Origin of the sequence: Pseudarthrobacter raffinosi (assembly GCF_023913735.1) — a bacterium.
In the GTDB taxonomy this organism is placed as follows: Bacteria; Actinomycetota; Actinomycetes; order Actinomycetales; family Micrococcaceae; genus Arthrobacter; species Arthrobacter raffinosi.
In genome coordinates, this window is record NZ_JAMXBH010000012.1 from 1 (window position 1) to 56246 (window position 56246).

The window sequence follows — 56246 nt, forward strand, 5'->3', positions numbered from 1 at the left end:
ATCAGTTCCGGCCCGGTATTTTGGCGGGCAACACCTTGGTGGTGTTCCTGGCGGGCCTGATCCTGGTGGCGGTTGGTGATCAGCTCGTGATCAGCGATCCGGCTGCCCGCCCTGATCTGGCCACCGTTCTGTTTCTTTATGGCGGGCCGGCTCTTTTCCTCGCCGGCCGGGGCGTTTTTATTCGACGGTTACTGGGCCACCGCCGAGCCTCCGATCTCGCCGGCATCGGAGCCTTGGCGGTCCTGGCAAGCTTGAGTTCCCTCCTCCCGGCATTCGTCGCCGCTATAGGGGCCGTTATTCCCCTCATAGGCGTAGCATTTTCCGACGCCGTGAACCGACGCCGCCAAACGAAACAGAGAGCCGGCTGACGGTTTATTGGATGCCAGGGAACGTATCTCTCATCAGCGGCAGCGGCATCAGCGGCATCAGCGGAGTTGCAGGGCACGGGAAGCCACTAGCGAAGGCAACCAATTCAGATGGTTCGGGTGATTGCGCACCATCGAACCGGATTGTTCCGCTATTGGGCCCCCATTAGGGGCAATGCCGTTCGGTTAAGGTCTGCACGGTGATGTCAACCCGTATCCCGGCGTTGCGTTCAGGTGAATAGGCGCAGCCCTTGTTAGAAGTGAGTCAAGTCTTGCCGGACTTTTGATTCCGCTTCAACAACAAGGGCTGCGATGTCTCATTCTGCCAGCAACTCGTCCGCACCGGCGTCGGATGTGTTCGCGCCTGGGCATCTTGGGGAACTCACCCAGATCGTCCCTCCGGAGATGATCGATGCCGCTCTGGCAACAGCTGGCGGGGAGGAACAACGTCTCAGGCGTCTGCCGTCACGGGTGGTGGTGTATGTCCTCCTTGCCGGGGCCTTGTTCGCCGGTCAGGGGTGGCGGCATGTCTTCTCGCGCCTGACCGCGGGCCTTCCCGGCCCGGTGGTTCGGCCTTCGGGTGCGGCGATCACCGAGGCGATGCGCCGTGTCGGGCCGAAATCATTGCGCGAGTTGTTCACGTTCTTCGTGGGCTCTGCGGTGACGTGTGCTCATCAGAGGGTCAGGTTCGCAGGGCGCCTCGTGGTCGCGATCGATGGCACCCAGATCCCGGTCGCTGATACCGAAGCGAACCGGGTGATGTTTCCCAAACCGCGTGGTGGCCCGAACGGGGAAGCGGGATACCCCATGATCCGGCTGGTCGCGATCGTTACCGCCGGTACCCGCGACGTCATTGAGGCTGTCTTCGGAACGGACAAGATCGGGGAGCTCACCTATGCAGAGCGTGTCGCTACCGCGCTGCGGCCGGGGATGCTGCTGCTGGGGGACCGGAACTTCGCTACCTATAAGTTCTTCACCACTGTCGCAGGCACCGGGGCGGAATTCTTGATTCGGGCCAAGAAAGGAAATGGTGCGATGAACCTTCCAATCCTGACCCGTCTGCGCGATGGCTCGTTCCTCTCAGTCGCTGCCGGTGTGCGGGTTCGAGTCATCGACGCGGCAGTGACGATCACGACCGAGGCATCGACCCGCACCGGCGAGTATCGACTCATCACGACGTTACTGAACCCCGCCGAAGCTCCTGCGAAACAGCTGATGGGGCTGTATCACGAGAGGTGGGAGATCGAGACGGCGTACTGCGAACTCAAATCCACGATCCTGGGCGGGCGCGTGCTCCGCAGCCGGTATCCGACTGGGGTTGAGCAGGAAGTCTGGGCTCTGCTGACGGTCTACCAGGTGCTGCGCACCGCGATGGCCGACGCGCTCCTTGACACCCCTGATATCGATCCCGACCGGGCATCATTCACCACAGCGCTGAGAACCGCCCGCGACCAAGTCATCCAAGCCGCCGGGATCATCGCCGCTACCACGGTCGATCTGGTCGGCTGTATCGGAGCCGCGCTACGGGCCGATCTCATGCCCGACCGCCGCACACGCACCCGGCCCCGCGTGATCAAACGCGCGATCTCGAAATACCGGGCCAAAGGCCGTGCCATCGACCGCCGAACCTACCCCGCGACACTCACCACGAGAATCTTGACACCCGACCCAGACGACTAACCGAACGGCATTGCCATTAGGGGCAGTGCACCAGTTCCAAAGGTGCCTGAAAGTTGCCGGGCGTGAGTACCTTGATGCCGCTGCAACGATGTTGGATGAGCGGGGCCTCGGACACAGTGGCGTCAAAGACGTCGGCTCCGGATATGTTCTGGAGTTCTGAGATCCTGACAACATCGCGTTGGAGCTCTTCGTCACTAACGCCAGGTTAACCACGCACCTGTGGAATACATCGGGGGCCTCAGGCCTTGGACCCGGTATGACTACTATTGCAATCATCGGAGCAGGACCAGGACTAGGGGCAGCAGTGGCGCGGCGTTTCGGCGCGGAAGGTTTCACCGTTGGCCTGATCTCCCGCGACCAGGGGCGCCTGGATGCACTGGCCGGGGAATTGGCCAGTGACGGCGTGGAGGCCAGGGGTTTCACCGCTGACGTCCGCGACCCGTCGTCCATTGCCAAGGCCCTGGAGCAGGTGGCGGAGACCCTTGGCCCGATCGAGGTGCTGCAGTACAGTCCGCTGCCGCAAAAGGACTTCATGCGCCCGGTCCTTGAGACGACGCCGGCGGACCTTGTGGGGCCCGTCGAGTTCTCCATCTACGGACCGGTTGCCGCGGTGCACCAGGTGGTGCCGGGCATGCGTTTCCTCGGTAAGAACCGCGGAACTATTCTGTTCGTCAATGGCGGCTCGGCCGTCAAGCCTGGCCGCAACGTGACCGGCACGTCCGTTGCTTTTGCCGGGCAGGCCGCCTACGCGCAGCTCCTTAACGAGGTCCTGGGCGAGGAAGGCATCCAGGTGTCCCAGCTCATCATCGGCGGCCGCATCATTGCCGGGGATCCCGAGAAGGACCCCGATGTGCTGGCCGGTCATCTGTGGGACCTGCACAGCAAACGTGACCGCTTCCGCCATCAGGTCAGCGCCGACTGAACCGCGCCGAACCCCACCCCCACCCCACCTCAGGAGACATCGTATGAGCGCCAAAACATGGTTTATCACCGGTACGTCCCGCGGCTTCGGCCGGGAGTGGGCGCTGGCCGCGCTGGAGCGCGGGGACAACGTGGCAGCCACCGCCCGAAACACCAACAGCCTGGATACCCTCGCGGCAGAGTTCGGCGACAAGGTGCTGCCGATCTCGCTAGACGTCACCGACCGTGACGCGGTATTCGCCGCCGTCGCCCGGGCGCACGAGCATTTTGGCCGGCTCGACGTAGTGGTGAACAACGCCGGCTACGGCCAGTTCGGCGCGGTCGAGGAGCTCAGCGAGGCGGAGGCCCGCGAGCAGATCGAGACCAACCTTTTCGGCGCGCTCTGGGTCACCCAGGCGGCGCTTCCCTTCCTGCGCGGCCAGGTTAGCGGCCACATCCTGCAGGTCTCCTCCATCGGCGGGATCTCAGCGTTTCCCACAGTGGGCATCTACCACGCCTCCAAATGGGCGCTGGAAGGCCTCAGTCAGTCACTCGCGCAGGAAGTGGCAGGCTTCGGCATCAACGTCACCCTCATCGAGCCCGGTGGTTACTCCACCGACTGGGGCGGCAGCTCCGCGAGGCACGCCACAGAACTGCCCGCCTACGACGGGGTCCGTGAGCAGGCCGCCAACCGGCCCAGCCGGCGCGGCACTCCCGGTGACCCGGCGGCGACCAGGGACGCGGTACTCGCCCTGGTGGACTCCGAGAACCCGCCCCTGCGGGTCTTCTTCGGAGAGGCGCCGCTGGCCATCGCCACCGCCGACTACGAATCCCGGCTCGCGACGTGGAACGAGTGGCAGGCGCTGTCCGTAGCCGCGCACGGCAGCCAGCGCTGAACTGAACACGAACCTCAGACGGCGGATTCACTCGCGGCGAAGGTCGCTGCCGCCGGGAGCATGGAGTCTTTCAAGGCTTCCGGCGCCTTCGATGAACTGATGGGGCAGATCGATGCCCAGATCCAACGAGTACTCAAGATCAACCAACTAGAAACCATCACAGACGACGTCGTCGAAACCGCTGCCAGCATCCTTGTCATCGGCAATTAGCGACATGGAACTTTCAAAAAGAGCCGCCGCAAAGCGCTGAAGTCCACAGCCGGGCCTGCGGCATGGACGCTGCCTGGGCGGGGAGGGTCATGGTGCCGAAAAGTACGGCGGTGCACAGCACGGCGGCCTTCAGGCCGGATCCAGTCAAACCCATTCGCAGAACCTCGCACGCGGTAAGGCTGGGGGAGCGAGGTCTGGTGGCGGCACAAGAAGCCCCTCTGCTGATCTCCCAGCAGTCCGAGGCTACGTGAGCGGGTGCACTTTGGCAACACTGGTCACATCAATAACATAGTCAACAAGAGTGCGATTCCGGCGCATCCCGACCGGCGTGTCGCGGAATCGGCTCCCGCTCCGCAGGACAGATCTCTCCCGGCCAAGTGGCTAGGGCTCCGCCGGATTTCCGGGGTTCGCGACTTCGCCGGTGGCCAAAAGGGTGCTCGGCGTGACGCCCGCGCGCCGCCGTCCGGGCCCAAAGTTTTTGGGAGTCCTGCTATGCGTGCTGGCGCGATTCGTGCTCCGAGTGGCTGGCGGGCTCCAGCTGGAATGTGCAGTGCTCGGTGTCAAAGTGGGAGCCCAGGCAGGTGGTGAGCTTGTCCAGGAGCTGGTCGGCGCCGCGGGCATTAAGGACGCCGTCCTCCACCACCACGTGGGCCGAAAACACGGGCACCCCGGACGTGATGGTCCAGATATGGATGTCATGGACGTCGACCACTCCGTCAACGCTGAGGATGTGTTCGCGGATCATCTGCACCTCCACGCCTTTGGGGGTTGCCTCCAGGAGGACGTCCACCACATCCCGCAGCAGGCTCCAGGCCCGCGGCAGGATCATCAGGGCGATGAGCACGGAGGCGATCGTATCGGCGGCCTGGTAGCCGGTGAACATGATGACCAGGGCAGCAACGATGACGGCGACTGAGCCCAGCAGGTCACCCAGCACCTCAAGGTAGGCGCCCCGGACGTTCAGGCTGTCCTGGTGCGCGCCGCGCAGGATCAGCAGCGAAACGAGGTTGGCCACTGCGCCCAGGATGGCGGCGAAGAGCATGATGTCGGTGTGGACCTCGGGCGCCGAGCCGATCCGCCGGATGGCCTCGGTGAAGATGACCACCGAGATGACAATCAGGATCAGCGCGTTGGCCAGGGCGGCCAGGACCTCGGCACGCTGGTAGCCGTAGGTCCGCAGGTCACTCGCCGGGCGTCCTGCGATCCAGGCAGCCAGGAGCGCGATGGTCACGCCTGCCGCGTCGGAGAGCATGTGGCCGGCATCAGCCAGCAGGGCCAATGATCCGGACAGTGCCGCGCCGATCACCTGGACCACCACCACCGCAAGGGTGATGGTCAGGACGGCGATGAGCCGTTTGCGGTGCCGGCCTGTTGCCGTGATCCCGTGTGTGTGGCTGTGGTCGTGTCCCATGCCTACAAGGCTAGTCCCAGCCGAGCTCGTGCAGCCGCCGGTCATCGATGCCGAAGTGGTGGGCGATCTCGTGGACCACCGTCACGGCCACTTCCTGGATCACCTCGTCGCGGGACCCGCAGATGTCCAGGATGGGTTGGCGAAAGATGGTGATCCGGTCCGGCAGCGAACCGGCGTCCCACCATGAATCCCGCTCCGTCAAGGGGACACCCTCATAGAGGCCCAGCAGAACGGTGTCCGGGTCCTCGCCCGGGCCGGGCACGTAGTCGTCCTCGACAAACACCGCCACGTTGTCCATGGCGGCCGCAAGCTTGGCGGGGATCAGGCCCAGGGCATCCGTGACGGCGGCTTCGAAATCGTCAGCGGACATCTCAAACGGACCGGACTCTTGCGGGCCATCCGGGATGATGGGCAGGCCGGGCGGCAGGTTGACGGGCATATGCAGACTCTAGTCCGCAGCCGGGTTGGCGCGCATACTGAATCCCATCCCTGACCACCTGTGAGGAGCCGGATGTCCGTCCGCCATCGCCTTTTTGCCGCCATGTACGACACGTTGTCGGCCTCTGTGGAGCGCAGGGAGCTGTCTCCGCGCCGGGCGCTACTGCTCTCCGCGCTGGCGGGAACCGTGGTGGACGTCGGCGCTGGCACCGGGGCCAACCTGCGGCACTTCCGCCACGCTGACCGGGTAATCCTCGTGGAACCGGACCCCTACATGCGGGCCAGATTGAGGGCACGTCTGGGGGAGTCGCCCGTTCCGGTGGAGGTTTCCGAGGCCGATGCGGAGCACCTGCCGCTGCCGGACGGCACGGCTGACGCCGTTGTGTTCACCCTGGTGCTGTGCTCGGTGCCGGATCAGCGGCTTGCCCTGTTGGAGGCCCGCAGGGTGCTCAAACCCGGAGGTACCCTCGCGGTGCTGGAACATGTCCGCGGACAGGGCCGTGCGGCCCGCTGGCAGGACAGGCTGGACGGTCTGTGGGGCCTATGCGTGGCGCCCGGGTGCCACCTCAACCGGAACACGGTGGCATCCATCGGCGAAGCCGGGTTCGAATTCACGGAAGTCAGCAGGTTGGAGGCCCCGGCGGTTGCCCTGGCCACGCCCATCATCGCGGGCACAGCAGTGAAGCCCTCCTGACGCTGAATGGACCGCCTCTACCGGGACCTGCGGCGAGTCAGGCCCACACCCACCAGGCAGACCACCCCGCCCACGAGGCCCAGCACGGCGGGGACTTCGCTGAGGATCAGCCAGGAGATCAGGATGGTGGTGCCCGGCACCAGATAGGTGGTGGCCGCTAGTTTTCCGGCGTCAATCAGCGACAGCGCGTAGGCCCACGTGGTGAATGCAATGGCGGTGGGGAAGACGCCCAGATACACCAGGCCCAGTGTTGCCGGCAGCGGGGCGGACTGCAGTTCGGACACCAGCTGGCCGCTGAAGGGCAGGCAGCAGACCGCCCCCACCATGATGCCGAACCAGGTGGCCTGGCCCGCCGGGAACTTCCGCAGCACCGGCTTCTGGATGATGACGCTGACGGCGGCGAGCACGGCGGCAAGGAGGCAGAGCAGCACGCCCGCCACATCCGCCGTCGAACGTTCCCCGGAACCTGAGCCGGATCCGAGCGCGATCAGCGCCACCCCGCCGAACGCCACCAGGCTCCCGATAATCAGCCAGCGCGGGAAGCCCTCCTTCAGGAAGAAACCGGCCATGATGGCAACGAGGATGGGGTTGACGTTGATCAGCAGCGCGGCGGTCCCGGCGTCCAGCAGGTGTTCCGCCGCGTTCAGGGCCACGTTGTAGCCGCCGAACCACATCACGCCGTACCCCAGGATGGGCCACCATTCGCGGCCTTGCGGCAGCACTCTGCTTTTGGCCAGCTGCGGCAGCACCAGTGCACCGAGCACGACGGCGGCAACCGCCAGCCTGCCCAGGGTCAGGGATCCGGGGGAGAAGGTGGGGCCGATGGCCCGGATCCCCACGAACGCCGAAGCCCAGAGCACTACGGTGACCACCACGGCGGCGACGCCGAGCGCATTTGTTCGGCCAGGTGGTGGGCGAAGCGCCGTTGTTGTTGCTGCGCTGGGAGGGGTGCTTGAAGCCATGCTGCCAATCTATCCCCGGGGCGACGCCGGCGGCTGGCGGGAATCGGTCACGTCTAGTCGAGTTTCTGCCAATCCCGGGCCGACCACTCCAGCAGCCGTTCCAGGGGCCAGGTGGTCACGATGCGCTCCGCGGGAATATTGTTATGCGCGGCGCGGGCAGCCCCGTACTGGAGGAAGTCGAGCTGGCCCGGAGCGTGGGCGTCGCTGTCGATCGAGAACAGGCAGCCGGCGTCGAGGGCCAGCTGGATCAGGTCATCCGGCGGGTCCTGCCGCTCGGGGCGGGAGTTGATCTCTACCGCCACGTTGTATTCGGCGCACGCCGCGAACACCTCCCGGGCGTCGAAGTCCGATTGCGGCCGCGTGCCACGGGAGCCCTCCACCAGGCGGCCGGTGCAGTGGCCGAGCGCATTGGTCTGGGGGTTCTGGATGCCCTGGAGCATCCGCTGGGTCATGGTGGCGCGGTCCGCCCGAAGCTTCGAATGGACGCTGGCCACCACAACATCCAGCCGGTCCAGCATGTCCGGCGACTGGTCCAGTTCGCCGGTTTCCAGGATGTCCACCTCGATGCCGGTCAGGAGCCGGAATCCGTCATCCTTGCCGTCAAGTGCGGAGGCGGCGTTGATGGCGGCCACTACATCGAGCTGTTCGGTCAGGCGCTCGGCGCTGAGCCCGTTGGCGATGGTCAGGTTGGGCGAGTGGTCTGTCAGTGCCAGGTAGTCTCTGCCCAGCAGGCGGGCGGCATCGGCCATGAGCTGGATGGGGGAGCCGCCGTCGGACCAGTCGCTGTGGCTGTGGAGGTCGCCGCGGAGTGCTGCGTGGAGTTCGGCCCCGCCGTCGGCCAGAGGCGCCCCGCTGCGCTGGCGCAGGTCCTCAAGGTACTCGGGCACCTCGCCGTCCACGGCCTGCCGGACCACCTGGTACGTTCTGTCGCCGATGCCCTTCATGCTCTTGAGCCTGCCGTCCCGGGCCCGGACTGCCACCTCCGAAGGGTCAAGCCCGGCGATGATCCCGGCCGCCTTCCGGAAGGCCTGGACCTTGAACGTGGCAGCGCGTTCCCGTTCCAACCAGAAAGCAATTTCATTGAGTGCGGCGACGGCATCCATCTGTCCATCTTCGCCTGTTCCGGCCGCTTCGGTCAGGTGTCTGCGGGCCGATTTTGAGTTATTCCCGCCGAGGCCCTATAGTTTTAGAGTCCAGTTCGGAGCAACTGCAAACGTAAAGACTGAGGGCCCTCGGCTCGAAGCCTTTTATTTTGTGCCGAACGGGTTCTGGCCCCCATCGTCTAGCGGCCTAGGACACCGCCCTTTCACGGCGGCGGCACGGGTTCGAATCCCGTTGGGGGTACGCAAGAAACTGGTCTGGCAGGCTGAAAACGTCTGGTAAGCTGGAAGCCTTGAAAAAAGCGGTAGCGATGCCGCGAAGCAAGAAAATCAAGGCCCTGTAGCGCAGTTGGTTAGCGCGCCGCCCTGTCACGGCGGAGGTCGCGGGTTCAAGTCCCGTCAGGGTCGCTCTGATTGCCGGAAGAAATTCCGGCGGTCAAGGTGACATGTCACCTAGGCTCTGTAGCTCAGTTGGTAGAGCGTTCGACTGAAAATCGAAAGGTCACCGGATCGACGCCGGTCGGAGCCACCACTGGGAAGCATCAGTTCTTCGGAACTGGTGCTTTTCTTCTTTAACGGCCCGTCCTACGACGCGCATACTCCTTGTCGACGCGCAGATTCCCTGGCGACACCGAAATATAGGTGTCGCCAAGGATTTTCCGTGTCGGAGGGTAATTTGCGTGTCGTGAGATCCGATACCAGGCGCAGTCAGGCACGCTGACGGTTGACCGGTCCGCGGCCGGGACCTCAAACTTTTCGGACAAGTTCAGCCCCTACCACCAGGTGAGCCTGCCACTGGTGGACGGAAAACTGAAGCTGCGGATCCTGCTCGATACCTTGTCAGTGGAGGTGTTCGCCCCCGGAAGCGGCACTGTTGTCACAGACCTCTTCCTGCCCGACTGGGCCGACACCGATACGTCGGTGTTCAGCGAAGGCGGAAAGGCCGGATTTACGCTGACCGGCCGGAAGCTGGCCTGACTCGCCACGGATTCCCGTGCGTTCCCACACGCACGGGATAGGGTTGGGATCAACAGAAGGGGAAGTGTCTGATGGAATACCAGAACCCACAACCCGATGCGGGCGTCGAGCGCCGGCTCGCTACCAGCCAGCCTGCTACCAGCCACCATGCCGCCAGCCAGGCGCCCGTGCCCGGTCATGGCCGGACCGTGATCGCTGAGACCGCCGTGGCAAAAGTTGCCGGCATCGCTGCCCGTGCCGTGCCCGGCGTCTATTTTTTGGGCTCGGCTCCGTCGCGTGCGCTGGGGGCCATCCGGGACGCCGTCGGCAGTTCGGACCATGCTGCAGGCGTCCGAGCCGAGGTCGGTGAGACGCAGGTGGCGGTGGACATCAGCCTGGTGGCCTCCTACGGCACGCCCCTGCATTCCCTGGCCAATCAGGTGAGAGCAGCCGTTTACCGCGCGGTCGAGGAACTCGTCGGCCTGCAGGTCATTGAAGTGAATGTCGAAATAACCGATGTCTACGTGGCGCCGCCGGCGAAGGCCGGAGCCCCTGCCGTCGCCGAGAGGGAGGCACTGCTGTGAATCTGACCGTTGTGGGCATCGCCATGGGCGCCTTCGTGGCGTTTATGTCCTTCCAGTTCGGGCTATGGGGCTTTCTGGTCTCGCTTCTCTTTATGGCCATCGGCGCCCTCCTGGGCCGCGCAGCGGAAGGGAAACTGGACCTGCGCGGCGTCCTGGATGCCATCATCGGCCGGCGCTCATCGTCATGACGGCAGCCGCACCATCCATTCAGGGTCGGGTCCTGAGCGGCCACAACCGCATCAGCACGCAGGCCCTGACCAGCCTTGCCAGGACAGCCGCCGCGGAAGCCCTGGGTGTGGAGCCCCACGATGTCCGGGCGGACTGGACGGACGACGACGGCCTGCTGGCGTTGTCGCTGGTGTCACCGATCAGGATCCCGCCGCTGGCCACCGTGCTCAGGGATGCAAGCCGGGTGGCCGCATTCGGTGGATCCATTTGGGACCGGACGGTCGATGCCAAATCCAGGATCATGTCAACGGTCACGGCCCTCAGCGGCGCCAGTCTGAGCAGGGTGGATATCCGCATCAGCGGCGTAAAGCCGATCGAGGGAGGCCGGGTCCAGTGACCGGAGGATCAGTGGACGGGGACCTGGATTCGAGGCAAACAAACCGCGCCCGAGCCCAGCGGCAACCTGATATGCGCAGGGTCGTCTACCGGGAAACCCATTCCTCGCGGGCAGCGGTGGCCACGGTGGCAGCGGTCCTGGTGATGGGGCTGGCCGGTTACGGTCTTCTCGAATCGGCCGTGCACGCCATTGGTCAGCCGGCCTGGCTGATCGAACCGCAACTGGCGGCGGAGCGCATCGTTGCTCTTCCGGCGGGTATCCCGCCGTTGCTGCTCGGTGCCAGCGGCGGCGTAGTAGCCATGGTGGGGCTGTTTTTCCTGCTCAACGCCGTCCTGCCGGGAAGACGAGCCCGGCACGTGCTGAACGGCACCACGCTGAACGGCACCGGAAATTCGTCCGCCGTGGTGGTCGATGACGAGGTCATCGCCTCCGCCCTGGCACGCAGCGCACGGCTCGCTGCCAATGTCACCCCGGAGCAGGTCATGGTGGTGGTGTCCCGGCGGCAGATTATCGTCAACGTGCGCCCCACCTCAGGGGTTCCAGTAGCGGAAGCGGCGGTGCTGGCCGCGGTCCAGGACGAACTCAGCGGGATGTCACTGGTCCCGGTGCCTGACGTCCGCGTGAACATTTCCAACGTAGGAGTGATTGGAGCATGACGGCCACACCCTCGCTCCTCAACCGGATCCTGCTCGGCATCCTCGGCCTCAAGCTGCTCGCCGTGGGCATCCTGCTCGTCCTGCTGGCCACCGTTCCACCCGTGGCAACCTGGTGGCATGCCTGGTCCGGATCGGCCTGGCGCAGCGTCAAACAGTTCTTCGACAACACCCGCTTTCCGGGACGTCCGGAAAGCTGGCTCTGGATTGTGATGGCGTTTGCCCTGGTGGTTCTGATTGGCCTGATGGTTGCCTGGATTGCGCAGCAGGGCAAAGGCCGGAGCAACTTGCTGGTGGCCGAGTACGATCCCGGGACAGTAGCCGGAGACGTCCGGATCAGCGGGGGAGTAGCGGAGCAGGCGTTGAAACACGCCTTGGCTGAACGGCCCGATCTGGCGGGTGCCACGGTGGCAACCTACGATGTCCAGGGCAGCCCCGCCCTGAAAATCCGGCTCCAGCCGCGCCAGGGCGTGGCGCCGCATCTCCTTGCGGCCGAGGTCTCTGCCCTGGTGGACGCCTTGGACCAAGTGGTGGGAAAACAGACACCCGTCCTGATTCACATTGGTGCCGGGGCCAGGACACGGTTCAGCCGCGCTGAGCGCGTCCGTTAGTGTGATCCGGGGGACATCTGTTGTGCCGATGCCGGCGGACATCGCCTGGCAACGGGCCACCACCACTGTCCGGATCGAATATCCGGGGAATCAAGGGGAATACCATGAGCGAGCAAGTAACTGGCAGCGGAGCGGCAAACGAAGGCGCGGCAGAAGAGGCCAAGGAATTCGCTGGCGAGGCTGCGGAGAACGTGAAGGAATTCGCTGGCGAAGCTGCAGAAAACGTTAAGGAGTTCTTCGACGGCGACGTGGCTGAGAACGCCAAGGAACTCGTGGGCGATGTTGCTGAAAACGCCAAGGGACTGGCCGGCAGCGTGACCGAGAACGTGAAGGGCTTTGGCGCGAAGATCGCCGGTCTGTTCAAGGGCGGCAAATAGGCCCAACCATGGGGTATGCCCCACGATGCCTAAAGGGCGCCGCGCTCCCCGGGGAGCGCGGCGCCTTTCCTTTGTGCGCCCTTTGTGGGCATAGCCGCATGTCGAAGCCGTCTCACGGTCCCGGGCATCATCGCTGCGGCGCCCAAACTCCCGTGGACGGGGGCCTAGATATCCTTTCGGACACAACCGGATGTAAACGCTTGCATTCATGGCCGGAGCCTGATTAGTATGTGATTCAGACCACGCAATGATGTCCGTTGCCTTTGTCTCACCTGTTGAAGTTCTGTAACTCACCGAGGAGTCCTCAGCATGAAAAACCGCAAATACCTGCTTCCGGTTGCTGCCACCGGAATTCTGGCGCTGTCCCTGACGGCCTGTAGTCCCGGCGGGGGCGGTGGCGGCACCACCGGCAGTGACTGCTCTCCCTATGAGAGTTACGGCAAGCACGACGGCAAGACCGTCTCCGTCTACTCCACCATCGTGGACATCGAAGCTACCAACCTGGAAACCGCCTGGGCAACGTTTGAGGAATGCACCGGCGCAACCATCAAGTACGAGGGCAGCAAGGAATTCGAGACCCAGATCGGTGTCCGGGCCAAGGCTGGAAACGCCCCGGACGTCGCCATCTTCCCGCAGCCAGGCCTCCTGGCCGATCAGGCCAAGGCAGGCGGCCTGAAGCCGGCTCCGAAGGCAGTCTCGGATCTTGTGGACAAGAACTGGTCCGCTGACTGGAAGAAGTACGGCACGGTGGACGGGACCTTCTACGCGGCACCGATGCTCGCGAACGTCAAGGGTTACGTCTGGTACGCCCCGAAGACGTTCAAGGACAAGGGCTGGGAAGTTCCCAAGACCTGGGACGAAATGCTGACACTGTCCAAGAAGATCGCCGATGACGGCACCATGAAGCCGTGGTGTGCCGGCTTCGAATCCGGCGAAGCGACCGGCTGGCCGGGCACTGACTGGGTCGAGGATGTTGTCCTCCGCGCTCAGGGCCCCGAGGTCTACGACCAGTGGGTCACGCACGGGATTCCCTTCAACGACCCCAAGATTGTGGATGCGCTGAACCAGACCGGCGAGATCCTCCTGAACTCCGACTATGTCAACGGCGGATTTGGCGACGTTCGTTCAATCCTGACCACCGGCTTCGCGCAGGCAGGTCAGCCCGTCCTCGATGGCCAGTGCGCCATGCACCACCAGGCCAACTTCCAGGCAGCCAACTGGCCGGAAGGGACCGCTGTGGCTCCCGATGGCGACGTCTGGGCCTTCATGACGCCTCCGATCGACCCCAGCAAGGGCCAGGCAATCACCGGCGGCGGCGAGATGGTGGGCGCTTACAAGGACACCCCGGAGGCGCAGGCCTTCCTGGCTTACTTGGCCAGCGCCGAGTTCGCCAACAACCGAGTCAAGCTCGGTGGCGTCATCAGTGCCAACAAGGGACTGGACCCGGCGAGTGCCCAGACGGAACTCGACAAGCAGTCCATCGCACTGCTCCAGGATCCGGACACCGTCTTCCGCTTCGACGGCTCTGACCTGATGCCGGGCGCCGTAGGCTCCAACTCCTTCTGGAAGGGCATCGTTGCATGGATCAACGGCACTCCCGCCCAGCAGGTTGCCGACAGCATCGAAGGCAGCTGGCCTAAGAGCTAACCTCCTTCGCATCGCGCCCTTGGGACATCAAGTCCCAAGGGCGCGATGTCGATTCAGAACAAACAGATCCACGCACACCACGGAGGTTGGGCAATGGAGTTTCTTGGAGGAAAATTTCTTCAAGTTTTTATCGCCTTGGCGGTTTTTGCCGCGCTAATTGGGCTGATCATGCTGATTGTGGACAGGGCTCCCAAATCAGTCAAAGACAAACTGACGATCGTTGGCTTTTTGGCGCCGGCGGCAATCCTGATGCTGGTCGGCCTGGTTTATCCCGCCGTGCAGACATCATTCCTGGCATTCACGAATGCCTCCGGCCAACCCAACGGAGTCGATAACTTCGTCTGGATGTTTACCCAGCCCGAGGCGCTGGCCACCCTCCGCAACACGGTGATCTGGACCGTTCTGGTGCCGTTGCTGTCCACGGTCTTCGGTCTCGCTTACGCGGTGTTCATTGACAAGGCGCGCGGCGAAAATGCCCTCAAAGCTTTGGTCTTTATGCCGGTGGGCATCTCGATGGTGGGCGCCGGCATCATCTGGAAGCTTGTGTACGACTACCGCGGCCCCGGCATTGAACAGACTGGCGTCGTTAACGCTGTGCGGGTTGCCCTGGGCATGGACCCCAAGCAATTTCTTCTTGATGCCCCGGAAAACACCATCTTCCTCATCATCGTGATGGTTTGGATCCAAACAGGCTTTGCCATGGTGATCCTCTCCGCTGCCATCAAGGGCGTGCCGGTGGAACTGGTTGAGGCAGCGCGCCTGGACGGTGCCAACCCCTGGCAGCAGTTCCGCAATGTGACGGTTCCCGGCATTCGGGGCGCTTTGGTGGTGGTGCTGACAACCATCACCATCGCCACCCTTAAAGTCTTCGACATTGTCCGCACCATGACGGCGGGCAACTATGACACGTCCGTGATCGCCAACGAGATGTACACGCAGGCCTTCCGCGCCGGCGAACCGGGCAGGGGTGCGGCGCTGGCCCTCGTCCTGTTCCTTCTCGTACTGCCCATAGTGGTCTACAATGCCCGCGTACTTCGTCAGCAAAGGGAAATCCGATGACCGTCATGCCAGCGCCGGATGAGGCGGCCAACTCTTCCCGGACCCAGTCACGCAAAGACGAAGGCCGTCCCGCGACGCCGGAGGATTCCGCACCGATCATGCGGCGCGTCAAGACCAAGCTCACGTCACGCTGGGCCACTGCGGCCGCCGTGATCATTGCGACGATCTGGACCGTGCCCACCTTCGGTCTCCTGGTATCCTCCATCCGTCCCGCGGCCAAGCAGGTGGGCCCGCGCTCGGATGGCTGGTGGAACTTCTTTGCCGACTGGGATTTTACTTTCAAGCACTACGTCGACGTCACGGCAGCAGCCGGATCGCAGTCTGCGAACCTTTCGCAGTACTTCATCAACTCCCTGGCGATTGTCATCCCGGTGACCGTCTTTGTCCTGGTGCTCGCCTCCATGGCGGCCTACATCTTCGCCTGGGGCAACTTCAGGGGCCGCGAGGCTACGTTCATCTTCGTGTTCGCGTTGCAGATCATTCCCCTGCAGATGGCACTCATCCCGCTGCTGTCATTGTTCACGCAGGTCCTGAAGCTCCCGCCCGGGTCCTATGCCCAGCTGTGGATCGCCCACACCATGTTTGGACTCCCGTTGGGCATCTTCCTGCTGCACAACTTCATCTCGGAGATCCCGGGCGAAGTGATCGAGGCCGCGAAGGTGGATGGGGCAGGACACACCACCATTTTCTGGCGGATCATCCTGCCGTTGTCCGTCCCGGCTCTGGCATCCCTGGCCATCTTCCAGTTCCTGTGGGTCTGGAATGACCTGCTGGTGGCCTTGGTGTTCTCGGGTGGAACGGCGGACGTAGCGCCCATCACCCAGCGGCTCGCTGAGATCTCCGGTACCCGCGGCAACAGGGACTTCCTGAACCCTGCCGCCGCGTTCGTCTCGATCATCGTCCCGCTGGCGGTGTTCCTTGGCCTGCAGCGCTTCTTTGTCCGTGGTCTCCTGGCCGGCGGCCTCAAGGGCTGACCGGGCTCAGGGCCGATCCGCATAGGCTGATCGGACGCAAGGGGAGGCAGGCAGGTAACACTGTGACGTCGGGCGGCCCGCAACCTAGCATGGCTTGGGGGCAACTGCATAGCGGAAATTAGGTTTGAACCCATGAGGGGAAACGGTGGCACGCATGGCTGAAAGGTCTCAACGGGGTGGCCACAGCGGCGTCAGCATTGAGGACGTGGCCGCAGCCGCAGGCGTCTCCACCGCCACCGTTTCCCGGGCCGTACGCGGGCTTCCCAGGGTTTCGCCCGCCACCAGGGAGAAGATCCTCGAGGTGGCGGGTGCTTTGGGTTATGTGGCGTCGTCGTCGGCGTCAGGTCTGGCCACCGGCCGAACCAAGACCATTGGCGTCCTGGCACCGTTCGTGAGCCGCTGGTTCTTCTCCAAGGCCATTGAGGGCGCGGACCGCGAACTTCACGCCCGCCACTACAATCTTTCCCTCTTCAACCTGGGCGGTCACGGCAGCAACCGGGAACGCCTGTTCAGCAAGACCATGGTTTACAAACAGATTGATGCCCTGCTTGTCCTTTGTATGGCGCTCAGCCACGAGGAACTGGACCATCTCCAAAAGATTGATATCCCGCTGATCGTGGTGGGCGGCCATGTGGAAGAGTGCGCGTACATCGGCATCGACGACTACGCCGCAGCGTCCACCGCCGTACGGCACCTGATCGACCTCGGCCACCGGGACATTGCCCTCCTGCACGGCGACGACGAAACGGACCTTAACTTCGACGTTCCCCGCGTGCGGATCCTGGCTTTCAAGGACGTTATGGCAGGAGCAGGGCTGCCCACCCGCCCCGAGTGGGACGAATGGGGCGATTTCACGGTCCGCAGCGGCCAAGAGGCATTCCGACGCCTCTGGACCCAGCCCGGCCCGAAGCCGACCGCCATCTTTTGCGCCTCAGACGAAATGGCCATGGGAGTCATCTTCGAAGCAGCACGCGTAGGCGTACGGGTCCCTGAGGACCTCTCGGTGGTGGGGATCGATGACCACGATTTCGCCGACGCGATGGGCCTGACCACCGTGGGACAACGGCCCGACGAACAGGCCGAGCTGGCTACCAAGATGCTCATCGACGAACTGGACGGCACGGTCGGGGCGGTCCAATCCGCCGTCGCGCCCCACCAGCTCATCATCAGGCGTACGACGGCGCCGCCTCGTTCCTGAGGAGGCGCGGCGCGGCATCCGGCCAGGATGCCGCGGCCAGGACGCCGGGTTCAGGAAGCCGCAGTCGCGAAGCCGTGTCTAGGAAGAAGCCGCGTCTAGGAAAAAGCGGTCAGGACGCGCGGGCGAGCTGCCGGATGGGAATCCAGCGGGAAGCCAGCCTGCGGTAGGCCGCGGCGGCGCCCGTCATGTCGCCCTCTGCCAGGCATTCGATGCCTAGCCGGATGTCCATGGGCGACTCGTCCGGGTACACCTTGTCCGCCACGGCGCCGTAGTCGAGTTCCACCATGGAATTGACGTGGAACAGCTCCAGCCATTCGGTCAGCTGCGCGAGGTCGTCCAGCATGTCCAGGTCCGGGGCCGCCAGCGCCAGGTGGGCCACGGCGTACCGTGCCCGCTCCATGGCTTCGGTGATGGGAGCCCACACCCTGACGGTGAGGATGCGCCCGCCTGATTCCACCACGTCCTTATGATCGCCTTCCATAAACAGCGAGAACCAGCTGAAGGGGATGCCCCACGTGGAGGCGCGGGTATGCACACGGATGGCGCCGTCACGGGCTTTGACCTGGTCAATGCGTTCCTGGTGCTTGTCCCGCTGCTCTTCCGGAATCAGCATTTCGGCCAGCGGGCCGTGGATGCCTTCCATGAGGGCATTGGCCGCGAGGCCGGCGCGCAGGACCAGCTGGCTGGGGCAGTACAGAAGGACGCGCCCGGACCCAGCGTCACGCCCACCGTCGCCCCCAGCGTCAGGCCCAAAGCCGGAACCGGCGCCTATCCCGGTACCCAAGCCTGACTCGGCACTCGGGCCGGCGGCAGCACCGGCGTCGGAGGTTCCTGGCTGCGGGGTCCGCCCGGGGGGTACACCGGGAATGCTGGTGACCCGGACCAGATCCGTCCGCCCGGTGGGGAAGGGGTCCCCGCCGGAGCGGGTGATCCGGCCCAGCGAGGCCAGCAGTTCGGCGTTTTCGACGGCGGCCCGCGAGGCTGTGCGGGCACCGGCGGTCCGGATGGCCTCCCGCTGTCCTTCCGGGAAGGCCTCCAGCGGTTCGTAGACGCGCAGGGTGGAGGAGAACGGCAGCCCGGCCTGGCCCCTGTAGAGGTTTCCCGTCATTACAGTCTCCCTTCCTGGGCCCCGGCCGCAGCCATCAGTCCGCCAGTTCCACCAGAACGGGGGCGTGGTCCGAGGCGCCCTTGCCCTTGCGTTCCTCGCGGTCAATCGACGCGCCCGTGACGCGGGCCGCCAACGCGGGGGAGCCAAGGACAAAGTCAATGCGCATCCCCTCCTTTTTGGGGAAGCGCAGCTGGGTGTAATCCCAGTACGTGTACACGCCGGGACCGGGGGTGTACTCGCGTGCCACGTCCTTGAATCCGGCCTCTTCAAAGGCGTGGAACGCAGCACGTTCCGGCGGGCTGACATGGGTGTACTTGTTATTGACGAAAAGGTCGATGTCCCAGACGTCGTCGTCGAACGGCGCAATGTTCCAGTCGCCCATGAGGGCTACCTGAGCTGTCGGGTCGGCGGTCACCAGGCCCTGGGCGTGGGTCTTCAGGGATTCAAGCCACTTGATCTTGTACGGCATGTGTTCGTCGTCCAGGGAGCGGCCGTTGGGCACGTAGAGGCTCCAGACCCGGACGCCGCCGCAGGTCGCGGCCATGGCGCGGGCTTCCTGGATGGGGTCCTTGCCTTCTTTCCCGAACGGAGGCTGGTCCAGGAAGGTGCGCTCGACGTCTTCCAGGCCTACCCGGGACGCGATGGCCACGCCGTTCCACTGGTTCACACCGAAGTGGGCCACCTCGTAGCCCATGCGTTCGAAAAGTTCCCAGGGAAAGTTTTCGTCCTTGCATTTGGTCTCCTGGATGGCCAGGACGTCGCAATCGCTGCGCTGCAGCCACGCCTCCACACGGTCGGCGCGGGCACGGAGGGAGTTCACATTCCAGGTAGCAATCTTCACAGTCCCTAACTTACCGAACTTGTTGACCGGAGGCGTTGCCTCGGCGGGAAAGCCCGCGCAGGCCGTTGTCCACCGTTGCAGGGACAGTCTGGAATTTAGTAGGAAGTCCGAGTATATTCGCTTGCAGAGATGACCTGGATCACATGCGAAGGAGCATTGCATCATGGTGCGCGAACTATCCCATTACGTAGACGGCCAGCGGGTGACGGGGACCTCCGGCCGCTTCAGTGACGTTTTTGACCCCTGCACGGGCCAAGTGCAGGCGCGCCTGCCCCTCGCCAGCGGAGAGGAGGTCCGGAACGTGGTGGCCGCCGCGGAGAAAGCGCAGGTCCAGTGGGGCGCCATGAACCCGCAGCGCCGCGGCCGGATCCTGCTCAAGTTTGTTGACCTCGTCAACGAGAACATGGACGAACTCGCCACGCTGCTATCCTCCGAGCACGGGAAGACCTTCGCCGATTCCAAGGGCGATATCCAGCGCGGCATTGAAGTGGTGGAGTTCGCGGCGGGCGCCCCACACCTGCTCAAAGGCGAGTTCTCCGACGACGCCGGTGCAGGCATCGACGTCCACTCGCTTCGCCAGCCGCTCGGGGTGGTCGCGGGCATCACCCCGTTCAACTTCCCGGCCATGATCCCCCTGTGGAAGTCCGGCCCGGCCCTCGCCGCCGGCAACGCCTTCATCCTCAAGCCCTCCGAGCGGGACCCCTCGGTTCCGCTGCGCCTGGCCGAACTGTTCACCGAGGCCGGGCTGCCGGACGGGGTGTTCAACGTGGTCAACGGGGACAAGGAAGCTGTCGACGCGCTGCTGGAAGATCCCCGCGTGAAGGCCATCGGCTTTGTGGGTTCAACACCCATCGCCCAGTACATCTACGCCACCGCGGCCGCCCACGGGAAGCGCGCCCAGTGCTTCGGCGGGGCCAAGAACCACATGGTGATCATGCCGGACGCGGACCTGGACATGGCCGCCGACGCCCTGATCGGCGCCGGCTTCGGTTCCGCGGGCGAGCGCTGCATGGCCATTTCCGTGGCCGTCCCGGTGGGGGAGAAGACCGCGGATGCGCTGGTATCCAAGCTGGTCGAGCGCGTCAAACACCTCAGGGTAGGCCACAGCCTGGACAAGGACTCGGACTTCGGGCCCGTGGTGGCGGCGAGTGCCAAGGAACGGATCGAGGGCTACATCCAGTCCGGCGTGGACGAGGGTGCCACCCTGCTGGCCGATGGGCGCGGCATCACGGTGGAAGGCTATGACGACGGCTTCTGGGTAGGCCCCACGCTCTTCGACCACGTCACCAAGGACATGAAGATCTACCAGGAGGAAATCTTCGGCCCCGTCCTCAGCGTGCTCCGCGCCGCCGATTACGACGAAGCGCTCCGGCTGTGTTCCGAGCACGAATTCGGCAACGGCGTGGCCATCTTCACCCGCGACGGCGACGCCGCCCGGGACTTCGCCAGCCGGGTGGAGGTGGGCATGGTGGGCATCAACGTGCCGATTCCGGTTCCCATCGCCTACTACACGTTTGGCGGCTGGAAAGCGTCCGGCTTCGGCGACCTTAACCAGCACGGCGCCGACGCGTTCCGTTTCTACACCAAGACCAAAACGGTCACCACACGCTGGCCGTCCGGGATCCGCCAGGGCGCCAGCTTCATCATGCCGGAAGGCAGCTGATGACGGAGGTTCTGTTCGAGAAGCGCGGCCACCTGGGCGTCATCACGCTCAACCGGCCCAAGGCAGTCAACGCCCTGAACGCCGGCATGGTGGACGCCATGCTGGAGCAGCTCACCGCCTGGGCGGACGACGACAACGTGGCCACCGTCCTGGTGCGCGGCGCCGGCGAGCGTGGCCTCTGCGCCGGAGGCGACATTGTGGCCATCTACCGGGACATCCTCGGCGGCGGTACGGAAACTGCTGACTTCTGGCAGGCCGAATACCGGCTGAACTCCCTCATCGCCGCGTACCCCAAGCCCTATGTGGCCTTCATGGACGGACTGGTGCTCGGCGGCGGTGTGGGAATCTCCGCGCACGGCTCCGTGCGGGTGGTCACCGAACGGACCCGGTTGGGAATGCCGGAGACCACCATCGGATTTGTGCCCGACGTCGGCGGGACCTGGCTGCTGGCGAGGTCACCTGGAGAGACCGGCACCCATGCCGCGCTGACCGGAGCCCATCTGACCGGGGCGGATGCGCTGTTCCTGGGCCTCGCGGACCACTTTGTCCCGTCGGGGAGCCTGCCGGAGCTGGCGGCGGCGCTCGAACACGAAAGTGCGGAAGCCGCCGTCGTACGTTTTGCCCAGAGCCCGCCGCCCTCCGGGCTGGAGGCGCAGCGCGACTGGATCGATGCCGCCTATGCCAGCGATGACGTGGAGAACATTGTCCGGCGGCTGCGGACGCTGGATGAGGCCTCGGGCGGCGCGCCGGGCGGGGAGCCTGCGGCCGAAGCGGCCGAGGCCGCCGACACCATCGAAGCGAAGTCGCCGACGGCTGTGAAGGTGGCACTGGAGTCCCTTCGCCGCGCGAAGGGGCTGACGCTGGACGAGGCGCTGGCGCAGGAATACCGCGTGGGGCTTCGGTTCCTGGTTGCGCCCGACTTCCGCGAAGGGATCCGGGCGCAGGTGGTGGACAAGGACCGCATTCCGCAATGGAAGCCGGCCACGCTGCACGAGGTGCACGCGACGGACATCGAACGGTTCTTCGCGCCGCTGGGGGACCGGGAGCTCAACCTGCACACAAAGGAGCCGGACAATGCCTGAACAAACCACCGTCGCTTTCCTGGGCCTGGGCCACATGGGCGGGCCCATGGCAGCGAACCTGGTCCGTGCCGGCTACACCGTGGCGGGCTTCGACGTGGTCCCCGCCGCGCTGGACGCCGCCCAAACGCACGGTGTCCCCACGGTGGCCAGTCCGCTGGACGCCATTGCCGGTGCCGACGTGGTGCTGACCATGTTCCCCAGCGGACAGCATGTGCTGGACGCCTACCGCGGCACGGAGGGACAGCCGGGCCTGCTGGCCGAGGCCAAGCCGGGGACCATGTTTCTGGACTGTTCCACCATCAACGTTGACGAGGCACGGGAAGCCTCCGCGCTCGCCATTGCGGCCGGCCACCGTGCCGTGGATGCCCCGGTCTCGGGCGGTGTGGTGGGTGCGGAAGCCGGCACGCTGACCTTTATGGTGGGCGGCGAAACGGAGGACTTCGAGGCGGTGCGGCCACTGCTCGAGGTGATGGGAAAACGGGTGGTCCACTGCGGCGGGCACGGGGGCGGCCAGGCCGCGAAGATCTGCAACAACCTCATCCTGGGGGTCTCCATGATCGCGGTCAGCGAAGCCTTTGTGCTGGGCGAGAAGCTGGGCTTGACGCACCAGGCGCTGTTCGACGTCGCCTCCAACGCCTCCGGACAATGCTGGGCCTTGACCACCAACTGCCCTGTTCCCGGTCCGGTCCCCACCAGCCCCGCCAACCGCGACTACCAGCCGGGCTTCGCGGGGGCGCTGATGGCGAAGGACCTGCGGCTGGCGCTGAATGCGCTGGAAAGTACCGGGGTGGCGGCCCGGCTGGGACCGCTCGCCTCGGAAATCTACGATACGTTTGCCGCTGAAGGCGGAGCCGGCCGGGACTTCTCCGGAATCATCACCGATATCCGCGACAAATCGCAGCACTAGCACCATCTGCAGCACTGGTAACTCTGCAGCACCAGCAACACGCGAAAACAGCTGAAAGGTTAGGCATGACGGAGTACACGAACATCCTGGTGGAACAGCGCGGCCGGGTAGGGCTGGTCACGCTTAACCGGCCGGAGGCGCTGAACGCCCTGGACAAAGCCACCATGGACCAGCTCGTGGCAGCCGTCGCCGCCATGGACGCCGACCCCGGCGTCGGTGCGGTGGTGATCACCGGCTCGAGCAAGGCGTTCGCCGCGGGTGCCGACATCAAGGAAATGGCCTCGCAGGGCTACATGGACATGTACGCCGCCGACTGGTTCCGGGGCTGGGAGGACTTCACCCGGCTGCGGATCCCTGTCATCGCGGCCGTGTCCGGCTTCGCGCTGGGCGGCGGCTGCGAGCTGGCCATGATGTGCGATTTCATCATCGCCGGGGACAACGCCAAGTTCGGCCAGCCGGAGATCAACCTCGGCGTGCTGCCGGGCATGGGCGGTTCGCAGCGGCTCACGCGCGCCGTAGGCAAGGCCAAGGCCATGGACATGATCCTCACTGGGCGCTTCATCGGCGCCGGGGAGGCTGAACGCTCGGGACTCGTCTCGCGCGTGGTGCCCGCGGAGAATGTGGTGGAGGAGGCGCTGAAGGCCGCGGAGGCCATCGCGTCCAAGTCCAAGCCCGTGGCCATGCTCGCGAAGGAAGCCGTCAACGCGGCCTTTGAAACGGGACTCGCCCAGGGGGTCCTGTTCGAACGCCGGCTCTTCCACTCGCTCTTCGCCAGCGAGGACCAGAAGGAAGGCATGGCCGCCTTTACGGAAAAACGGCAGCCCGAGTTCACCCACCGCTGACCCCCTCCCCATCGAGTGCTCCGTAGAAGCCCTTTTCAGTGCCCAAAACGGCGGTTACGGAGCAATCGATGGGTCAGTCTGCAAAGTCCCCGGCGTTCCGGCGGAAAGTACCCAGGATGCGGATCAGCTGGTCAACATCGGCCGCGTCGAACCCCGACTGGCCAAACACCTCGGTGTTGAGCACCGCCGTCGCCCGTTTGGCAACGATCCGCCCCTCCGCGGTGAGCTCGATCAGGGTGGTGCGGCCGTCCGTGGGATGCGGCGAACGTGTCACCAGTCCCGAGCCTTCCAAACGGTCGACGGCGTTCGTCACCGAGGTGGGATGGACCTGGAGCAGGGCGCTCGCCTTGTTCATGGGCAGCTCGCCGCTGCGGGCGAAGCTGAGGAGCGCGAGCAGTTCGTAGCGGGCGAAGGTCAGCCCGAACGGCTTCAGGGCGCCCTCGATCCGGGCCAGCAGGATCTGCTGCGTGCGCATGATCGCCGTGATCGCGGCCATGGGAGGGGCGACGTCGGCCCAGCCGTGCTCCTCCCAGTTTCGTTGGGCGTCCGCGATGGGGTCCCGGGGCAGTGGCGCGGCCATCTTCAGCCCTTCAGCCCCGGGAAATCCGCCTCGGAGTACTCCACACCGAAGCCGTCGGGATGAATGCCCCCGCCATGCCGGAGCTCCTCATTGTGCCTCAGCTCCACACGGCGGATTTTGCCCGAGATGGTCTTGGGCAGCGCCGCGAATTCCAGCCGCCGGATCCGTTTGAACGGCGCCAGGTGTTCGCGGCAGTACCGCAGGATGTCCTCGGCCAGCTCCGGCCCCGGCTCCAGCCCGGGCACCAGCACAACATAGGCCTTGGGGACCGAAAGCTTGACCGCATCCGGCGACGGCACCACAGCCGCCTCGGCCACGGCGGGGTGTTCCAGCAGCACGCTCTCCAGTTCGAACGGCGAGAGCCGGTAGTCGGAGGATTTGAAGACGTCGTCGTCGCGGCCCACATAGGTGATGACGCCGTGTTTGTCACGACTGGCCATGTCGCCCGTGTGGTAGTAGCCGCCACGGAACGCCTCGGCGGTCCGTTCCGCGTCCCCGTAGTAACCCTTCATCAGCCCCACCGGCCGGGGGTCCAGGCGGAGGCACAGCTCGCCGTCGTTGGCTTCTTTCCCCGTGTTGGGGTCCACCAGCACTACGTCATAGCCGGGAAGCGGCCGCCCCATGGCGCCGATGGTGACCGGCTGGCTGGGCGTGTTGGCTACCTGGACGGTGGTTTCGGTCTGGCCGAAGCCGTCCCTGATGGTCTGGCCCCACGCGCGCTGGACCTGCTCGATCACTTCGGCGTTCAAAGGCTCGCCCGCGGAGACCACCTTGGTGGGCGGGGTCTTCAGCACTTTCAGGTCCGCCTGGATGAGCATCCGCCAGACTGTGGGCGGGGCGCAGAAGCTGGTGACGCGTTCGCGGTCCATCTGCTCCATCAGGGCACGGGCGTCGAACCGTGCGTAGTTGTAGACAAATACGCACGCCTCCGCGATCCACGGGGCGAAGAAATTGGACCACGCGTGTTTGCCCCAGCCCGGCGATGCCACATTCAGGTGCACGTCACCAGGTTCCAGGCCAATCCAGTACATCGTGGAGAGGTGCCCCACTGGGTACGAGGTGTGGGTGTGCTCCACCAGCTTGGCCTTCGACGTGGTTCCGGACGTGAAATACAGCAGCAGCGTCTCGTCCGCCTGGGTGGGGGCGTCAGCCGTGAACGTGACTGCCGCCGTCGTCGAATCCGTGTACTGGAGGGCACCGGGGGTGCCGGCTGAACCGCCGCCGGCGCCGATTTCGATCAGGCGGTAATCGCCGGGAACGCCGGCAAATTTGCCGATGTTGGAACGTCCGACGGCGGCCCAGCCCGCCTCGCCGCGCTCCACGCGTTCGGCCAGGTCCTCCGGACCCATCAGGGTGGTGGTGGGGATCAGGACAATGCCCAGCTTGATGCCGGCCAGCATCAGCTCCCAGAGCTCCACCTGGTTGCCCAGCATGATGATCATCCGGTCCCCGCGGCGCATGCCCTGGCTTCTCAGCCAGGTGGCCACCTGGTTGGAACGGGCGGCCAGGTCCGCGAAGCTCCGGCGGGTGGCCGAACCGTCCTGCTCCACGATGACCAGGGCCGGATTGTTGGCCTTCTCAGGATCTGCGGCGATCTGATCGAACCAGTCGAGGGCAAAATTGAACTCCGTGAACCGCGGCCACACGAACTCGCGCCTGGCCTGGTGGTAGTCGGAATGCAGGGTCAGCAGGCGGTCGCGTGCCGCGCGGAAGTCATCGGTGACTGACAAGGGGACACCTTTCGTCCAGTGATGCGCATCACTAAGAATCCATCCCTGTGCAATATACTAGGACATCCAAGGGTTTGGAAGACCGAAGGGATATGAAGCGTGCAGCCACAAGGACGTGAGCGTGTTGTGACCGGAGCCCCGCCCTTCCCAGAGGCGGACCTGATGCACATCGTGGACCTCCTGCCCGCGGCGGAACGTGCGCGCTACCTGGAGATCCGGGCGTTCCTGCAGTCCACGGTGCGGCAGGCATCCATTGACTACTGGAACCGCGAGGAATTCCCGTTCGGGCTACTGGCGGAGATGGGCAAGCACGGGCTTGGCACGTTGCAGACGGACGGCACGTCCAAGCTCTTCAAAGGCCTGATGTACGTCGAGGTGGCCAGGGCGGACGTTTCGCTGTCGGCCCTGGTGGGGATCCACAACGAACTGATCGTGGGAATGATCGACGCCCTCGGTTCGGAGGAACAGAAGCAGCGGTGGCTGCCTGGCCTGAGGAACTTTACCCAGCTGGGCGCCTTCGCCCTGACCGAGCCGGAGCACGGCTCGGATATCGCCGGCGGGCTGGAAACCTCCGCGCGGCTGGAGGGCGGCGAGTGGGTGATCAACGGCGCGAAGCGCTGGATCGGCTCCGGGACCATCGCGGACTTCGCGCTGGTGTGGGCGCGTGACGCAGCGGACGGGCACATCAAGGGCTTCATTGTGGAGACGGACCGCGCTGGCTACCGGGCAACCAAGATTGCCAACAAGATCGGCCTGCGGATCATGCAGAACGCGGACATTGTGCTGGACAACGTCAGGATTCCGGCGTCCAACATGTTGCCGGGCGCCACGGACTTCTCCAAAGCCAACGACCTCCTGCGGGATTCGCGCGCCTGGGTTGGCTGGCAGGGTGCCGGGATCCAGCTGGCCGCGTTCGACGTCGCCCGTTCCTACTCCCTGGAACGCAGGCAATTCGGCAAGGAACTGGCATGCTTCCAGCTGGTCCAGCAGCAACTGGCGGAGATCCTGGGCAACGCCTCCGCGTCACTGGCATTGATGGCCCAGCTCGCCCGGATCCAGACGGACGGCAAGCTGGAGATGGCGCAGGCGGCCATGGCAAAGTCCACGTGCACCCGGCTGGCCCGCGCGTCGGTGGCGATGGGACGGTCGCTGCTGGGCGGCAACGGGATCAGCTCGGACTTTGAAATGGGCAAGCTGTTTGGTGATGCCGAAATCCTCTATACCTATGAGGGCAGCTACGAAATCAATTCGCTGATTGTTGGCCGGGCCGTTACCGGAAAATCGGCCTTCGTCTAGCAATTCACGGGAAAAGAACTTAAGAAAAAACTGCCCTGGCCATGCTTTGCAGCACGGTCAGGGCAGTTGATCAGAACCTTAGAGCGGGCGAATATTCTCTGCCTGCGGGCCCTTGGGACCCTGGGTCACATCGAATTCGACTTTCTGGTTCTCATCCAGCGAGCGGTAGCCGCTGCTGGCGATTGCGGAATAGTGCGCGAAAACATCGGCGGATCCGTCGTCCGGAGCGATGAAACCAAAGCCCTTTTCAGCGTTGAACCATTTAACTGTGCCTGTTGCCATTGCTAACTTCCTTTGTAACCCTTTTCTGGTCCTGCTCGGACGGCAGGCAGACGCGGAGTCTGTAGTCCGCTGTCTCAAACCTAGGGGCTGCGCGGTGGGCGTGCAATAGCTGCAGTCATCAAGTGTCACCGCTGTTACAGAAGTGGTACGCGGGAATTGACCACTGCGGGCTAGCGCATGCCCTCCCGGCGGATGGCCGTGGCGATCGCCGCGGAGCGGGTCTCCACACCGAGCTTGGCGTAGATATGCGCCAGATGGGTCTTGACGGTGGCCTCGGAGATGAAGAGCCGCTGGCCCAGTTCCCGGTTGCTGAGCCCCTCGGTCAGGAGGCTCAGCAGCTCCGCCTCCCGGGGCGTCAGGACCTCGTCGGGATTGCGCAGCTGCTGGAAGAGCCGGGAGGCCACGGGGGCGCTCATGACGCTCTTCCCTTGCACGGCACCGCGGATGGCGGCGAAGATTTCGTCCGGGGCGGCGTCCTTGAGGAGGTAGCCCATGGCGCCGGCGTCCACCGCCCGGACGATGTCCGCGTCGGAATCGTATGTGGTGAACACCAGGATGGCCTGCCGGCTGTTGCGCTGCCGCAGCTGCCTGATGGCCTCGATCCCGTCCATTCCGGCGCCCATGGCCAGATCCATCACCACCACGGCAGGGGAGTGGTGTTCCACCAGCCCCAGCGCTTCCTCGCCGGAGGCGGCCTCGGCCACCACGTCAAAGTCAGGCTGCGTACCCAGCAGTGCCTTGAGTCCGCTCCGGACCACCAGGTGGTCGTCCACCAGGAGGACAGTGATGGTAGTCATGCGTCCTCCGGTGTCATCTGCTGGCCAGGTGGCGCTGACTGCACCCGGGCCGGCACCTGTGCGGCCACGATGGTCCCTTCGCCGGGGGAACTTTCCACCGAGAATACCCCGCCCAGCTGCTCAACCCGCTGGCGCATTGCCCGCAGCCCGTAGCCTCCGGCGTCCGACGGCGGTGCTGCCGCCGACGGGTCAAAGCCCGTCCCGTCGTCGTAGATGTCAAGGGTGACCGAGTCAGGAAGGAACCCCAGCGTCAGGGTTGTGGTGGCGGCGTTTGCGTGCTGCTGGATGTTAGCGGCCGCGCTCTGGACCACCCGCAGCAGGGTGTGCCGGACTTCCGCAGGGACCTCCCTCGGTTCGCCGGTGACCAGGAGCCGGGCGTGCGGGACGTACTGGGCGGCCGCCTGGTGCAGGGCTTCGGGAAGCGGCGATGCGTCGAGGCCCGGGGAGGCGAGCTCGTGGACCAGATTGCGCGTCTCGGAGAGATTCCGGCGCAGCAGTTCCGTAGCCTGGTTGAGCTCCTGGCGCGATGCCTGGCCTGGCCACGAACGGTCAGCGGCCTCCAGGAGCAGCAGGCTGCTGGCCAGGCCCTGCGTCACGGTGTCGTGGATCTCTCGCGATACGCGCTCGCGTTCGGCGATGGTGCCGGCCAGGCGCTCGCTGGCCGCCAGCTGCCCGTGTGCCAGCGATACCTCCGCATGGAGACGGCGCTGCTCCGCGGCGTCGTGCTCGATCCGGTCATTGATCAGCGTAAGCATCACGCCGACGGCGAGCGGCCCCAGCAGCATCGCGAGGTCCGTCCCGTCGCTGAGCCGGAACAGCCCGACGGCGGTGGCGGCCGCCGTCGCGCCTGCCGCCACGTAACCCACGGCGCCCTTAAAGGCCGTCCGGCACAGGAAGAGGATCGCAAAGGAACACCAAGCGAAGCTGGGTGCGGCGATAACCAGCGCTGCCCAGACGGCCACAAACACGAGCATCCAGACCGCCCATGGGCGTCTCTGCCGGGCCAATACGGCGATGACGGCATACAGGGCGCACACCGCTCCTGCCAGGCCGAGGACCAGCAGGTTGTCCTGCAGGCTGTGCCGCATAGCATAGCGGACGGCCGAAGCGACGAGCAGGACAGCGAAGCCAAGGTGGACGGCGGTGTCGATCCGGCCGAACCGGCCAGGGGCGGCGGCCGGTCCAACAGGCAGGGCGCGTCCGGTGGTCAGCGAAGATCCGTCGGTCAGGGTTTTACGGGGAGTGGCTGGGGAGGGCATGGGGTCCGGTTCAGGTCAGGGGCGTTCCTATCCCATGCTATTGCCCGCGCCGTTGCTGGTCTCTCCGCCTTTTGGCTGATGCTGCTGGCCATCCGGGGGAGCGGGGCGCAGCCAAAGGCCCGATGTTTGTTCCGGCGGGGCCGGACAGGATGGATGGAGCCGATGCCCGTTCCAATGGATTCCGCCAGCGTGAGTCCAGCAACGTGCGTCCATCAACGTGAGTCCATCAACCCAAGGAGAAACACCGTGAAGAAGTCCAACAAGATTGCCGCCGCCGCTGCTGCCGCAGGAGCTTTGCTGCTGACGGGAGGGCTAACCGCTGCAGCCAACGCCGGGACCAGCCAGGCGGCGGCTCCCGCCGCGGTACCCGCCGTCGATATCCCGCAGGCGCCGCAGACCGTGGTGGCGCAGAACCGCATCACCGCGGGTGCCTCGGCCGATGCGGTCCGGGCAGCCCTTGCGAAATGCCAAGCTGACAAGCTGCCGTTCGTCACGGTGGCCCTGGTGGACAGGTTCGGCACCGTCCAGGCGCTCCTGCGCGGGGACAACGCCGCCGAGCACACGATCGAAGCAGCCCAGCAGAAGGCCTACACCGCGGCCGCTTTCGGCGCACCGACGAGCGAGCTGGCCAAGCGCGTCAACGGCAACGGGCCCAGCATCGCGGACCTCCCCGGCACCCTGTTCCTGCCCGGCGGCGTCCCGCTCAAGGTCAATGGTGTGTCCGTGGCAGGCATCGGCGTGGGCGGTGCCCCCGACGGCAACCTGGACGAAGCCTGCGCCACCGCCGGCGCCGAGGCCATCGCCGCTGCAGCTGCCGGCTCAGGCAAGTAGGCTCGGCTCCATGAGGCGGTTCAGGACCTGGCGCCGGGCACGCAGGGCGGCGGCAATTCTCTTTCTGGCGGGTGGTGTATCAGTTTGCCTGGCCGCCTGCCAGACGGGTCCCGGCGAGCCGCAACGGCAGGATTCGCCGCCGTCGTCCGTCCTGGGCAGCCCCGGCAGCCAGCCCCCGTCCGGACCGTCGACTTCGCCGGGTACGTCCCCGCCTGCTTCCACCGCAACGGCAGCCACCAAACCACCAGCCCTGTCCGCCGAGGCCCAGACCCGGCTCGACCAGGAGCTTATCGCCGCCGCGAAGGCCAACAATGTGGCGCTGGCTGGTGAGCTGATCGGCCGCGGCGCCAACGTGAACGCCAAGGACGCCATCAAGGACTCGGCCTTCCTCTACGCCGGGGCAGAGGGCTTCAACGAGATCCTGCAGCTGACGCTCGCGAACGGAGCAGATGTTGCCAGCACCAACCGTTTCGGCGGCACAGCGTTGATTCCCGCGAGTGAACACGGCCACGTGGAAACGGTCCGGATCCTTATTGCCGCCGGAGTTCCCGTGAACCATGTCAACGACCTGGGCTGCACCGCCATGCAGGAAGCCATCCTGCTGAACAACGGCGGGCCACGGCAGCAAGACGTACACCGGCAGCTGCTGGCTGCCGGTGCGGACCCGGGCATACGCGATCCTCAAGGCCGGACGCCGTTGGAGAATGCGGAGCGGCTGGGCTTCGGCGAGATCGCTGCCCTGATCCGTGCCCGCTGACACAGGGCTAAAGCACGTCCTCGAACAACTCCACATATTTCCGCGTCATCGCCTCCGCGCTGAATCTGGTTTCGACGGCGGACCGGCAGTCATGCCGGTCCAGGCCGGACGCACGCTGCAGGCAGCTGGCCAGTGCATCGGTACTCGCGGCGAGGAAACCGGTGACTCCGTGCTCGATGATTTCCGGTGCGGAGCCCCTCGGAGTGGCCACAACGGGGGTGCCGGCGGCCAGCGCCTCGATCATGACCATTCCAAAGGGTTCGTCCCACTGCACAGGGTTGAGCAGCGCGACGGCATTGCCCAGCAGGGCGAACTTTCCGTCTGCGTCCAGTTCTCCGAGGAACTCTTCATCAGGCCCGAGCAAGGGAGCGACCACGGAGCGGAAATAATCCACTTCCGCCGGGTCGCTCATTTTTGCGGCGATCTTGAGCTGAATTCCCGCTCTGCGGGCCACCGCGATGGCCTCAGCGATGCCTTTGCACGGCGCCATTCGGCCCAGAAAACACGCGTAGCCACCAGCTCCGGCACCGGGTGGAACAGTTGCGGGATCGATGCCGTGGTGGATGACCCGTCGGATTCTCACATCCGGGGCGCTGTTGGCCTGGTGCTGCGAGATGGCCACCAGTGACACGTCCCGGCTGAAGGCTTCATATACCCGGCACAGCTCCGGCCGCATGTCCGAATGAATGGTGCTGACCACTGGAATCCCGGGTGGGCGGTGCCGGTACAACGGTCCCGCCAGGGTGTGGTCATGGATGATATCGACGTCGTCCAGTCCGGCGTAGGCCCTGATCACGTGCGGCAACTCAGAGCTCGTTCTGCCCATGGCGGCACGCTCCGCCGGAGCGAAGCCGCCGATTCGTTCCACCGGGCAGGTGCTGTCGGCCGCCGCGGCAAGCACAACGCTGTGCCCGGCCGCCGCCAGCGAGGTGGCCAGCGCATGGATCATCGCCTCCGTTCCGCCGTAGCCTAGGGGCGGGACGGGGAGCCATGGTGGAGCTATCAGTCCTATCCGCAAGATGCGCGCTCCTGTTCGGGGTTTAGCCCGTCTTGTCCAGCTTCTCGGCGAGCTCAACCAGATCGGCAAGGGGGGGACGTGTCCCGCGGTGGAACGTCATCCCCGGCGGGAGCCCCTCGATCGTGGCCTGGCTGCCGGTCACGTCGATGGTGATCCGGCCATCGCCTATGGGGCAGTTGGTGATGTGGACCCGGCCCCAGGACTCCGGCAGCACAGGGTCCATCCACATACCGTTCATGGAGACGTGGGGGTCATACCGCAGCAGTGTGCGCAGCAGATGCACCGGGGTGGTGGCAGCCCAGGCCTGGGGCGAGCAAGCCGTCGGGTAAGGCACCGGTTCCGGGAAATCAGCGCGGTCAAATCCGCAGAACAATTCAGGCAAGCGGTGGTCCGTAAAATCCGCCGCCTCAATAAGTCCGCGGGCAACCCGCTGGGCCTCGTCCACAAATCCGTACCTCATCAGGCCCGTAGCAATCATCGCGTTGTCATGCGGCCACACGGATCCGTTGTGGTAGCTCGCCGGGTTGTAGGCACCCATGTCCGTGGCCAGGGTGCGGATCCCCCAGCCGCTGAACATTTCCGGCGACATCAGGCGGGCAGCCACCAGCGGCGCCTTGTCGGCGTCGATAATCCCGTTCCACAAGCAGTGCCCCATGTTGGAGGCACAGGCATCCACGGGTCTCTTGTCCCGGTCCAGGGCGATGGCGTAGTAGCCACGGTCCGGCAGCCAGAACTGTTCGTTGAACTGCTTTTTAAGCCGCGCCGCGCGTTCCCGCAACTCCCGCGCCAAAGCCAGGTCTCCGGCGTCGTACGCCATCCACGCCCGGGCGATGTAGGCGCCGTACACGTAACCCTGCACTTCGCAGAGGGCGATCGGCGGCTCTGCCATGCGGCCGTCCGCGAAATTTATGCCGTCCCAGGAATCCTTCCATCCCTGGTTGATCAGCCCCTGGTTGTTGAGCCGCTGATATTCCACAAAGCCGTCGCCGTCGCTGTCCCCGTAATCCCTGATCCATTCCAGCGCCCTGTCAGCGTTGGGCAGCAGTGCGGCCACCTGGTCCGCGGCGAGCCCCCAGCGGCTGACTTCGCCGAGCAGCGTGACGAACAACGGCGTGGCATCGGCCGTGCCGTAATAGGCGGACTTGCCGCCCAGTGCCAGGCCCGTGCTGACGCCCAGCCGGACCTCATGGAGGATCCGGCCGGGCTGCTCTTCGGTCAGCGCGTCCACCGCGTTGCCCTGCCTTTCGGCCAGCGTCTGCAAGGTGTCCAAGGCCAGCGACGGGTCCACAGGCAGCGCCATATAGGACGAGAGAAGCGAATCGCGGCCGAAGAGGGCCATGAACCATGGAGCACCCGCTGCGACGACGGTCCGGTCCGGATGCAGCGGGTCCTCGATCTGGAGGGCGCCGATGTCATCATGGCTGCGCTGCAGGGTGCGGGCAATCGACACGTTGCTGACGTACATCGCGGGGATCTTCCGGATCCACTCCTGGCGCCGTATTTCCGCAGGCGAGGTGCCGGTTGCCTGGCGCTGGAAGGGCGCGGGCGTTTCGGCTGTGTCCAGTAGCGGCGACACCGTCACCCTTGTGCGCCACTGGCCGTGCGGCGGCACCACGGTGCGGTAGCCCAGGCCTTCGTGGCTAAAAGTCGCGTCGGGAGCCTGGAGTACAACCCCCTTGTGTATTCCCCGCCAGACGCCTTTGATGGTGAGGGAGTCGCCTTCCGGGTGCCGGGACTGGTCCCAGTATCGGATGATCCGGGCGTCTTTCACCTCAAAGAGGTCCGCGAAGTCCGCGTCCATCGCCAGCTCCAGCACGCACACGGCAGGCTCGCGGGAATGGTTCCGGACGGTGATCTCTTCCTGGATGCCCGCGCCCACCTCGCGGTTTCGTTCCACGATCAAAGGGCTGTCCGCATGGCCGGCTGACCGGCCCGGACGACCTATGAAGACGGCCCGGTACGGTTCGAGGGCACGGGCGGCCAGCGGCTCCAAAGTCACATCATTGACCGTCAGTCTCCAGCGGGAGACGATGCGGGTGTCCTCATGGAACACGCCATGGGGGCGGTCGGAGTACATGTCGCCGGCAAGACCGGAAATGCAGAAGTTCGAGCCATCCACGAGTGTCACCGTGGCCCCCAGAGGGCCAGCCGCGGTGTCAGCATTCCATCCAGCCATCCCTGGCTCCTTTGACGCTCATCCTGTAAGCAACGCTGCGGGGCCCGTTCCTGTGGATCCCGCGGTGGATCAGAAGGGCTGCCGCCGCGGATCAATCAGTCGTGGGATCTTCGTCCTCGTCGGCTCCAACGGAGCCTGATGGGCAACAAATCTGTGATGGCCGACCTCCATCAGGAGCACGTTGGTTCTATGACCCTACGCTTGTGGTTCTGTGGACGCTAGGTGCGGAACCCACCACGTATCCCTAGACCGCTTCGAGGACGCTGACGTAGTTGGCAATGCCTACACCGCCCATGTTCTGGACGGCGGCGCGGCGAGGGCTGGCGAGCTGCATGTCGCCAGCCGTCCCGGTGAGCTGCATGGCGGCGATGACGTGCTGGGATACGCCGGTTGCACCCACGGGGTGGCCCTTGGCCTTGAGTCCGCCGGAGACGTTGATGGGCAGCTTCCCGTCCTTGAAGACCCAGCCTTCCTGCACAGCGCGGGCGCCCTGGCCGGGTTCGGTCAGTCCCATGGCCTCGTACATCAGCAGTTCGGCGATGGTGAAGCAGTCGTGGACTTCGGCGAAGTCCAGGTCTTCAAGCCCGACGCCGGCCATCCCCAGCGCGCGCTGCCAGGACATGCGCGTGGCGGCGAAAGCCGTAGGATCCCGGCGTTCAGCCGGGAAGAAGTCGTTCGCCTGGCCGAAGCCGGCGAGCCGCACCAGCGCTGTGGCCCCGCCGGTTGGCGACGTGCTGAGCACAACGGCAGCGGCGCCGTCGGACACGGGGGAGCAGTCGGTGCGGCGCAGCGGATCGGCCACCATGGGGTTCTTGTCCGAGACGGTGCGGCAGAACTCCTCGCCGAGGTCCTTGCGGAGCTGGGCATAGGGGTTGTCGACGCCGTTGCGGTGGTTCTTGGCCGCGATGGAGCCCAGCACGTCGCCCAGCTGTCCGTCGCCGCGACCGTAGCGCTTTTCGTAGTGCTTGGCGACGTCCGCGAACAGGCCCGTAAAGCCGGTGGTGGACGTCTGGCCGGCCATGTCGTAGTCGGCGCCCAGCAGGGCGGCCCCCACAACGTCGGCGCCGGCGTGGGTCATCTTCTCGGCGCCGATCACCAGCACGGTCTTCGCCGTCCCGGCAAGCAGCGACTTGGTGCCCTGCTGGAACGCGGCCGACCCGGAGGCGCAGGCGTTCTCCACACGCGTGGCGGCGACGTTGGCCAGCTGGTCCGAGACCTGCAATGCCAGCGAGGACGGGAACGCCAGCGGCATCATGCCGGAGTTGAACTGGCCCAGGTAGATCTCATCGATCTGGCCGGGCTCGATCCCGGCGTTGCTGATTGCCTCGGTGGCCACCTGGACGATCAGGGACTCAAGGGTCTCGTCCGTGAGCTTGCCGAACCGGCTGTGGCCCCAGCCGGTGAGCAGGACATCCTTGCCGAACTGTTCCTTGAGGCTCATGCCTCTACTCCCGCAGTTTCAAGCTCGACGTCGAATGCGGCTTCGGTCTTTTCGCGGATTTCCTCCACTGTGACCCCCGGCGCAAGGCGGGTCAGCGTGAGCTGCCGCCCGCCGTCGTCGTCCGATTTCACGATGTCGAAAACGGCGAGATCGCTGATGATCCGGTCCACGCAACGCAGGCCGGTGAGCGGCAGGGTGCACTCGGTGACGATCTTGGCCGTGCCGTCCTTGGCGTTGTGCTCGGTCAGGACCACCACGCGCGGCGTGCCGGCCACGAGGTCCATGGCGCCGCCCATGCCCTTGACCATTTTGCCGGGGATGGTCCAGTTGGCGAGGTCGCCGTTGCCGGAGACCTGCATGGCGCCCAGGATGGCCACCTTGACGTGGCCGCCGCGGATCATGCCGAACGATGTGGCGGAGTCGAAGATGCTGCCGCCGGGCAGGACCGTGACGGTCTGCTTGCCGGCGTTGATGAGGTCGGCGTCTTCGTCGCCCTCATAGGGGAACGGGCCCATGCCGAGCAGGCCGTTTTCGCTCTGCAGGACCACGCGGACGCCGTCGGGCAGGTTGTTGGCCACCAGCGTGGGGATGCCGATGCCCAGGTTCACGTAGTCGCCGTCGTTCAGTTCCTCGGCCGCGATGGCAGCCATTTCATCCCTGGTCCAGGCCATGGGGTTCTCCTTGGGGTTAAAAGTTTGCGGGGCCTTAAGCGTTCGTTCGCGCTATGGCGCGGGGGCGGGTCGGGTGGCGTTCAGGCGGGCACTGTTGCCGCTTCCCGGGGGCGGACGGTGCGCTGTTCGATGTCCTTCACCCGGCCGCTCGCCTGGACCAGGTGCTGGACGTACACGCCCGGGGTGATGATGTGGTTGGGATCCAGTGCGCCCGGCTCGACAATGACTTCGGCTTCGGCCATCGTCACCAGGCCGGCGGTGGCCACCACGGGGTTGAAGTTCCGGGCCGTGTAACGGTAGATCAGGTTCCCGTCCGTGTCCGCGGTGTGCGCGTGGACCAGTGCGACGTCGGCGCGGATGGCGCGCTCCTGGACGTACGTTTCGCCGTCGAACTCTGCGAGCGGTTTGCCTTCGGCAACCAGCGTTCCCACGCCGGTCTTGGTGTAGAAGGCGGGGATGCCGGCGCCGCCGGCGCGGAGGCGCTCGGCCAGGGTGCCCTGCGGGGTGAACTCCACCTCGAGCAGGCCCGCGAGGTACTGCTCGGCGAAGAGTTTGTTCTCGCCGACATAGGAGGCGATGACCTTGCGGACCTGGCCGGCTTCGATCAGGACGCCCAGGCCTTTCCCATCCACGCCCATGTTGTTGGACACCACGGTCAGGTCGCGGACGCCGGAATCGCGCACGGCCTCGATGAGGTCCGCCGGGATGCCGCTCAGGCCGAAGCCGCCGACGGCGAGCGTCATGCCGTCCTGGAGCACTTCCGCCAGGGTTGCGGCGGCGTTGGATTTCAGTTTGGACATTCCGTCTCCTCATCATCGAGCGTGCAGAGCCATTCAAGTCCTCCACGTTGTGGACACTGGGCCTGAAGAAGGAGCCTAGGGTGCTCAAGGAAGTTGGTCAACGGCGTAATTCTGCCCGCAAGGCAGATATTTCACAGCGTGGACGCTAGGCTTTGAGGTGTCCACATTGTGGAGGATTTCTTGAGAGTTGGTGATCCGAATGAAGAATCCAGTCCAAGGGGCGCAGGTGGTGGGCCGCGTCGCATCACTGCTCCGGCTTGTCGGCCGGAAGCCGGAGGGCAGCTCGATTGCCGGGCTGGTCCGGGAGTCCGGGCTGACCCGCCCCACCGTCCACCGGCTCCTGGCCTCCCTTGCCGCGGAGGGCCTCCTGGACCACGATGCCCGCAGCGGAAACTGGATCCTGGGCCCTGAGATTTTCCTGCTGGGATCAGTGGCGGCGGCCCGCTTCCCGTTTGAGGACCTGGCGCGGCCAAGCCTGCGCCGGCTGGCGGAGGAGACCGGCGAGAGCGCGTTCTATTCCATCCGCAGGGGCCAGGAGACGGTCTGCGTGCTGCGGGAAGAGGGCAGCTTCCCGGTACGCTCCTTCGTGCTGCACGAGGGAGTCCGTTTTCCACTGGGTGTGGCCTCGGCCGGGACCGCCATCATGGCGTTCCTCCCGGACGAGGAACAGGAAGCCATCCTGTCCGGCTGGGACCAGCACGCCGGCAGTTTCGCGGCAGGCCACAGCATGGACGTGGTGCGCAGGAATCTGGAACGGACCCGGCTGCATGGATTCGCAGTGAATCCCGGCCTCGTGCTGGAAGGCAGCTGGGGAATGGGGACGGCCGTGTTCGACCAGCTGGGCAGGCCCGTGGGCGCGCTTTCACTCACCGGCATCGAACCCCGGTTCCGGCCGGAACGGCAGGAGTTCCTCGGCAAACTGCTGATGGAGGAAGCCCACCGGATCAGCACCACACTGAGTTCAACACTGACCGGCCGCTGAATCCACGGTCGTCGCCGCTGAGTTTCCCCGGCTTAGGGAAGGAACGACGACGGCGCGCCGCGTTTTCGGGGCGACGCGCCGCCGTCGTGCCCCAAAAGTGGGGAATTCCAGCGTTGTGTGGAGCGCTTACTTCCACCACGTATCGAAGATGGTGACCGGCACGGTGCGCTTGTGGCGTGTGCGGAGGTACTTCTGTTCGATCAGCTCGGCCGCCGCTTCGGGGATCTCCCGGCCTTCGAGGTAATCATCGATCTGGTCGTACTTGATTCCCAGTTCGTCCTCGTCGGTGCGTCCGGGCCTGCCGTCCAGGAGGTCGGCGGTGGGTACTTTTTCCCAGACACGGGCAGGGGCGCCCAGTTCGGCCAGCAGTTCGCGGTTCTGGCGTTTGTTGAGGCCGAACAGGGGCAGGATGTCCGCGCCGCCGTCGCCGAATTTAGTGAAGAACCCGGTGACGGACTCTGCGCCGTGGTCGGTGCCGATCACCAGGTAGTTGTGCTCCCCGGCCAGCGCGTACTGCGCGATCATCCGCGTGCGGGCCTTGGTGTTGCCCTTGTGGAAATCGGAAATCCCGTTGCCCACCGTCTTCTCGAATTCGTTCTCGAAGCCATCCACGGCGGCGGAGATGTTGAAGGTCCATTCCGTCTTGGCCTGGATGAAGTCCAGGGCGGCCTGGGCGTCGTCCTCGTCGTGCTGGACGCCGTACGGAAGGCGGACCGCCACGAAGTTGGCCTCCACGCCTTCGGCATCAAGCTCCTCCACGGCCAGCTGGGCCAGTCTGCCGGCGAGGGAGGAGTCCAGCCCGCCCGAGATGCCCAGGACAAAGCCCTTGGTGTGGGTTGCCCGGAGGTAATCCTTCAGGAAATCCACCCGCTTGCGCACCTCCCCGAGGGGGTCGATCCGGGGCTGCACGCCCATTTCTTCGATGATGGTGGCTTGGAGTTCGCGCATGTGATCCAGCCTAGTCAGCGCTGTCAACAACGCTCAATTGTGTCCACCCGAACCACCCACGTGTCCACCCGAACCACTCACAGCCCGGCGCGAACGGACACTTGGGGCCCGGACCTACAGCGCTGCCGGTGCCGCTCCCGTTGAACCGCGGACGGTGAGATGCGTAGGCATCAGCGACCGGCTGCGGCTGCCACCGCCCGCCAGCGGGTTGAGCTGGGCCAGGAGCATGGACACTGCTACGCGGCCTGCTTGTTCGATAGGGGACGTCATGGTGGTCAGCGGGGGATTGCAGAAGTCCGCGCCAAAGATGTCGTCGCAGCCCACCACGCTGATGTCCTCCGGGACCCGGATGCCGCGTTCGCGCAGCCGCTGAAGCATGCCGATGGCGATGAGGTCGTTAAAGGCAATGCAGGCGGTGACGCCGGAGTGCACGGCCGCATCGGCTGCGGCGGCACCTGATTGTGTCTTGGGGGCGAACGGTCCCAGCCTGCGCACGTCCACGCCGCGGTCCTCGGCGGCGGCCGCCAGGGCTGTCCAGCGAAGGGTGCTGGATTGGGACGTGAGTGGACCGGCCATGTAGGCGATGCGGGTGTGGCCGAGGGAAATCAGATGGTCCAGCGCCTGGCTGGTGGCGGAGGGAGTGTCAATCACGACGGCGGGAACGCCGGCTACGTCGCGGTTGATGGTCACCATGGGAATCCTGGCTGCGGCGGCCAGCAGCGCCTCATCGCTGAGCCTGGACGCGGCGACGATGATTCCGTCAGCGCTCTTGCGCAGCTGCTCCATGGTGGAGGCCTCCACTTCGTCGGACTCTTCGGTGTCCACGAGCAGCTGCGTGTAGCCGGCTGCCTTGAGCTGCAGCTGGGTGCCACGGATGAGATCGAAATAGAAGGGGTTGGTGATGTCGGGCACCAGGACGCCGACGGCGCCGGTGCGGCCGGAGCTCAGGGCTTTAGCTTGGCTGTTCGGCGTGTAGTTCAGCTCGGCCGCCGCCGCTTCGATGCGGGCGCGGGTTCGGATGTTGACCCGGTCCGGAGTGGAAAGTGCGCGGGACACGGTGGACGCGGCCACACCGCAGATCGCGGCGATGTCGTGGATGGTGGCAGGACGGTCTGTTCCGGCTGCTTGCATCGCCATGGCGCGCTCCTCACTGAACGGGATGACTGGGGGCTTGTGACGGTTGCCACAGCCCTATAGCTCCTAGATTGCCACAGCCTGCAATCATTTGGCAATCGGTTGTCATTGACAGTTGACGTGTCTAGACTTACGGCAGCACTTGTTTGTGAACTGAGTCACCCGCGCGCCGGAGCGGCACCTAGGCTGTCCCGTCGCGGGCATACCTAAGGAGATTCCCGTGACCGAAGCAACAACCGCAGCAACAAGCACTGCCTGGACGCTCTCAGGATTCGGCGACGAGGTGGATACGGACCCCGCCATCCAGGCTGCTGTCCTGCTGGCGCTCGGCGCGAACTACATCGAAGTTCGCAGCGCCTGGGGCGTCAACGTCTCAGAAATGACGTCTGAGCAGGTAGCTGACCTCAAGGAACTCTTGGACGCCAAGGGCTTGAAGGTCTCAGCCGTGGCCAGCCCCATCGGCAAGGTGGACATCAGCCTGCCCGTGGAGCACGAGGTGGAGCGCCTTCGCCAGATCATCTCCGTAGCCAAGGGCCTGGATACCAAATACATCCGGATCTTCTCCTTCTTCCGGAGTGAAGCCCAGACGCCGGAGGAAATCCGCGACGACGTCCTCACGCGCATGCGGGCACTGGCCGCTGAAGCCGAAAGCGCCGGCGTCGTACTCCTGCACGAGAACGAAAAGGACATCTACGGCGATACGCCGCAGCGCGTCCTGGACATCATGGAGTCCGTGGACTCTCCCGCACTGAGGATCGCCTGGGACAACGCCAACTTCGTCCAGGTAGGCGTCCGCCCCTACACCGATGGCTACGCCATGCTCCGCCCCTACCTCGAATACCTCCAGGTCAAGGACGCCATCATGGCTACGGGTGAGGTTGTGCCTTCCGGCCACGGCGACGGCGAACTGGACGCCACCATTGCTGCCCTGAAGGCGGACGGTTACGCAGGCTTTGCCTCACTCGAACCCCACCTCGCCAGCCACCACAAGCTGGGCGGCTTCTCCGGTCCGGTTGCCTTCGGCATGGCCGCGCGCGCCTTCGCGGTCCTTGCTGCCAAGAACGGAATCGAACTTTCGTGACCGGCCTCAAGGCCGCAGTTATTGGCTGCGGTGATGTGTCGGCAGTGCACTTTGAGGCCATCGCAAAGCTCGATGGCGCGCGGCTGGCTGGGGTCTGCGACTCGGATCCCGGCCGCCTTGCGGCCGCCGTGGCCGCCTACGGCGTCCCGGGTTTCCCCGATCATCTCAGTCTGATCGAGGCCGTCGGACCGGATGTTGTGCACATTACGACGCCGCACAACATGCACGCCACCATCGCCGTGGACTGCCTTGAACGCGGCGTGAACGTCATTGTCGAAAAGCCGCTCGCGCATACGCTTGAAGAAGGCCGCCGGCTGGTGGAGGCCGCCAAGGCGGGCACTGCCAAGATTGCCGTCTGCTTCCAGAACCGCTACAACGCCACCTCGCAGGCCATGCACGCACTGCTTTCCTCCGGCGAGCTAGGCGCGGTAGTAGGGGCGTCAGCAACGGTGCTGTGGCACCGCAATGCCGACTATTACCGCAGCCGGCCCTGGCGCGGCACCTGGGAGGGTGGCGGCGGCGGGCTCATGATGAACCAGGCCATTCACACCGTTGACCTGGTGCAGTGGCTGCTGGGCGACGTCGTTTCGTTGTCCGGCAATGCGGCCACCAGGTTCCTGGGCGAAACCATCGAGGTGGAGGACACTGCGGAATTTGTTGCCGAGCACGCCAACGGTGCGCGGAGCGCCGTCTATGCCACGCTGGCCAACGCCGTCAACGCCCCGGTTACGCTGGACATTGTCACGGAAAAAGCGACTCTCAGTCTTCGTGGGGACTTGACGGTCACTTATGCGAACGGCCGGGTTGAAGTGGTTCCCGAGCGTGTGGTGGAGACCGGCGGACGTGCCTACTGGGGCGTCTCGCACGAACTGCTCATCAGTGACTTCTATGCCCGGCTCGGTGACGAGGGCCCGTTCTGGATCGACCCTGGAGCAGCGGAAAAATCCCTGAGGATCGTCAAGGAAATTTACCGCCAGAGCTACCCGGACGCGGCGGCGAAAGTTTCCTGACCGCTTCACGGCAACCGGTTGAAGTCGCTTAGAACGTTTCATTCGCGGGCTTCGAAAATATAAGTTGCAACAAAATTGACAATCGGTTGCCAAGACTGGCAATTATGCGTACTCTGAATCTCGAACGTCGGTGTGTCCAACGCCACACCGGCCGGAATTCGCAACTCTCACGTTCCACAGATCCAGGAGCCAACAATGAAGTTAGGTCCCAAAGCGGCAGCAGCCGCTCTTATCACCAGTGCGGCCCTCGCGCTGACAGCCTGCGGCGGCGCCCCAGGCGCCAATAACCCCGGCGCCCCTAAAACGACCACCCTCACACTGGGCGCCGTTAGAGACATGACTTCCTGGGACCCCGCGCAAGCGCATGTGGGCCACGTCCTGCAGCCCTACCAGGCAGCCTACGATTCCCTGCTCCTGCGGGAACCGGATGGCAAGCTCAGCCCTATGCTGGCCACCGCGTGGAAGTACAACGACGCGGACACTCAGCTGACCGTTGACCTCCGCACAGACGTGACCTTCAGCGATGGCGCCAAGTTCGACGCCGAGGCTGCCAAGGCAAACCTGGACCACTTCAAAAAGGCCAATGGCCCGCAGATGGCCCAGCTCACCGCCGTCTCGGACGTGAAGGTGGTGGATGCCGATACCATCGAGCTCAACCTCGCCACTCCTGACCCTTCTCTGGAGTTCTACCTAAGCCAGGCCGCTGGCCTGATGGGCAGCCCCAAGGCCCTGGGCACCGAAAGCATCAAGACCGAGCCCGTGGGCAGCGGCCCGTACGTCATGGACAAGGCGGCCACGGTTAAGGACTCACAGTCGGTGTTCACAGCCCGCAAGGATTACTGGAACAAGGACAATCAGAAGTTCGAGAAACTCACCCTCAAGATCCTGACTGACCCGACCGCCCGGACCAACGCCTTGGTGTCGGGACAGGTGGACGCTACGTTGCTAGATCCCAAGACCGGTAAGCAGGCCGAGGGCGCGAAGATGAAGCTGGTCACCAACCAGGTGGACTGGCAGGGACTGTTGCTCCTGGATCGGGACGGCGCCAAGAATGCCCCCCTCAAGGATGTGAAGGTCCGTCAGGCCATTAACCACGCGTTCGACCGCAAGACGATCCTCGATCAGGTACTGCTGGGACAGGGCAGTCCGACGTCCCAGCCCTTCGGCAAGGAGAGCGGCGCGTGGGTGGAGGAACTTGAAAACAAGTACCCTTATGACCCGGCGAAGGCGAAGGCCCTGCTGAAGGAAGCCGGCTACGAAACCGGCGTGACCCTTGAGGTTCCGTCCGTTCCGGGCTTCGAAACCCAGCTCGCGGTGCTGAAGCAGCAGCTGTCGGACGTGGGGATCACCCTGAACGTCGGCGCAGCGATTACTAACACGTTCACGAGCGACGTCGCAGCCCAGAAATTCACCACCATGTACTTCTCGCTCTTCCAGGGGGAGCCGTGGGTGGCCATCAACCAGATTGTCTCCACGAAGGCGCTGTACAACCCGTTCAAGAACACCACTCCTGAGCTGCAGGCCAAGATCCACGCGGTGCAGAGCGGCGGCGAAAAAGCGGACGAGCTCGCCAAGGAAGTTAACAGGTACGTCGTGGAGCAGGCCTGGTTCGCCCCGCTGTTCCGGGTAAACCAGATGTACTACCACAACGACAAGGTCACGGTAACGCCCCAGATCCAGCAGGCCGTCCCGTCCATCTACAACTACTCGCCGGCCAAGTAAGACCCGGGTCAGGAAGCAACATAAACCGGCGCAGGTCCGGCAGCCCGACCACCACGGTGGCGGGCTGCCGGACCGGGCTGCCGGACCAGGCAGTCAAACCATGCCAGTTCAATGGAGCCAGCAATGATCACATTCATCCTTAAACGCCTAGGCAGCGGAATAGTAGTCCTGTTCGCCGTCTCGATCCTCGTTTTTTCCCTTCTTTACGTATCGAGCGGCAGCATTGCCCGGAACATCGTCGGAGACCAGGCCACGCCCGAGCAGGTAGCGCTGAAAGAAACAGAGCTCGGGCTGGATCAGCCCATTCTTACCCGCTATCTGGACTGGGTTGTCAACGCGCTGCAGGGAGACCTGGGAGCATCCTGGTTCACCTCTGAACCGGTGGCCGACGCCCTCGCCACCCGCATTCCGGTCACCATGACCATGGTGGTGGCAGCCATGCTCCTTATTTCCATCATCGCTACCCTCATCGGCGTTGCCGCAGCAGTGAAGCGTGGCTGGGTGGACCGGACGGTCCAGGTCGGCGCCATCATCGGCGACTCCATTCCCGGTTTCGTCATCGGCATTATCCTCGTCACCATCCTGGCCATCCAGATGGGCCTCTTCCCCGCCACCAGCACCATTTCCCCGGGTGCCGGAGCAGACGCCTGGGTGCTCTCGCTGACCCTGCCCGTCATAGCCCTCCTGATCAACGGCGTGACCGGCGGTGCCCAGCAGATCCGCAGCGCCGTGATCAAGCAGTTGGAACGCGACTACGTGCGGACTCTCCGCAGCCGCGGGATCCAGGAGCGGGAGATCCTTTTTAAGCATGTCCTGCGCAGCGCTGCCCCGGCGGGGCTTACAGTCCTCAGCCTGCAGCTGATCGGCATGCTCGGCGGCGTGGTCATCATCGAGCAGATTTTCGCCCTTCCCGGCATGGGCCCCCTTGCCGTGGCCGCCACCGGCCAGAGCGACCAGCCCGTGGTCATGGGCGTTGTTATGTACACCGTCGCCGTTGTCATCTTTGTCAATCTCATCGTTGACCTGCTCAACGGTTGGCTCAACCCGAAGGTGCGTGCCTCGTGAGCGAGTCCGTCGAAACCTCAGCCCTGACGCCGCTTCCCGGTACGACCGGCCAGACCGGTACCGTGGTCCGGTCCACGGTGCTCAAGCGTCTCTTCAAAAACCCCCTCGGCATTTTATCGATGATCATCCTGCTGACCATGGGTCTCCTAGCCGCGTTCGCCGATGTCCTGGCGCCGTTCGAGGAGAACTTTGCAAACATTTCAAAGACCCTCGCCGCCCCGGACTCCGTCAACATCCTCGGCACGGACAGCTCCGGGCGCGACGTCTGGAGCCGGCTTCTCTTTGGTGCGCAGCTGACGCTGCTCTCCGCGTTGCTGTGTGCCGCCGTTGCGATCGTGATTGGCCTGCCCGCGGGCCTGATTGCGGGCTACTACGCGGGCAAGTTCGAAGCTATGTCCAACTGGGTTGTCAGCATCCTCATGAGCCTTCCCGGCCTGATTGTGCTGCTGACTGTGCGTGCAGCCTTCGGGCCGTCGGTCTGGATTGCCATGCTCTTCCTGGGCATACTGCTGAGTCCCTCCTATTTCCGCCTGACACGATCTGCTGTGCAATCGGTCCGCAACGAGCTCTATGTCGACGCGGCCCGGGTCTCCGGGCTCTCTGACCTGAGTATCATCACCCGCCATATCTTCTCTGTGGTGCGGGCCCCTATCATCATCCAGACGGCGGCGATTGCCGGAGTTGCCATCGCCATCCAGTCAGGCCTTGAGTTCCTGGGCCTGGGTGATCCGTCAAAGGCATCCTGGGGCGTGATGCTCAGCGAGGGATTCAAGAACGTTTATCTCACGCCCAGCCTGCTCTTCTGGCCCGCGTTTGCCATGGCACTGACCATTGGTGCCTTGGTCCTTCTTGGGAACGCTATCCGCGATGCTTTGGAAGACCAAGAGAAGATCAAGCACCGCAGGAAGAAAGCACATGAGGCGGAAGACGCTGCGTCGGCCAGCGCCGCCAAGGCAGCAAGCAAGACTGTCGCCGCCGTCGAGGCCGGAACCGAACACCACCTGGTCAAAGTGACCAACCTGGGCGTCGGGTACCCGCAGGCGGACGGATCGGTCAAGAAGGTTGTTGATGACGTCTCCTTCCACGTTGACCGCGGCGAAATCCTTGGCATCGTGGGCGAGTCCGGTTCGGGCAAGTCCCAGACGGCCTTTTCCATCCTGGGCCTGCTGCCGGATACTGCACGCATCGTGGGCGGTGCCATCCAGTTCGATGGCAACTACACGGTGGCTCCCGGCGAAGACAACGTCAGCCAGGAACGGCTCTCCAAGCTGCGCGGCAAGCGGATTTCCTACATCCCGCAGGAACCCATGAGCAACCTGGACCCGGCCTTCACCATCGGCTACCAGCTGGTTACCCCCATGGTGCGGGTCTTGGGAATCTCCAAGTCTGAAGCCACGAAGCGCGCCATGAAGCTGCTCTCCGACGTCGGCATTGTCAACCCGGACCGGACCTTCAAGGCTTACCCGCACGAGGTCTCCGGTGGCATGGCCCAGCGTGTGCTCATCGCCGGCGCCATCAGCTGCGAACCGGACCTCATCATTGCCGATGAGCCCACCACGGCACTGGACGTCACTGTGCAGGCCGATGTGCTGGACCTCATCCGCGACCTCCAGCGCCGGCTCGGCGTCGGCGTCATCCTGGTGACCCACAACTTTGGTGTTGTGGCTGACCTCTGCGACCGCGTTGTGGTCATGCAGAACGGACGGCTCGTGGAGGAAGGCCCCGTGCGGGACATACTGCGCGAACCGGAGGAACGCTACACCCAGACCCTGCTGGCTTCGATGCTCGAAGGCAAAGAACCGATGTCCATGCTGGTGCCATCGAGTGCTAAGGAGAACGTACTGTGACAGAAACTGCAGCCTTGGGCGCCGCGTTATCAGCGCCGGCACGTGAAGGACTCCTTCGGGTCGAGAACCTGGTGGTGGAGTACGCCGGCAAGGGGTTCCGGGCAAAGAAATTCCGTGCCCTGACGGACATCAACATCAGCATCGGCCATGGGGAGACCCTGGGCCTGGTGGGGGAGTCGGGCTCCGGCAAGACCACCCTGGGCCGGGCAGTGCTGGGGCTCGCGCCCGTAAGCGGTGGCAAGGTCACCTTCGAGGGCAAGGACATCAGCCAGGCCACCCGCAAGCAGCGCCGTGTCCTGAGCCGAGACATGCAAGTGGTCTTCCAGGATCCGTACACGTCGCTCAACCCTGCCCTGGAGATCGGCGACATCCTTGCCGAGCCCTTGGGCGTGCAGGGCATGGAGCAGGCAGCAGCCAAGAAGCGCGTCAGAGAGCTCCTGGACCAGGTAGGCCTGCCGTCGGACGCCATCCACCGTCTCCCGCGGGAGTTCAGCGGCGGCCAGCGCCAGCGCGTGGCCATCGCCCGCGCCCTGGCACTGTCGCCGAAACTCATCGTCTGTGATGAGCCGGTCAGTGCCCTGGACCTCTCCACGCAGGCCCGTGTCCTGGATCTGTTCCTGCAGATCCAGAAGGACACCGGCGTGTCCTACCTGTTTGTCTCCCACGACCTTGACGTGGTCCGCCACATCAGCCACCGTGTAGCCGTGATGTACCGTGGAGAAATCGTGGAGCAGGGGCCGGCAGAGATCGTCACGCGCAACCCCGACCACCCCTACACGCAGCGGTTGCTGCTCGCTTCACCCGTGCCGGATCCGGACCGCCAGGAGAAGCGCCGTGCCGAACGTCACCGGCTGCTCGAAGAACAGCGCCAGCAGAACGAGCAAGCCGCTGCCCTTGCCTAGGGCTCATGCCCGAACTAACTCAACAGCAACAACTATGGAGGAATAACGTGGCCAAAATTGGCGTACAGGCAATGATGCTGAAGGACAGCTTCACCGAAATCGGGGCGTTCGAAACCCTCCGTAAGGTCAGCGACATCGGCTACAACGCCGTCGAGATCTCCCAGATCCCGATGACGCCGGAAAACGTCGCTGAACTGGACCGCTCCCGCAGCGAGCTGGGCATGGACATCGCGGCCCTGTCCGTGGCCATGGAGACACCCAAGGGCCGGCCCGGCGATTCCCTGGCGGAGCACTTTGACAAGATCGTGGATGACGCAAAGAGCCTGGACTCGAAGCTGTTGCGGATCGGTATGCTGCCGTTCGAGGCAATGACGTCCATCGGCGCGGTAATTGACTTCGCCAAGCAGGCCAACGAATACGCCGAACGGCTGCAGGAGCAGGGCCTGGGCCTGTACTACCACAACCACCACATCGAGTTCGCGAAGTTCGACGGCAAATTCATGCTGGACATCATTGCGGAGAACTCCCCGGCCATGGGCATGGAAATCGACGTGCACTGGGTACAGCGCGGCGGCCTGGACCCAGTCCGCACGCTCGAAAAGTACGCCGGCCGCACCGCTATGGTGCACCTGAAGGACTACCGGATCGGCCAAATGCCGGAGTCGGCCATGGGGCTGCTGAATTCAGGGGACTTCGTTGGATTCATGACGGAGTTCAAGAACGTTGTCCAGTTCGCCGAAGTGGGCGAGGGCAACCTGGACTTCGCTTCCATCATCCCGGCCGCGGAGGCTGCCGGCGCGCAGTACCTGCTGGTGGAGCAGGACGAACTCTATGGCCGCACGGTCTGGGAAGCGCTGCAGACCTCCTACGACAACCTGGTTGCCTTGGGGCAGTCCGAGCTCTTCTAAGCGGACCCACTTCCACAATCTGGTTTCGACAAGCTCAACCAACAAAAAGGACAAATAACTGTGAGCAAGAAAGTACGCCTCGGCATCATCGGCCTGGGCCAGCAGGGCGGCGCTTACGCCAAGTTCATCACAGACGGCATGGTCCCCAACATGGTGATCGGCGCTATCTGCGACACCGATCCGGCCAAGAGGGAACTTGCCTCGGCCACGTACCCGGACGCTCCCTTCTATGACGACTACATCGCGATGCTGGAAAGCGGCGACGTTGACGCCGTCGTGACCTGCGTGCCGCACTTCCTGCACCCGGAAATGGGCATCGAGACCCTCAAGCGCAACATCCATGCGCTGGTGGAGAAGCCGGCCGGCGTCTACACCAAGCAGGTCAAGGAACTGAACGAGTTCGCTGCCAGCAAGCCGGAACTCTCCTTCGGCATCATGTTCAACCAGCGCAACAACCCGCTGTACAAGAAGCTCAAAGAGATTGTGGAAAACGGCGAGATCGGCAAGATCCGCCGCAGCAACTGGATCATCACCAACTGGTGGCGTCCGCAGGGCTACTACAACTCCAGCGAATGGCGCGCGACGTGGGGCGGCGAAGGCGGCGGCGTCCTGGTCAACCAGGCACCGCACCAGCTGGACCTGTGGCAGTGGATCTGCGGCGTCCCGAAGTCCGTCTACTCCAAGGTTTCCTTCGGCTTCCGCCGCGACATCGCCGTCGAAGATGAAGTGACTGCGGTGGTTGACTACGGAGACGGCGTTACCGGCGTTTTTGTCACCGCCACGCACGACCTGACCGGGACCGACCGCTTCGAGATCCTGGGCGACCAGGGCAAGATCGTGGTCGAGGGCAGCAAGACCGCCACCGTGACGCGCTTGCACAAGCCCGAGCGCGAACTCAGCGACGGCATGGGCATGGACGATGTCCGCAAGCTCTTTATGGGCGAGTTGAACCCGGAGGAGTACTACACCACCGAGGTCATCGAGTTCGAGTCCGCCTGGGGTGCACAGCACTCAGGTGTCCTGGAGAACTTCGCCGCCAACATCCTGGACGGCACGCCGCTGCTCGCTCCGGGCTCGGACGGTATAAACGGTGTCCGCCTGGCCAACGCCATCCACCTCTCCGCATGGACCGGTAAGGAAGTTGGACTGGACTTCGACGAGAACGAGTTCCTCGCCGAGCTCAACAAGCGCATCGCCGAAGAGGGCAAGTTCCCCCAGCGCGCGTAACCTCCTGAGGGAGTACCGGTGCTGAGTAGCAGCTGTGGCCGTTTTGGACCATCAAAACGGCCACAGCTGCGACCTGCTTAAGTGGTTTCATCGTTAGGATGGGGCGGTGACTGAACCCCAAACGCCGGACACCGCCCCATCAACGGGTTCGGTCAAAAAGCATGGCCGCGACGGCAAGTCCAATGCGACCATCTACGACATCGCCAAGTTGGCCGGCGTCAACGCGTCCACCGTTTCCCGGGCACTCAGCAAGCCGGGCAGGGTCAGCTCCAAAACACAGAAGCTCATCGAGGATGCGGCCGCCCAGCTGAACTACCAGGTCAATCCGTTTGCGCGCGCACTTCCCACGGGCAAGACCAACACGTTCGGCCTCATCGTCGCGGACATCACCAACCCCACATTCTTTGACATCATCCGCGGCGCCGAGACCACCGCAACCAGCAGGGATTACACCCTGGTGCTCGCCGAGTCGGCGGAGTCCCCGGCTACTGAACTGACTGCCGCCCGGCGGCTCATGGCCACCGTCGACGGCCTCATTCTCGCGAGCCCGCGCATGGACGATGACAACATCCGCGCCCTGGCCCAGGACAAGCCCGTGGTGGTCATCAACCGCGAAGTAGAGGGCGTGCCGTGCGTGGTGCCGGACGTCAACAAGGGGATCAGCGAGGCAATCCGGAGCATGGCCGCCAACGGACACCAGCGGATCGCCTTTGTAGCGGGGCCGCCGCAGTCCTGGATGTCCGAACGCCGTTGGGAGGGTGTGCAGGCAGCTTGCGAATGGTCCCGGCTCGAAGCCGTGCGGCTTGAGTCCAGCAAACCAACGGTCGACGGCGGCCGGCAGACTGCGCGCGATGTCCGCGCCAGCGGTGCCACCGCGGTCATGACGTACAACGACTTGCTGGCCATCGGGCTCATGCAGGAGCTCCAGGCCGCCGGCATGGTGGTGCCCGACGACATCAGCATCATCGGCTTTGACGACATCTTCGGCGCGGATTTCACGACGCCGCCGCTCACCACGGTGCGTTCGCCGCTGGGGGAATGCGGCGAGGCTGCCGCGACGCGCCTGTTGGACTTCCTCCACGGGAGCGGGGAGCAGGCCGGCACTTTGAGCGTGGAGACTGAGCTGGTGCTGCGCGGGTCCAGCGGTAGGATCCTGCCCGCGAAGTGAGTCCTGGACAGGCCGATTCCAGCATTTGGCAATTCATGGCAACCGGTTGACAAAACGAGGCGCCAGGCAGATTATTGATCTATGTCACAGTCGATTGCTGCCAACCCAGACAGGCTCCTGCCCGCCGACCCAGGAACGCGCAGCATTGCGCGGGACCTCCTTGCGCGCGTACAGGACCTCCCCATTATCTCCCCGCATGGCCACGTTGACGCCGCCGTCATCGAGCACAACACGCCGTTCCCGGACCCGGCAGCGCTGCTCGTCAGCCCGGACCACTACGTCACCCGCCTGATCCACGCCAACGGCGCCCCCCTGGACAAGCTGCGCGCCGGCGGTTCCACCACGCCCGGGTCACGCGAAATCTGGCGCACGTTCGTGGATGCCTGGCCCCTCTTCGAGGGCACGGCCTCCGGATACTGGCTGCGCAATCAGTTCAACAGTGTCTTCAATCTGGACGCAGACCTGGGCGAGATGTCCGCTGACGCCAGCTATGACGCCATCACCGCCAAACTCGTGGAGCCGGGCTTCCGTCCCCGCCAGCTGTTCAAGGACTTCAACATCGAGGTCCTGGCCACCACGGACGATCCCCTGGACAACCTGGCCAGCCACAAAGCCATCGCCGAGGACGCCTCGTTCAATGGCCGCGTCCTGCCGACCTTCCGCCCGGATGCCTACCTGAACATTGCGCACCCCACCTGGAGTGCCAACGTTGACCGCCTGATCGAAACCGCCGGTGACGGCGCCAACGGCTACGCGGGCTACATCACGGCCCTGGAAAACCGCCGCCGCTACTTCGTGGAGCACGGCGCAGTCTCCGCAGACCACGGTGTGGCCACTCCGGCAACGCTCAAGCTGGACCGCGCCGAAGCCGAGAGGATCTTCGAGCTCGCCCGCGCCGGCAAGGCCACGGCCGAGGACCGCAACACCTTCGAAGCCCACATGATGTACCAGATGGGCCGGATGTCGGTGGAGGACGGCCTGGTTATGACCATCCACCCGGGTTCGTTCCGGAACCACCACACCGCAACGTTTGATGCCTTCGGCGCGGACACCGGCCACGACATCCCGTTCGCCACCAACTACACCGAGGCCATCCGACCGCTGCTGCAGGACTTCGGCACGGCCAAGGACTTCCACCTGGTGCTGTTCACCCTGGACGAGACCGTGTTCTCCCGCGAACTCGCACCGCTCGCCGGCTTTTACCCGTCCGTCTACCTGGGCGCACCCTGGTGGTTCCTGGACGCTCCGGATGCCATGCTCCGGTTCCGCTCCGCCGTTACCGAAACGGCCGGTTTCTCCCGTTCTTCCGGGTTCATCGACGACACCAGGGCGTTCTGCTCCATCCCCGCCCGCCACGATGCGTCCCGCCGGATCGAAGCCTCCTTCCTGGCCCGTCTGGTGGCCGAGCATCGTGTCAGTGAAGACCGCGCCCACGAAATCATCGTGGACACGGTCGATTCTTCCCCTCGAAGGGTTTTCAAACTGTGAGCATCGAACAGACCGACGCAACAGCCAAGACGGCCGAATCCCTGCCGCAGCTGGACCGGACCTTGCAGGCTTCCGCCAAACCGCCGGTGCGGATCGTCCACCTGGGACTCGGTGCCTTCCACCGCTCGCACCAGGCCTGGTACACCAGCCAGGCCAGCGACGCCGCCGGCTGGGGTATTGCGGCTTTCACCGGCCGCCGCCCGGATGCTGCCCTGGCCCTTGCCGAGCAGGACGGCCTCTTTACGCTCGTGGAGCGCGCTGACAGCGGAGACTCGTTCGCCGTCCTCGGCAGCATCGTTGAAGCGGTCGACGGCGCGAACGTGCAGCGGCTCGCAGAGCTCGTTTCGGCACCGGCCACCGCCATGGTCACCCTGACGGTCACCGAAGCGGCGTACCGCCTCGGTGCCGACGGACAGCTGGACACTACGGCGCCCGACGTCGCCGGCGACCTTGCGCTGCTGGCTTCCGGCAGCGGAAACCCGTCGACGCCGCTGGGCCGGCTGGTCTTCGCCCTCGCCGCGCGCCGGGCTGCGGGAGCCGGGCCGCTCGCCGTTGTCTGCTGCGACAACCTCGCCAACAACGGCACGGTAGCCCGCAACGCCGTGGCGGGCCTGGCACGGGCCTGGGACGCGGAGCTCGCTGCCTGGGTCGAGGAAAACGTCAGTTTTGTCAGCACGTCCGTGGACCGCATCACGCCGCGCACCACGGAAGCGGACATCGCCGCCGTCGAGGCCGCCTGCGGCTACCGCGACAACTCGCCTGTAGTGGCAGAGCCTTTCACCAACTGGGTGCTCAGCGGCGATTTCCCGGCCGGCCGTCCACGCTGGGAAGATGCCGGCGCGGTCTTCGTTGACCACATCGAGCCTTACGAGAACCGCAAGCTGTGGCTTCTGAACGGCGCTCATTCCCTGCTGGCCTACGCCGGCCAGCTCCGCGGACACACCACGGTGGCGCAGGCCCTCGCGGACCCGCAGTGCCTGACCGCCGTCGAAAGCTTCTGGGACGAAGCCGAGGCGAACCTGTCCGGCGCCGCGGCCGGTGGCGCGGACCTGCAGATCCCGGCGTACCGCGCTGCCCTGCTGGCCCGCTTCAGCAATGCGCGCATTGCCCACCACCTGGCCCAGATCGCCATGGACGGCAGCACCAAGCTGCGCATGCGGGCCGTGCCTGTCCTCTTGGCCGAACGGGCCCAGGGCAGGTCCGGTGCCGCTGCAGCGCTGATGATCGCGGCCTGGATTGATTTCAGCGCCGCGGCCGAGACGTTCCAGGATCCGCTGGCAACTGAAGTGGCCGCGGCCAACCAGCTGGAAGGCGCAGAGCGCGTGCGGGCGGTCCTGGCGCTGGTGGATCCTGCCGTCGCAGCGGACGACGCCGTCGTGGAACTCGTTTCCGGCCTGCTCGGCACATTCCCGGCGGACGCCTAAGAATCACGCTCCAGCAGCCCTTCTGCTTCATAAAGAACAGCACTGCCCGGTCCAGGCGCCTGGACCGGGCAGTGCTGTTTCGATGACCTGCAGTTACATGAAGTTTCAACAGAAATTCATGGCAACCGCTTGCCATTTTATTGCCAAGTGACTAGGATTACAGGCAGAGAGAAAAACACTGCGATACGCCCGTCGGAGGCGGATTCTGCCGGCTCCAGCATCGCCAAAGATTCACCGCTTCATAGCATTTCAATAATTTTCGCTGGCCAACACGGCGGCAAGGGTAAAGGAGCCCAATTCATGAAAAAGCTAAACAAGCTCAGCATCATCGGCTATGGCGCCGGCGATGCAGCCAACAACCTCGCATTCACCACCGCCACCATGTTCCTGTTGGTGTACTACACGGACGTTGCCGGCATCTCCGCCGCGGCTGCCGGAACCCTGCTGCTCGTGGTCAGGCTCTTTGACGCTTTCGCTGATGTCTTCGCCGGCCGGATCGTTGACCGGACCTACAGCAAGCGCTTCGGTAAGTTCCGGCCCTTCATCATGTTCGGCTCCATCCCGCTGCTCCTGCTGAGCGTGGCAACGTTCTCCATTCCGCAGCTGGGTGAATCCGGCACACTGCTGTACGCCTACGTCACCTACGCCGCCCTAGGCCTTGCCTACAGCCTCGTGAACATTCCGTACGGCTCGCTGGCCGGCGCCATGACGCAGGATCCGGGAGAGCGCGCCAAGCTGGGTTCGGCCCGCATGGTGGGCGCCCTGCTGGTGGGCTCTTCGCTGGGTATCTTCGTTGCGCCGCTGATCAAGCCCGGTGCCGATCTCCAGTCGACGTTCACCACCATCACCCTGGTGTTTGTGGTCATCGGGGCGGCGCTGTACTTCTTCACCGCATTGACCGCCAAGGAACGCGTGCACCGCGCCGTCCCCAAGGTGACGTTCAAGCAGAGCGTGGACACGCTCAAAGGCAACAAGCCCCTCTTGATGCTGTGCCTGAGCTCCTTCTTCTTCCTCTCCGGCTACCTCGCCCTGACCTCCGTGCAGCTGTACTACCTGCGCGACGTCCTGGGCCGCCTGGACCTATACCCCGTACTGTCCATCATCCAGCTGGCGCTCACCTTCTTCCTGGCCGCCTTTATGCCCAAACTTGTCCGTAACGTCGGCAAGAAGAGCGTCTACATCTACTCTTCGCTGGTCACTGTCCTCGGCGGTGCGATCATCTTCTTCGCCCCGGCCGGCCAGGTCTGGATGGGCTTTACCGGCCTCGTGGTCAGCCTGGTGGGCGTCCTTGCCGTCAACATCGTGGTGTGGGCGCTGGAAGCCGACACTGTGGAGTACGGCGAATGGCGGACCGGTGTCCGCACCGAAGGAATCACGTACGCCCTGTTCTCCTTCACGCGGAAATCCGGACAGGCTGTGGGCGGCGCCCTGGCCGCGTACGCCCTGGCGCTGGGCGGCTACAAGTCCGGAGCGGCCCAGACCGCGGACGCCCTGTTCGGCATTCAGATCGCCGCGGGCGCAATCCCTGCCGTGCTGACTATCCTTGCCGTATTAGTAATGTCCAAGTACACGCTGACCGACGCCAAGCACGCGGAGATCCTCAAGGAGATCCAGGAACGCCGGACCAAAACTGTGGGCGCCGGCGAAGCCGCTGACGCCAGCACCACTACTGACGCCAGCACCACCGCTGATGCTGGCACCCCGGTTGGCGCCGGCAAAACTGCCGGCCACTAACTCCCAGCACCACAAACTGACCAGAAGTCCCCGAAAGGATCTGCCGTGAAAATCATTGCCGCTGAAGTCTTTGTGACAAGCCCGTCACGTAACTTCGTGACCCTGCGCATCACTACGGACGACGGGGTCACCGGCATCGGTGACGCCACGCTGAACGGCCGCGAACTGGCTGTTGCCGCCTACCTCAAAGAGCACGTGGCCCAGCTGCTGATCGGCAAGGATCCGCACAAGATCGAGGACACCT

General features: G+C 64.7%; 56 protein-coding genes, 3 tRNA genes and 1 pseudogene (1 of these 60 running past the window's edge). 41 read left to right on the forward strand and 19 right to left on the reverse strand.

Annotation, left to right across the window (positions count from 1 at the left end):
- The 5 genes and pseudogenes from NG698_RS12330 to NG698_RS12350 form a co-directional block, all read left to right on the forward strand.
- Window positions 1-368 (forward strand): low temperature requirement protein A (locus tag NG698_RS12330; protein WP_252610038.1); only part of this gene is annotated, 368 nt, incomplete at its 5' end.
- 309 nt (window positions 369-677) lie between these two features.
- A complete protein-coding gene (locus tag NG698_RS12335; protein ID WP_252610040.1) occupies window positions 678-2045 on the forward strand; it encodes an IS4 family transposase in 1368 nt (455 codons plus the stop codon).
- 256 nt (window positions 2046-2301) lie between these two features.
- Window positions 2302-2967 carry an SDR family NAD(P)-dependent oxidoreductase gene (locus NG698_RS12340; RefSeq protein ID WP_252610042.1) on the forward strand — a complete coding sequence of 222 codons (666 nt, stop codon included), beginning with the start codon at window positions 2302-2304 and terminating at the stop codon, window positions 2965-2967.
- A gap of 43 nt (window positions 2968-3010) precedes the next feature.
- Entirely contained in the window at window positions 3011-3841 is an 831-nt protein-coding gene (locus tag NG698_RS12345; protein WP_252610044.1) for an SDR family oxidoreductase, read from the forward strand.
- Window positions 3842-3958: 117 nt separating this feature from the next.
- Window positions 3959-4051: pseudogene (locus NG698_RS12350) on the forward strand (AAA family ATPase); the annotation flags it as partial.
- 13 nt (window positions 4052-4064) lie between these two features.
- Here NG698_RS12350 and NG698_RS12355 read toward each other — a convergent pair.
- From NG698_RS12355 to NG698_RS12365, 3 genes are all read right to left on the reverse strand, one after another.
- A complete protein-coding gene (locus NG698_RS12355; RefSeq protein WP_252610046.1) occupies window positions 4065-4205 on the reverse strand; it encodes a hypothetical protein in 141 nt (46 codons plus the stop codon).
- 336 nt (window positions 4206-4541) lie between these two features.
- A complete protein-coding gene (locus NG698_RS12360) occupies window positions 4542-5462 on the reverse strand; it encodes a cation diffusion facilitator family transporter (protein WP_252602698.1) in 921 nt (306 codons plus the stop codon).
- A 10-nt stretch (window positions 5463-5472) separates the two neighbouring features.
- A complete protein-coding gene (locus NG698_RS12365) occupies window positions 5473-5901 on the reverse strand; it encodes a metallopeptidase family protein (protein ID WP_056348808.1) in 429 nt (142 codons plus the stop codon).
- 72 nt (window positions 5902-5973) lie between these two features.
- Here NG698_RS12365 and NG698_RS12370 point away from each other — a divergent pair, with 72 nt between their 5' ends.
- Window positions 5974-6594 (forward strand): class I SAM-dependent methyltransferase, encoded by a 621-nt coding sequence (locus tag NG698_RS12370; protein ID WP_252602701.1) that lies wholly within the window; start codon window positions 5974-5976, stop codon window positions 6592-6594.
- A gap of 17 nt (window positions 6595-6611) precedes the next feature.
- Here the strand turns inward: NG698_RS12370 and NG698_RS12375 are convergent, their stop codons facing one another.
- Together NG698_RS12375 and NG698_RS12380 are read right to left on the reverse strand one after the other, a co-directional pair.
- Window positions 6612-7556: a DMT family transporter gene (locus tag NG698_RS12375; protein WP_252610049.1), complete on the reverse strand. Its 945-nt coding sequence runs from the start codon at window positions 7554-7556 to the stop codon at window positions 6612-6614.
- A 53-nt stretch (window positions 7557-7609) separates the two neighbouring features.
- The gene (locus tag NG698_RS12380; RefSeq protein ID WP_252602707.1) at window positions 7610-8659 is read right to left on the reverse strand and encodes a PHP domain-containing protein; all 1050 of its coding nucleotides are present in this window, start codon (window positions 8657-8659) and stop codon (window positions 7610-7612) included.
- Window positions 8660-8827: 168 nt separating this feature from the next.
- Between NG698_RS12380 and NG698_RS12385 the strand changes: the two genes are divergently transcribed.
- From NG698_RS12385 to NG698_RS12450, 14 genes are all read left to right on the forward strand, one after another.
- Window positions 8828-8900: transfer RNA gene (locus tag NG698_RS12385), tRNA-Glu, on the forward strand.
- Window positions 8901-8990: 90 nt separating this feature from the next.
- Window positions 8991-9064 (forward strand) — tRNA-Asp (locus tag NG698_RS12390).
- A 48-nt stretch (window positions 9065-9112) separates the two neighbouring features.
- Window positions 9113-9188: transfer RNA gene (locus NG698_RS12395), tRNA-Phe, on the forward strand.
- 158 nt (window positions 9189-9346) lie between these two features.
- A complete protein-coding gene (locus NG698_RS12400) occupies window positions 9347-9634 on the forward strand; it encodes a glycoside hydrolase family 32 C-terminal domain-containing protein (protein ID WP_308293038.1) in 288 nt (95 codons plus the stop codon).
- Between the two features lie 71 nt (window positions 9635-9705).
- Complete coding sequence (locus tag NG698_RS12405; RefSeq protein WP_252602710.1) at window positions 9706-10197, forward strand: Asp23/Gls24 family envelope stress response protein; 492 nt, start codon at window positions 9706-9708, stop codon at window positions 10195-10197.
- Window positions 10194-10385 (forward strand): hypothetical protein, encoded by a 192-nt coding sequence (locus NG698_RS12410; protein ID WP_111907359.1) that lies wholly within the window; start codon window positions 10194-10196, stop codon window positions 10383-10385. The genes NG698_RS12405 and NG698_RS12410 overlap by 4 nt, the downstream gene beginning before the upstream one ends.
- Window positions 10382-10762, forward strand: coding sequence for a hypothetical protein (locus tag NG698_RS12415; RefSeq protein WP_252602713.1), 381 nt, complete (start codon window positions 10382-10384; stop codon window positions 10760-10762). Before NG698_RS12410 ends, NG698_RS12415 begins: the two co-directional genes overlap by 4 nt.
- Window positions 10763-10833: 71 nt before the next feature.
- Window positions 10834-11418, forward strand: a complete 585-nt coding sequence (locus tag NG698_RS12420; RefSeq protein WP_252602716.1) for a DUF6286 domain-containing protein — start codon at window positions 10834-10836, stop codon at window positions 11416-11418.
- Window positions 11415-12026 (forward strand): hypothetical protein, encoded by a 612-nt coding sequence (locus tag NG698_RS12425; protein WP_252610052.1) that lies wholly within the window; start codon window positions 11415-11417, stop codon window positions 12024-12026. Before NG698_RS12420 ends, NG698_RS12425 begins: the two co-directional genes overlap by 4 nt.
- A 104-nt stretch (window positions 12027-12130) precedes the next feature.
- On the forward strand, window positions 12131-12403 hold the full coding sequence (locus tag NG698_RS12430; protein ID WP_252610054.1) for a hypothetical protein: 273 nt from the start codon (window positions 12131-12133) through the stop codon (window positions 12401-12403).
- Window positions 12404-12712: 309 nt separating this feature from the next.
- Entirely contained in the window at window positions 12713-14050 is a 1338-nt protein-coding gene (locus tag NG698_RS12435; RefSeq protein ID WP_252602725.1) for an ABC transporter substrate-binding protein, read from the forward strand.
- Window positions 14051-14143: 93 nt separating this feature from the next.
- Entirely contained in the window at window positions 14144-15109 is a 966-nt protein-coding gene (locus NG698_RS12440; RefSeq protein ID WP_056348751.1) for a carbohydrate ABC transporter permease, read from the forward strand.
- The gene (locus NG698_RS12445) at window positions 15106-16083 is read left to right on the forward strand and encodes a carbohydrate ABC transporter permease (RefSeq protein ID WP_252610056.1); all 978 of its coding nucleotides are present in this window, start codon (window positions 15106-15108) and stop codon (window positions 16081-16083) included. The genes NG698_RS12440 and NG698_RS12445 overlap by 4 nt, the downstream gene beginning before the upstream one ends.
- A 145-nt stretch (window positions 16084-16228) precedes the next feature.
- Window positions 16229-17281 carry a LacI family DNA-binding transcriptional regulator gene (locus NG698_RS12450; RefSeq protein ID WP_252602728.1) on the forward strand — a complete coding sequence of 351 codons (1053 nt, stop codon included), beginning with the start codon at window positions 16229-16231 and terminating at the stop codon, window positions 17279-17281.
- Between the two features lie 109 nt (window positions 17282-17390).
- On the opposite strand, the gene NG698_RS12455 is transcribed toward NG698_RS12450, so the two are convergent.
- Together NG698_RS12455 and NG698_RS12460 are read right to left on the reverse strand one after the other, a co-directional pair.
- Window positions 17391-18389 (reverse strand): DUF8083 family protein, encoded by a 999-nt coding sequence (locus NG698_RS12455; RefSeq protein ID WP_252602731.1) that lies wholly within the window; start codon window positions 18387-18389, stop codon window positions 17391-17393.
- A 34-nt stretch (window positions 18390-18423) separates the two neighbouring features.
- Entirely contained in the window at window positions 18424-19230 is an 807-nt protein-coding gene (locus tag NG698_RS12460; RefSeq protein ID WP_252602734.1) for an exodeoxyribonuclease III, read from the reverse strand.
- 163 nt (window positions 19231-19393) lie between these two features.
- Here NG698_RS12460 and NG698_RS12465 point away from each other — a divergent pair, with 163 nt between their 5' ends.
- From NG698_RS12465 to NG698_RS12480, 4 genes are all read left to right on the forward strand, one after another.
- Window positions 19394-20893, forward strand: coding sequence for a CoA-acylating methylmalonate-semialdehyde dehydrogenase (locus tag NG698_RS12465; protein ID WP_252602736.1), 1500 nt, complete (start codon window positions 19394-19396; stop codon window positions 20891-20893).
- Window positions 20893-21975, forward strand: coding sequence for an enoyl-CoA hydratase/isomerase family protein (locus tag NG698_RS12470; protein ID WP_252610058.1), 1083 nt, complete (start codon window positions 20893-20895; stop codon window positions 21973-21975). The genes NG698_RS12465 and NG698_RS12470 overlap by 1 nt, the downstream gene beginning before the upstream one ends.
- Window positions 21968-22882, forward strand: a complete 915-nt coding sequence (gene mmsB, locus NG698_RS12475) for a 3-hydroxyisobutyrate dehydrogenase (protein ID WP_252602740.1) — start codon at window positions 21968-21970, stop codon at window positions 22880-22882. Before NG698_RS12470 ends, mmsB begins: the two co-directional genes overlap by 8 nt.
- Before the next feature lie 65 nt (window positions 22883-22947).
- Complete coding sequence (locus tag NG698_RS12480) at window positions 22948-23724, forward strand: enoyl-CoA hydratase (protein WP_252602742.1); 777 nt, start codon at window positions 22948-22950, stop codon at window positions 23722-23724.
- A gap of 73 nt (window positions 23725-23797) precedes the next feature.
- Here NG698_RS12480 and NG698_RS12485 read toward each other — a convergent pair whose 3' ends face one another.
- Both NG698_RS12485 and NG698_RS12490 read right to left on the reverse strand, forming a co-directional pair.
- Window positions 23798-24304, reverse strand: coding sequence for a MarR family winged helix-turn-helix transcriptional regulator (locus tag NG698_RS12485; RefSeq protein ID WP_252602744.1), 507 nt, complete (start codon window positions 24302-24304; stop codon window positions 23798-23800).
- 2 nt (window positions 24305-24306) lie between these two features.
- A complete protein-coding gene (locus tag NG698_RS12490) occupies window positions 24307-26034 on the reverse strand; it encodes an AMP-binding protein (RefSeq protein WP_252602745.1) in 1728 nt (575 codons plus the stop codon).
- A 162-nt stretch (window positions 26035-26196) separates the two neighbouring features.
- Here NG698_RS12490 and NG698_RS12495 point away from each other — a divergent pair, with 162 nt between their 5' ends.
- Window positions 26197-27330 (forward strand): acyl-CoA dehydrogenase family protein, encoded by a 1134-nt coding sequence (locus tag NG698_RS12495; protein WP_252602778.1) that lies wholly within the window; start codon window positions 26197-26199, stop codon window positions 27328-27330.
- 78 nt (window positions 27331-27408) lie between these two features.
- Here the strand turns inward: NG698_RS12495 and NG698_RS12500 are convergent, their stop codons facing one another.
- The 3 genes from NG698_RS12500 to NG698_RS12510 form a co-directional block, all read right to left on the reverse strand.
- Window positions 27409-27612: a cold-shock protein gene (locus NG698_RS12500; RefSeq protein WP_013599688.1), complete on the reverse strand. Its 204-nt coding sequence runs from the start codon at window positions 27610-27612 to the stop codon at window positions 27409-27411.
- Between the two features lie 170 nt (window positions 27613-27782).
- Window positions 27783-28409 (reverse strand): response regulator, encoded by a 627-nt coding sequence (locus tag NG698_RS12505; RefSeq protein WP_252602747.1) that lies wholly within the window; start codon window positions 28407-28409, stop codon window positions 27783-27785.
- Window positions 28406-29668, reverse strand: coding sequence for a sensor histidine kinase (locus NG698_RS12510; RefSeq protein ID WP_252610061.1), 1263 nt, complete (start codon window positions 29666-29668; stop codon window positions 28406-28408). The genes NG698_RS12505 and NG698_RS12510 overlap by 4 nt, the downstream gene beginning before the upstream one ends.
- Before the next feature lie 246 nt (window positions 29669-29914).
- On the opposite strand from NG698_RS12510, the gene NG698_RS12515 reads away from it, so the two are divergent.
- Window positions 29915-30499, forward strand: coding sequence for a GlcG/HbpS family heme-binding protein (locus NG698_RS12515; RefSeq protein WP_252602752.1), 585 nt, complete (start codon window positions 29915-29917; stop codon window positions 30497-30499).
- Window positions 30500-30509: 10 nt separating this feature from the next.
- Entirely contained in the window at window positions 30510-31256 is a 747-nt protein-coding gene (locus NG698_RS12520) for an ankyrin repeat domain-containing protein (RefSeq protein WP_252610062.1), read from the forward strand.
- 7 nt (window positions 31257-31263) lie between these two features.
- Here NG698_RS12520 and NG698_RS12525 read toward each other — a convergent pair whose 3' ends face one another.
- From NG698_RS12525 to NG698_RS12545, 5 genes are all read right to left on the reverse strand, one after another.
- Window positions 31264-32274: a glycosyltransferase family 4 protein gene (locus NG698_RS12525; protein WP_252610064.1), complete on the reverse strand. Its 1011-nt coding sequence runs from the start codon at window positions 32272-32274 to the stop codon at window positions 31264-31266.
- Between the two features lie 22 nt (window positions 32275-32296).
- Window positions 32297-34450 (reverse strand): amylo-alpha-1,6-glucosidase, encoded by a 2154-nt coding sequence (locus tag NG698_RS12530; protein ID WP_252602761.1) that lies wholly within the window; start codon window positions 34448-34450, stop codon window positions 32297-32299.
- A 244-nt stretch (window positions 34451-34694) separates the two neighbouring features.
- On the reverse strand, window positions 34695-35891 hold the full coding sequence (locus NG698_RS12535; protein ID WP_252602763.1) for an acetyl-CoA acetyltransferase: 1197 nt from the start codon (window positions 35889-35891) through the stop codon (window positions 34695-34697).
- Window positions 35888-36562, reverse strand: a complete 675-nt coding sequence (locus NG698_RS12540; protein WP_252610066.1) for a CoA transferase subunit B — start codon at window positions 36560-36562, stop codon at window positions 35888-35890. The genes NG698_RS12535 and NG698_RS12540 overlap by 4 nt, the downstream gene beginning before the upstream one ends.
- Before the next feature lie 80 nt (window positions 36563-36642).
- The gene (locus NG698_RS12545; protein ID WP_252602769.1) at window positions 36643-37362 is read right to left on the reverse strand and encodes a CoA transferase subunit A; all 720 of its coding nucleotides are present in this window, start codon (window positions 37360-37362) and stop codon (window positions 36643-36645) included.
- A 199-nt stretch (window positions 37363-37561) separates the two neighbouring features.
- On the opposite strand from NG698_RS12545, the gene NG698_RS12550 reads away from it, so the two are divergent.
- The gene (locus NG698_RS12550; RefSeq protein ID WP_248763005.1) at window positions 37562-38344 is read left to right on the forward strand and encodes an IclR family transcriptional regulator; all 783 of its coding nucleotides are present in this window, start codon (window positions 37562-37564) and stop codon (window positions 38342-38344) included.
- Between the two features lie 126 nt (window positions 38345-38470).
- Here NG698_RS12550 and nadE read toward each other — a convergent pair whose 3' ends face one another.
- Entirely contained in the window at window positions 38471-39292 is an 822-nt protein-coding gene (gene nadE / locus NG698_RS12555; protein WP_252602126.1) for an NAD(+) synthase, read from the reverse strand.
- Between the two features lie 114 nt (window positions 39293-39406).
- Window positions 39407-40423: a LacI family DNA-binding transcriptional regulator gene (locus tag NG698_RS12560; RefSeq protein WP_252602232.1), complete on the reverse strand. Its 1017-nt coding sequence runs from the start codon at window positions 40421-40423 to the stop codon at window positions 39407-39409.
- A gap of 223 nt (window positions 40424-40646) precedes the next feature.
- Between NG698_RS12560 and NG698_RS12565 the strand changes: the two genes are divergently transcribed.
- The 13 genes from NG698_RS12565 to manD form a co-directional block, all read left to right on the forward strand.
- On the forward strand, window positions 40647-41507 hold the full coding sequence (locus NG698_RS12565; protein ID WP_252602129.1) for a sugar phosphate isomerase/epimerase family protein: 861 nt from the start codon (window positions 40647-40649) through the stop codon (window positions 41505-41507).
- A complete protein-coding gene (locus tag NG698_RS12570) occupies window positions 41504-42517 on the forward strand; it encodes a Gfo/Idh/MocA family protein (protein ID WP_252610068.1) in 1014 nt (337 codons plus the stop codon). The genes NG698_RS12565 and NG698_RS12570 overlap by 4 nt, the downstream gene beginning before the upstream one ends.
- 195 nt (window positions 42518-42712) lie before the next feature.
- A complete protein-coding gene (locus NG698_RS12575; protein ID WP_252610070.1) occupies window positions 42713-44239 on the forward strand; it encodes an ABC transporter substrate-binding protein in 1527 nt (508 codons plus the stop codon).
- A 123-nt stretch (window positions 44240-44362) separates the two neighbouring features.
- Window positions 44363-45304: an ABC transporter permease gene (locus tag NG698_RS12580; RefSeq protein ID WP_252602138.1), complete on the forward strand. Its 942-nt coding sequence runs from the start codon at window positions 44363-44365 to the stop codon at window positions 45302-45304.
- The gene (locus NG698_RS12585) at window positions 45301-47151 is read left to right on the forward strand and encodes a dipeptide/oligopeptide/nickel ABC transporter permease/ATP-binding protein (protein WP_252610072.1); all 1851 of its coding nucleotides are present in this window, start codon (window positions 45301-45303) and stop codon (window positions 47149-47151) included. Before NG698_RS12580 ends, NG698_RS12585 begins: the two co-directional genes overlap by 4 nt.
- Window positions 47148-48053 carry an ATP-binding cassette domain-containing protein gene (locus NG698_RS12590; RefSeq protein WP_252602144.1) on the forward strand — a complete coding sequence of 302 codons (906 nt, stop codon included), beginning with the start codon at window positions 47148-47150 and terminating at the stop codon, window positions 48051-48053. Before NG698_RS12585 ends, NG698_RS12590 begins: the two co-directional genes overlap by 4 nt.
- A gap of 47 nt (window positions 48054-48100) precedes the next feature.
- Window positions 48101-48961 (forward strand): sugar phosphate isomerase/epimerase family protein, encoded by an 861-nt coding sequence (locus NG698_RS12595; protein WP_252602147.1) that lies wholly within the window; start codon window positions 48101-48103, stop codon window positions 48959-48961.
- A 60-nt stretch (window positions 48962-49021) separates the two neighbouring features.
- Window positions 49022-50188, forward strand: coding sequence for a Gfo/Idh/MocA family protein (locus tag NG698_RS12600; RefSeq protein ID WP_252602150.1), 1167 nt, complete (start codon window positions 49022-49024; stop codon window positions 50186-50188).
- A gap of 106 nt (window positions 50189-50294) precedes the next feature.
- The gene (locus NG698_RS12605; protein ID WP_252602152.1) at window positions 50295-51356 is read left to right on the forward strand and encodes a LacI family DNA-binding transcriptional regulator; all 1062 of its coding nucleotides are present in this window, start codon (window positions 50295-50297) and stop codon (window positions 51354-51356) included.
- Window positions 51357-51437: 81 nt separating this feature from the next.
- Window positions 51438-52844, forward strand: coding sequence for a glucuronate isomerase (gene uxaC / locus NG698_RS12610; RefSeq protein WP_252602155.1), 1407 nt, complete (start codon window positions 51438-51440; stop codon window positions 52842-52844).
- The gene (locus NG698_RS12615) at window positions 52841-54268 is read left to right on the forward strand and encodes a mannitol dehydrogenase family protein (protein WP_374210049.1); all 1428 of its coding nucleotides are present in this window, start codon (window positions 52841-52843) and stop codon (window positions 54266-54268) included. The genes uxaC and NG698_RS12615 overlap by 4 nt, the downstream gene beginning before the upstream one ends.
- Window positions 54269-54568: 300 nt before the next feature.
- The gene (gene uidB / locus NG698_RS12620; RefSeq protein ID WP_252602158.1) at window positions 54569-56002 is read left to right on the forward strand and encodes a glucuronide transporter; all 1434 of its coding nucleotides are present in this window, start codon (window positions 54569-54571) and stop codon (window positions 56000-56002) included.
- Window positions 56003-56047: 45 nt separating this feature from the next.
- A protein-coding gene (manD, locus tag NG698_RS12625) for a D-mannonate dehydratase ManD (protein WP_056348669.1) crosses the window boundary here: on the forward strand, window positions 56048-56246 show its start. It continues 1031 nt past the right edge of the window; 199 of the gene's 1230 nt are visible here — the first part of the coding sequence; the start codon lies at window positions 56048-56050; its stop codon lies off the right edge, out of view.

What these genes read in the sequence shown, in the direction of transcription:
- NG698_RS12335 (WP_252610040.1), top strand. Translation starts at nt 678, where the DNA reads ATGTCTCATTCTGCCAGCAACTCGTCCGCACCGGCGTCGGATGTGTTC.
- NG698_RS12340 (WP_252610042.1), top strand. Translation starts at nt 2,302, where the DNA reads ATGACTACTATTGCAATCATCGGAGCAGGACCAGGACTAGGGGCAGCA.
- NG698_RS12345 (WP_252610044.1), top strand. Translation starts at nt 3,011, where the DNA reads ATGAGCGCCAAAACATGGTTTATCACCGGTACGTCCCGCGGCTTCGGC.
- NG698_RS12355 (WP_252610046.1), bottom strand. Translation starts at nt 4,205, where the DNA reads ATGGGTTTGACTGGATCCGGCCTGAAGGCCGCCGTGCTGTGCACCGCC.
- NG698_RS12360 (WP_252602698.1), bottom strand. Translation starts at nt 5,462, where the DNA reads ATGGGACACGACCACAGCCACACACACGGGATCACGGCAACAGGCCGG.
- NG698_RS12365 (WP_056348808.1), bottom strand. Translation starts at nt 5,901, where the DNA reads ATGCCCGTCAACCTGCCGCCCGGCCTGCCCATCATCCCGGATGGCCCG.
- NG698_RS12370 (WP_252602701.1), top strand. Translation starts at nt 5,974, where the DNA reads ATGTCCGTCCGCCATCGCCTTTTTGCCGCCATGTACGACACGTTGTCG.
- NG698_RS12375 (WP_252610049.1), bottom strand. Translation starts at nt 7,556, where the DNA reads ATGGCTTCAAGCACCCCTCCCAGCGCAGCAACAACAACGGCGCTTCGC.
- NG698_RS12380 (WP_252602707.1), bottom strand. Translation starts at nt 8,659, where the DNA reads ATGGATGCCGTCGCCGCACTCAATGAAATTGCTTTCTGGTTGGAACGG.
- NG698_RS12405 (WP_252602710.1), top strand. Translation starts at nt 9,706, where the DNA reads ATGGAATACCAGAACCCACAACCCGATGCGGGCGTCGAGCGCCGGCTC.
- NG698_RS12415 (WP_252602713.1), top strand. Translation starts at nt 10,382, where the DNA reads ATGACGGCAGCCGCACCATCCATTCAGGGTCGGGTCCTGAGCGGCCAC.
- NG698_RS12420 (WP_252602716.1), top strand. Translation starts at nt 10,834, where the DNA reads ATGCGCAGGGTCGTCTACCGGGAAACCCATTCCTCGCGGGCAGCGGTG.
- NG698_RS12425 (WP_252610052.1), top strand. Translation starts at nt 11,415, where the DNA reads ATGACGGCCACACCCTCGCTCCTCAACCGGATCCTGCTCGGCATCCTC.
- NG698_RS12430 (WP_252610054.1), top strand. Translation starts at nt 12,131, where the DNA reads ATGAGCGAGCAAGTAACTGGCAGCGGAGCGGCAAACGAAGGCGCGGCA.
- NG698_RS12435 (WP_252602725.1), top strand. Translation starts at nt 12,713, where the DNA reads ATGAAAAACCGCAAATACCTGCTTCCGGTTGCTGCCACCGGAATTCTG.
- NG698_RS12440 (WP_056348751.1), top strand. Translation starts at nt 14,144, where the DNA reads ATGGAGTTTCTTGGAGGAAAATTTCTTCAAGTTTTTATCGCCTTGGCG.
- NG698_RS12445 (WP_252610056.1), top strand. Translation starts at nt 15,106, where the DNA reads ATGACCGTCATGCCAGCGCCGGATGAGGCGGCCAACTCTTCCCGGACC.
- NG698_RS12455 (WP_252602731.1), bottom strand. Translation starts at nt 18,389, where the DNA reads ATGACGGGAAACCTCTACAGGGGCCAGGCCGGGCTGCCGTTCTCCTCC.
- NG698_RS12465 (WP_252602736.1), top strand. Translation starts at nt 19,394, where the DNA reads ATGGTGCGCGAACTATCCCATTACGTAGACGGCCAGCGGGTGACGGGG.
- NG698_RS12470 (WP_252610058.1), top strand. Translation starts at nt 20,893, where the DNA reads ATGACGGAGGTTCTGTTCGAGAAGCGCGGCCACCTGGGCGTCATCACG.
- mmsB (WP_252602740.1), top strand. Translation starts at nt 21,968, where the DNA reads ATGCCTGAACAAACCACCGTCGCTTTCCTGGGCCTGGGCCACATGGGC.
- NG698_RS12480 (WP_252602742.1), top strand. Translation starts at nt 22,948, where the DNA reads ATGACGGAGTACACGAACATCCTGGTGGAACAGCGCGGCCGGGTAGGG.
- NG698_RS12485 (WP_252602744.1), bottom strand. Translation starts at nt 24,304, where the DNA reads ATGGCCGCGCCACTGCCCCGGGACCCCATCGCGGACGCCCAACGAAAC.
- NG698_RS12495 (WP_252602778.1), top strand. Translation starts at nt 26,197, where the DNA reads ATGCACATCGTGGACCTCCTGCCCGCGGCGGAACGTGCGCGCTACCTG.
- NG698_RS12500 (WP_013599688.1), bottom strand. Translation starts at nt 27,612, where the DNA reads ATGGCAACAGGCACAGTTAAATGGTTCAACGCTGAAAAGGGCTTTGGT.
- NG698_RS12505 (WP_252602747.1), bottom strand. Translation starts at nt 28,409, where the DNA reads ATGACTACCATCACTGTCCTCCTGGTGGACGACCACCTGGTGGTCCGG.
- NG698_RS12510 (WP_252610061.1), bottom strand. Translation starts at nt 29,668, where the DNA reads ATGCCCTCCCCAGCCACTCCCCGTAAAACCCTGACCGACGGATCTTCG.
- NG698_RS12520 (WP_252610062.1), top strand. Translation starts at nt 30,510, where the DNA reads ATGAGGCGGTTCAGGACCTGGCGCCGGGCACGCAGGGCGGCGGCAATT.
- NG698_RS12530 (WP_252602761.1), bottom strand. Translation starts at nt 34,450, where the DNA reads ATGGCTGGATGGAATGCTGACACCGCGGCTGGCCCTCTGGGGGCCACG.
- NG698_RS12535 (WP_252602763.1), bottom strand. Translation starts at nt 35,891, where the DNA reads ATGAGCCTCAAGGAACAGTTCGGCAAGGATGTCCTGCTCACCGGCTGG.
- NG698_RS12540 (WP_252610066.1), bottom strand. Translation starts at nt 36,562, where the DNA reads ATGGCCTGGACCAGGGATGAAATGGCTGCCATCGCGGCCGAGGAACTG.
- NG698_RS12545 (WP_252602769.1), bottom strand. Translation starts at nt 37,362, where the DNA reads ATGTCCAAACTGAAATCCAACGCCGCCGCAACCCTGGCGGAAGTGCTC.
- NG698_RS12550 (WP_248763005.1), top strand. Translation starts at nt 37,562, where the DNA reads ATGAAGAATCCAGTCCAAGGGGCGCAGGTGGTGGGCCGCGTCGCATCA.
- nadE (WP_252602126.1), bottom strand. Translation starts at nt 39,292, where the DNA reads ATGCGCGAACTCCAAGCCACCATCATCGAAGAAATGGGCGTGCAGCCC.
- NG698_RS12560 (WP_252602232.1), bottom strand. Translation starts at nt 40,423, where the DNA reads ATGCAAGCAGCCGGAACAGACCGTCCTGCCACCATCCACGACATCGCC.
- NG698_RS12575 (WP_252610070.1), top strand. Translation starts at nt 42,713, where the DNA reads ATGAAGTTAGGTCCCAAAGCGGCAGCAGCCGCTCTTATCACCAGTGCG.
- NG698_RS12580 (WP_252602138.1), top strand. Translation starts at nt 44,363, where the DNA reads ATGATCACATTCATCCTTAAACGCCTAGGCAGCGGAATAGTAGTCCTG.
- uxaC (WP_252602155.1), top strand. Translation starts at nt 51,438, where the DNA reads ATGTCACAGTCGATTGCTGCCAACCCAGACAGGCTCCTGCCCGCCGAC.
- uidB (WP_252602158.1), top strand. Translation starts at nt 54,569, where the DNA reads ATGAAAAAGCTAAACAAGCTCAGCATCATCGGCTATGGCGCCGGCGAT.